A 55,367-nucleotide genomic window follows, 5' to 3' on the forward strand; every position below is an offset into this window, starting at 1 on the left:
ACGGATGAATGCCGCATAAGGAACACCATGTCCCACCAGCCCACGACCCCGGCTCCGGCCACGACCACGGCTCCGGCCACCACCGCACCGACCCCCCCCCCCCCCCCCCCCCCCCCCCCCCACCCCCCCCCCCCCCCCCCGCCCCGCCCCCCCCCGGGGGGGGGGGGGGGGGCCACGGCCGTTTGACCTGGGCGGCGGTGGCGGCTCAGACGTCGAGCTGGTCCGCGACCGCGCGCAGCAGGCCCGCGATCTTCGTGCCGTGCACCTTGTCGGGGTAGCGGCCCCGCTCCAGCATCGGCGTGATGTTCTCCAGCAGGGTCGTCAGGTCCTGCACGATCGAGGCGAGCTCGTCCGGCTTGCGGCGCTGGGCGGCCGCGACCGACGGCGCCGGGTCCAGGACCGTCACCGAAAGCGCCTGGTCGCCGCGCTGGCCCGCGACGACACCGAACTCGACGCGCTGGCCGGGCTTGAGGGAATCGACCCCGGCAGGGAGCACCGACGAGTGGACGAAGACGTCTCCGCCGTCGTCTCGGGAGAGAAAGCCGAAGCCCTTCTCACTGTTGAACCACTTGACCTTGCCGGTAGGCACGTCCGTCCTCTGTCCTTGTGCTCGTCGGGTCCGAATTGCCGTCCGGTTTGCACCGAAAGAAACGGCTCCGGATAGCAGTGCAGCGGGTCATCTGTGACCCGCCTCCTCCAGGCTAATGGTCGCGGGGCGCCTGACAAGACGTCCCCCGGTCCTTCCTGGTGGACGCTTCGGCCAGGGAACTACCCTGGTGAGGTGACTGCTACTCCTTCTCCCGACGAAGCGCGGCCGGGCGACGCATTGGTCAAGGCCGGTGGCATCGTCTTCATCGTGGGCGCCGTGGCCACGCTGGCGACCATGGCCCCGCTCTTCCTCGACACCGACCCGTTCCCGTCGTACGCGTGGGCGGTGTGCATGCTCATGGGCGTCGGCTTCGCCATCTCGGCGGCCGGGGTGATGCGAGGCATCGCCGCCCAACGCCGCACGGCCCGCGCGTCCCAGCCCCGGGGCTGACCGGGGCGGGGCTCGACGCGGGCGTGATCCGCCGGACCGGCCCTACGCCTGGTCCACCGTGTCGGCCGTCGGCTCGGAGGCGCCCTCGCCCCGCGCCTCGACGTACGCCTCCAGCCAGGCCGGGAGCGCGGTCAGGTCCGGCAGGACGACGTCCGCGCCGGCGGCGAGCAGGTCCGGCTCCGGGCACGGGCCGGTCGGCACCGCCACCGACAGCGCGCCCGCCGTACGGGCCCCGCGGACGTCGCCGACGTGGTCGCCGACGTAGATCTGCGCGTCGTACTCGCGCAGGGCGCCGGCCTTGGCCTCCGCCCACAGCCAGCCGATGACGGCGTCCGGCTCGATGCCCAGGTGCGCCAGGTGCAGCCGGGCGTTCGGCTCGTGCTTCGCGGTGACGACGATCGCGCGGCCGCCGAGGGCCTGGACCGCCTCGATCGCCTCGCGGGCGCCCGGCATGGCCGGGGTCGCCGCGATGGCGTGCGTGGGGTAGATCTCTCGGTAGCGGTCGGCCATCGCCGGGATCTCGGCCTCGGGGAACCAGTACGCGAGCTCCTCGTCCAGCGGTGGCCCGAGGCGGGTGACGGCCTCGTCGGCGTCGATGTACGCGCCCGTCTCCGCCGCCAGCGCCTCGTAGGTGGCCTTGATCCCGGGGCGCGAGTCGATGAGGGTCATGTCCAGGTCGAAACCGACGGTCAGGACGCGGGGGGCAGTCTCGGAGCTCATGCCGCCATTGTGCCGAGCGGGACGGACATCAGGGGAACGTGGCCCGAGGCCCGCCTTACGCCCCCGTGAAGCCCACGCCCCAACCAGCCCCCGGGCACCCTTCCAGCACCACCGGACACCCCACCCAGCCCCGCCGGGCACCCTTCCGGCGCCACCGGGCACCCCCCTTCCAGCCCCGCCGGCGTTTGAGGCGCGGGGGCACGGGGGCGGAGCCCCCGGAACCCGGCCACCGGCAGCCTTCCGGCGCCACCGGGCACCCCTTCCAGCCCCGCCGGCGTTTGAGGCGCGGGGGCGCGGGGGCGGAGCCCCCGGAACCCGGCCACCCGTCGGGTCAGGCGCGGCGGCGGGCCCGCCACACCAGGTACAGCGCCGACGCGACCGCAGCCCCCCGCACGATCCACGGCCACAGCCCCTGGAACGCCGACCCCAGATCCGTATCGCCCAGCGGCTCCCCCCACCGCCCGTTCAGCCGCCCCCACACCCACACCACCGCCGCCGCGAACACCGCGCCCGGCAGCCCGAAGACCACCCACTTCTTCTCGGTCGGCCCGAGCACCCGCGAGGCGTACGCGATCGCCCAGCCGAAGGCGAGCAGCATCCAGTAGCCGGTGACCACCCCGACCGCCAGCACGGCGGCCGCCAGCAGCAGGAACCCGTGCGGCTTGGGCCGGGCGGCAGCGGCCGCACCCGAACCCCCGGCCCCGGCCCCGCCCCCGGCCGCCGCCGCCGCCGCGTCCGCCTTCCGCGCGCGCCGCCGCTCCAGCAGCACCCGTACGATCGACCGCTTCTGCGGCGCCTCGGGCTCCCGCTCCTCTTCCGGCCCGGGCTCGTCGGCCTCCCGTTCCCGCTCCGGCGCCCGCGGATACTCGATCCCCCCGGCGAACCCCTCGACCTCGATCTGCCCCACTCCGTAGGGCCCCGGAGCCTTGCTCATCCGCCACCAGTCCGGCTCCGGCCCGAGCTCGTTCTCGCCCGCCATGTGCGGCGGCAGCCCCACCGTCGCGGGCCGGGGCCGCTCCGGACCCCGTTGCGTGGGAACCCCGCCGCCGCCCGGCTCCGCGACCCGTCCCCGGGCCGCCAGCGCCGTGTGCTCGGCCAGCACCTGCTCGGGCGTACCGAGCCGGTCGAGGATCTGCCGTACGGAGTTCACCGTCTCCGGCTCGAACCGCGCGCGCCTGCGGTCGATCTCGTCCCGCAGCCCCGCCACGAGCCGCATCCGCTCGCCGGACGGCAACTGGCTGCGCTGCGCCAGATCCCCGACCTCGCTCAGATACGCGTAGACCAGATGGTCGCTCTCGATCCCCACGCCCGGCTCCTCCCTACCGCCCTCCCGAAAGGTAGCGCGTGTGCCGTTCCGTAGGGCTGCTGATCGGCACGCGACAGGCGGGGTGGCGGCCGTGCTGGGCCGACGGAGCGCGTAGGCGTTCGACGGGCTTGCGCGACAGGCTGAATCCGATCACTCTCCGTGCGCCAGAACAACTCCGCCTGGTGGTAGGCCCGGCATGAACGGGGTCGCCTGACCGGCTCCGACGTCACGGAGCAGGTGCCTTGATGGTCCCGGGTTCCCCGCCAGATGCCGACCAGGACCGAAACCCGCCTGCCCGATCGGCAGGCGGGTGCGCTCGTCGTCCAGGGCACCCTGGATCTGCTGCCAGGCCCGCCGGCCGTTGCGGTCGAACTGGCCGGCCCGCCACCCGTTCGACCGCCTGACGCATCCGCTTGCCGGTCATGCGGTAAGAGCTCTGAGCGGAAGCGCCCATGGAGCGGCCGTGGGCACAGCGGATAACGTTGGCCGGATGGGGACCGGCCGACGCGACCAGGAGGCGACCGTGCCTGAGGCAAGCACCGCGGAGAGCGCCACGGCGGGCGGCGGCGTACCGCGCTCGCTCGCCGAGGCACTGCGCACCCGCGACGACGCGGCGCTCGCCGCCCTGCTGTACGCGCGCCCGGACCTGCTCAACCCGGTGCCGGGCGACATGACCCAGCTGGCCACCCGGGCCGGCACCCGGGCGTCGGTCGTCCGTGCCCTGGAACGTCTGGACCGGTTCGCGCTCCAGACCGCCGAGGCGCTGGCGGTGGCCCCGGACCCGTGCCCGTACGAGGTACTGGAGTCCCTGCTGACCGGCACCGGCCCCGACGCCGCCGCCGAGCCCGGAACCGGCACCGGCCCCGACGCCGTGCGGCGCGCCCTGCCCGGCGCCCTGCGCACCCTGCGCGACCAGGCCGTCGTCTGGGGCGGCGACGACACGCTGCGCCTGGTCCGCACCGCCCGTGAACTGCTCGCCCCCGCCCCCTCCCGGCCCTCGCCCACCGGCCTCGGGCCGACCGTCGCCGAGGCGACCGCCGGGATGTCGCCGACCCGGGTCCAGGAGATCGTCGCGGCGGCCGGGCTGACGGCCACCCACGACCCGGTGTCCGCGGTCGCCGCGCTGACCGCCTTGTTCACCGACCCGCGGCGGATGTCCGCGCTGCTGGACCAGGCCCCGGCCGAGGCCCACCAGGTGCTGGGCCGGCTGGTGTGGGGGCCGCCCTACGGGGAGGTGACGCCCGATCCGGCGCCGCCGGTGCGCTGGCTGCGCGACCGCGGGCTGCTGCTGCCCGCGTCCGCGCGGACGGTCGTACTGCCGCGCGAGGTCGCCCTGCACCTGCGCGGCGGACTGGCGCACCGGGCCGTCGAGCCGGTCGCGCCGGCCGTCGCCGCCGACCACGAACACCGTCCACACCTTGTGGACGCCAACGCCGCCGGGCAGGCGCTCGCCGCGATCGGCACCGTCGAGGAGCTGGTGAAGTCCTGGGAGCACGCCGGTCCGGCCGTGCTGCGGGCGGGCGGGCTGGCCGTACGCGACCTCAAGCGGATCGCCGCCGTCCTGGACGTGCCCGAGCCGACTGCCGCGTTCTGGATCGAACTCGCCTACGCCGCCGGCCTGCTGGCCAGCGACGGCGAGGCCGACGAACGCTACGCCCCCACCCCCGCCTTCGACGACTGGACCGAGCGGCCGCCCGCCGAACGCTGGGCCGCGCTCGCCGTGGCCTGGCTGCCGGCCACCCGGACGGCCGGGCTGGTCGGCGAACAGGACGCCAAGGGCCGCACGCTGTCCGCGCTCGGCCCCGACCTGGACCGCTCGGCCGCCCCCGAGGTCCGCCGCCGGGTCCTGGACCTGCTCGCCGCGCTGCCCGAGGGCGCCAGCGCCGACCCGGCCGCCCTCCTCGGACGCCTCGACTGGGAGCGCCCGCTGCGCGGCGGTACGGGCGAGCTGCGCCCCCGCCTGGCCCGCTGGACCCTGGCCGAGGCCGAGCTGATCGGGGTCACCGGGCGCGGTGCGCTGGCAGGCGCCGGGCGGGCCCTGCTGGACGGCGCGGACCCGGCCCCCGTGCTGGCGCCGATGCTGCCGGAGCCGGTGGACCACGTGCTGCTGCAGGCCGACCTGACGGCCGTGGCCCCGGGCCCGCTGCGGCGGCCGCTGGCCGAGACGCTGGCCGTCCTCGCGGACGTGGAGTCCAAGGGCGGCGCCACCGTCTACCGGTTCACGCCGGGTTCCGTACGCCGTGCCCTGGACGCCGGGCGGGCCGCCGCCGACCTGCACGCCTTCCTGGCCGAGCACAGCATCACGCCGGTGCCGCAGCCGCTGGCCTACCTGATCGACGACGTCGCGCGCCGGCACGGGCACCTGCGGGTCGGCGCGGCCTCGTCGTACGTCCGCTGCGACGACGACGGCATGCTGAACGAGATCCTGGCCGACAAGCGTTCGGCGGGCCTGGGGCTGCGCCGGCTGGCCCCGACGGTGCTGGCCGCGCAGGCCGACCCGACCGCACTGCTCGACGGGTTGCGCGCCATGGGGTACGCGCCGGCCGCCGAGTCCGCCACCGGTGACGTGCTGGTCGCCCGCGCCGACGCCCACCGCACCCCGCCCCGCTCGGCGCCCGCGCCGGTCCCGGACGGCCCGCCGCTGCCGGACGCCACCCTGCTGGCGGCGGCGGTACGGGCGATCCGCGCCGGTGACCGGGCGGCCACGGCCGTCCGCAAGGAACCCGCGCCGACGGCGGGCCCGACGGGCGAACTCCCGCGTACCAGCGCCGCGGAGACCCTGGCCACGGTCCAGGCGGCCGCCCTGACCGGCTCGGCGGTCTGGATCGGCTACGTCAACGCGGACGGCGCCGCCAGCCAGCGCGTGATCGCCCCGGTCCGTGTGGAGGGCGGCTTCGTCACGGGCTACGACCACACGGCGGACGAGGTCCGCACCTACGCCCTGCACCGCATCACGGGCGTCGCCGAACTGGCCGACGAACACATCTGACTCCCGGACCCCCTCCCGGCGAACCGCCGGCCCCTCACGGAACACGCACCACTACGGAAGAGGTCGAACGGGATGCCCCGGCGTGATTTCGAGGACGACCCCGGCGCCCCCGAGGCGAACAGTCTCGTGCCGGCGGCGTCGGCGGTCGTCGTGGACCACGCCGGTCGCGTGCTCCTGCAACGGCGCACCGACAACGGGATGTGGGCCCTGCCCGGCGGGAAGATGGAACTGGGCGAGTCCATCGGGGAGTGCGCGGTCCGCGAGACCCTGGAGGAGACCGGCATCACCGTGGAGATCACCGGCATCGTCGGACGGATCGACGACTGGCGGACGGGCAGCGGCCCGGTCGTGCGGTAGGGCCTGGCCGCGTCGCCGGCCTGCGCCGCCATGCCCGGACCGCGGCGGGATACGGCAGACTGGAGGTTTGGCCACCCGCACACGGGGGGTCACGCTGCCGAAGGGACGCACGCCAGGTGAACGGGCCACTCATCGTCCAGAGCGACAAAACCCTCCTCCTCGAGGTCGATCACGAGCTCGCCGACGCCGCGCGGCGGGCCATCGCGCCCTTCGCGGAGCTGGAGCGGGCGCCGGAGCACATTCACACCTACCGGGTGACCCCGCTGGGGCTGTGGAACGCGCGTGCCGCCGGGCACGACGCCGAGCAGGTCGTCGACGCGCTCGTCGAGTACTCCCGTTATCCCGTCCCGCACGCCCTCCTCGTCGACGTCGCCGAGACCATGGCCCGCTACGGCCGGCTGACCCTGTCCAAGCACCCCGTCCACGGCCTGGTCCTGACCAGCACCGACCGGCCGGTGCTGGAGGAGATCCTGCGCTCCAAGCGGATCACCCCGCTCGTCGGCGCGCGGATCGACGCCGACACCGTCGCCGTACACCCCTCCGAGCGCGGCCAGATCAAGCAGACCCTCCTCAAGCTGGGCTGGCCGGCCGAGGACCTCGCCGGGTACGTGGACGGCGAGGCGCACCCCATCGACCTCGCCGAGGACGGCTGGTCGCTGCGCCCCTACCAGCGCCAGGCCGTGGAGGGCTTCTGGCACGGCGGCTCGGGCGTGGTCGTGCTGCCCTGCGGCGCCGGCAAGACCCTGGTGGGAGCCGGTGCGATGGCCGAGGCCAAGGCGACCACGCTGATCCTGGTCACCAACACCGTCTCGGCACGTCAGTGGAAGCACGAGCTGGTCAGGCGGACCTCGCTGACCGAGGACGAGATCGGTGAGTACAGCGGGACGAGGAAGGAGATCCGGCCGGTCACCATCGCCACCTACCAGGTGCTGACGACCAAGCGGAAGGGCATCTACCCGCACCTGGAGCTCTTCGACTCCCGCGACTGGGGCCTGATCGTCTACGACGAGGTGCACCTGCTGCCCGCGCCCGTCTTCAAGTTCACCGCCGACCTCCAGGCGCGGCGGCGGCTCGGTCTGACGGCGACCCTGGTCCGGGAGGACGGGCGCGAGTCCGACGTGTTCTCGCTCATCGGCCCGAAGCGCTTCGACGCGCCGTGGAAGGAGATCGAGGCCCAGGGCTACATCGCGCCGGCCGACTGCGTCGAGGTACGGGTCAACCTGACCGAGTCCGAGCGGCTGGCGTACGCGACCGCCGAGACCGAGGAGAAGTATCGCTTCTGTGCCACCACCGCCACCAAGCGGAAGGTCACCGAGGCGCTGGTGCGCAAGCACCGCGGTGAGCAGACCCTGGTCATCGGCCAGTACATCGACCAGCTCGACGAGCTCGGCGAGCACCTGGACGCCCCCGTGATCAAGGGCGAGACCTCGAACGCGCAGCGCGAGAAGCTCTTCGACGCCTTCCGTGAGGGCGAGATCAGCGTCCTGGTGGTCTCCAAGGTCGCCAACTTCTCCATCGACCTGCCCGAGGCCACCGTGGCCATCCAGGTGTCCGGCACCTTCGGCTCCCGCCAGGAGGAGGCCCAGCGCCTGGGCCGTGTCCTGCGGCCGAAGGCCGACGGTCACGAGGCCCGCTTCTACTCGGTGGTCGCCCGCGACACCATCGACCAGGACTTCGCGGCCCACCGCCAGCGCTTCCTGGCCGAGCAGGGCTACGCCTACCGGATCCTGGACGCGGACGAGCTGCTGGCCGCCGGCGACTGAGCGGCTGAGCGGCTGAGTCGGGACCGGGTGCTGGCCGGCTGCGGGGGCAGCGGCCGGTCAGCGGCGTATGAGGTCCTTGTCCTCGGCGTACTCACCGAGCAGAACCACGCTGACGGCCGTGGCGGCGAAGACCTTCGCCGCGCGCAGCATGCTGCCGACGCGGTGGCGCGGGTGGGAGTCGGAGGTGGCGGTGGCGCCGCTAGGGCGGCCGCCCTGGATCGGGGTGAAGGTTGCGGTGCTCATGAATCCATGGTCGCTTTTCGGCCGGGCCCGCACATCGGTCTACGGGCTGAACCTCCAGGGCCGCCGCCTCATACCGGCGATCTATGCCGTCCCCTAGTGGCTCTGTCCGAGGTCTGACACTCCCCGGTACAGCACCCGGACGGACCCCCTACCCAGGAGGGACTACCGGCCCGTAAAACCATTCGCGGCCCGCGGCCACCGGGACTACAATCTCCGCTCTTGCCGCCTCCCGCCGCCGCGCCGCCGCGCCGTCGCACCGTCGCGCTGCCGGGGAGAGCCGCCGCCCGGTCGGAACCGGTCGGCATCTGCCGTACTGCCGTACCCGTCGTCCGTCACGCAGCTCACCTGGAGGCAGTTCCGTGTCCGCGCCCGTGCCCGTGCCCGCCGCCGAGACCGACCCCGACGCCGAGACCGACCCCGCCACCGCGGACGCGAGCGATCCGCTCGGCCGCGAACGGGCCCATCTCGCCGCCTCCCGCTCCGCACTGCGCGCGATGCGCGAGGACGTGGAGTCCCTCGACATCCGCGACGTCACCGCGAACTGGGTCAACTCCCTCGTCCTCCAGGCCCAGATCGACGACCGCATCAAGGCGCTGGCCGACCTCTCCCACACCCCGCTCTTCTTCGGCCGCCTCACCTACCTGCACGCGCCCGGCGCGGACCAGGCCGAGGGGGCGGAGGGCGAGCAGTTCTACATCGGCCGCCGCCACGTCCACGACACCGACGGCGACCCCATGGTCATCGACTGGCGCGCCCCGGTCTCCCAGCCCTTCTACCGCGCCTCCAAGAAGGACCCGCAGGACATCGGGCTGCGCCGGCGCTTCGGCTACACCGGCGGCGAGCTCACCGCGTACGAGGACGAGCACCTGTCCGACCCCGGCGAGGCCGCGGCCGTCAGCAAGCTGCTCCAGCAGGAGATCGAGCGGCCGCGCGTCGGCCCGATGCGCGACATCGTCGCCACGATCCAGCCGGAGCAGGACGAGATCGTGCGCTCCGGCCTGTCCGGCTCGGTCTGCGTCCAGGGCGGCCCCGGCACCGGGAAGACCGCCGTCGGCCTGCACCGGGTCGCCTACCTCCTCTACGCCCACCGCGAGCGGCTCGCCCGCACCGGCACCCTGGTCATCGGGCCGAACCGTTCCTTCCTGCACTACATCGAGCAGGTCCTGCCCGCCCTGGGCGAGCTGGAGGTCAAGCAGGCCACCGTCGAGGACCTGGTGGCGGGGGGCCTGGAGATCCGCGGTACGGACGCGGCGGCGACGGCGGTCGTCAAGGGCGACGCCCGGATGGCGGAGGTGCTGCGTCGGGCCGTACGGTCACACGTCACGCTGCCGTCGGAGGCGCTGATGGTGGTCCGCGGCTCGCGCCGCTGGCGCGTCCCGGCGTACGAGCTGACGGAGATCGTCGAGGAGCTGCTGGCCCGTGACATCCGCTACGGCGCGGCCCGCGAGGCCCTGCCGCAGCGGATCGCGCACACGGTGCTCGTACGGATGGAGCAGGCGGGCGAGGCGCCGGACGACCGCGTGCAGGACGCGGTGGCGCGCAACGCGGCCGTGAAGGCGGCCGTCAAGGAGATCTGGCCGGTGGTGGACCCGGCGAAGCTGGTGCTGCGGCTGCTGTCGGACGCGGGGTTCCTGGCGGAGCACGCGGAGGGTGTGCTGTCGGAGGCGGAGCAGGGGCTGCTGCTGTGGGCGAAGCCGTTCCGCAGCGTGAAGTCGGCGAAGTGGTCGGCGGCGGACCTGGTCCTGATCGACGAGGCGGCGGACCTGGTCGACCGGACGCCGTCGCTGGGCCACGTGGTCCTCGACGAGGCGCAGGACCTGTCGCCGATGCAGTACCGGGCGGTGGGCCGGCGCTGTACGACGGGCTCGGCGACGGTGCTCGGCGACCTCGCGCAGGGCACGACGCCGTGGGCCACGCGCAGCTGGACGGAGGCGCTGGAGCACCTGGGCAAGCCGGAGGCGGTGCTGGAGGAGCTGACGGCCGGTTTCCGCGTACCGCGCGAGGTGATCGCGTACGCGTCGCGGCTGCTGCCGGCGATCTCGCCGGGGCTGGCGGCGGTGTCCTCGGTGCGTGAGACGCCGGGCTCGCTGACGGTCTCGCCGGTCCCGGACCTGACGGCGGCGGTGGTCGACGCCTGCCGGGCCTCGCTGGCGTACGAGGGGTCGATCGGGCTGATCGCGGCGGACGCGCGGATTCCGGAGCTGGCGGAGGCGCTGGCGGAGGCGGGGCTGGCGTACCTGGCGCCGGGCGAGGAGACGACGGCCGCGGCGCGGCTGACGCTGGTGCCGGCGTCGCTGGCGAAGGGTCTGGAGTACGACTACGTCGTGCTGGACGAGCCGGCGGCGATCGTGGCGGGCGAACCGGACGAGCGGACGGGGCTGCGCCGGCTGTACGTCTGCCTGACCCGAGCGGTCTCGGGCCTCACGGCGCTGCACGCGGCCCCGTTGCCGGCCGCGCTGGCGGCGTAAGCCCCGGCCGACGGCTGCGCGCCCCGTACGCCGACCGGGCCGAGGGCGGGGTCCGTTTGCCCGGCCCCCGCGCCCCCACCGACTGACGGCTCCGGGGCGCCGCCCCGCGTCCCCGCGTGCCGGTGGGAAAGGTGCCGGTGGTGACGGGGCAGGCCCCGGACACGGCCGACCCTGCGGGGGCTCCGCCCCCACACCCCCGCGCCTCAAACGCCGGCGGGGCTGGATTGGTGCCCGGCGGCGCTGCACGGTCGGCCGGCAGGAGGCAGGTCGCTGCCCCGGCCTAGGGCAGGGCGGGGCCAGCCGGCGGAGGCGGGGCGGGCCGCCCCGCCAGGGGCAGGGCGGGCCGGCCCGGGGGGAGGTGGGGTGGGGGCGCCCCGGCGGAGAGTGAGGGGGCCGTCGCGGGAGGGGGTCAGTCCAGGGCTGTGCGCCAGTGGGTTACCGCTGCCGGGGAGACCGGGCGGCCCCAGCCGTCCGGCCTGGCCGCTCCGCCGATGTGGAACGCGTCCACCCCCGCCTCCCGCAGCACCGCCAGGTGCTCCAGCTCCAGCCCGCCCCCCACCAGCAGCCGCGCCCCGTACCCCGGCTCGCCCCGCCGCCCCGCCGCCGCCTCGGCGACCAGTACGGCCAGCCCGTCCGCCACGCCCTGCGCCGAGCCCGCCGTCAGGTACGTGTCCAGCCCCGGCAGCTCCGCCAGCGCCTTGCGCAGGCCGTCCCGGTCCGCCGCGCGGTCGATGGCCCGGTGGAACGTCCACCGGCAGCCCTCCAGCGCCTCCGCCAGCGCCTCCACGGCCGCCAGGTCCGGCGTACCGTCCGCGTTCAGGAAGCCGAGGACGAACTCCCGCGCCCCCTCCGCCCGCAGCGCCCGCGCCTGCGCCACCAGCGCCGCCACCGCCGTCGCGTCGCCGGCCGCGAAGCCGTCCGCCGCCCGCAGCATCACGCGCACCGGGATGCCGACCGCCGCGCGGACCGCCGCGAACGTCGCGAGCGACGGGGTCAGCCCGTCCGCCGCGATGTCGGTGACCAGCTCCAGCCGGTCCGCCCCACCGGCCTCGGCCGCGATCGCGTCCTGCGCGTCGAGGGCGATCACCTCCAGCAGCGCACGGTTGCTCATCTGACCCCATCCTTCGGTAAGCGGCTGGTATGCAAAATAGGTCTAGTCCAATATCCAGGGTACGGGCCCGCGCCCGCGCACCACCAGCACAATCACGCCAGCCCCTGACGCGCACACGGCTGCCCCCGCCACACTGTCCGCATGGAATCCGAGACCAGACCGCACCAGCAGCGGCTCCGGCACCGCTGGGCCGCCACCACCACCGCCGCCGGCGCCCGCCGCGACCCGGGGCCGTACGCCGACCGCCTGCTGGCCGCGTGGGCGGAACCGCAGCGCCGCTACCACACCACCGCCCACCTGACCGCCGTACTCGACCACGTCGACACCCTCGCCGCGCACGCCGCCGACCCCGACGCCGTACGCCTGGCCGCCTGGTTCCACGACGCCGTCTACCGCCCCGACCGCTCCGAGAACGAGGAGCGCAGCGCGACCCTCGCCGAGCGCGCCCTGCCCGAGCTGGGCCTCGACGCCGACCGCACCGCCGAGGTGGCGCGCCTGGTCCGGCTGACCGTCACCCACGACCCGGCCCCCGGCGACACCAACGGCGAGGTGCTCTGCGACGCCGACCTCGCGGTCCTCGCCGGCTCACCCGACGCGTACGCGGCGTACGTCGCCGCCGTGCGCGAGGAGTACGGCTTCGTCCCGCCGGACGCCTTCCGCACCGGCCGGGCCGCCGTCCTGCGCCAGCTCCTGGATCTCCCGCGGCTCTTCCGTACCCCGTACGGCACCGCCCACTGGGAGGCCCCGGCCCGCCGCAACCTCGCCGCCGAGCTTGCGGAGCTCACCTAGCTCGCCGGACTGGTACGTGTAGGGGGAATGTAATCGGGTTCGCGCCGGTTGATCACCCATATGCCTGCTGCCGACAAGAACTCCCGCCCCCGGTCCCGCCCCCGCATGCCCGTCGCCGTCTACGTCCTGGGCCTCTCCGTCTTCGCGCTCGGCACGAGCGAGTTCATGCTCTCCGGGCTGCTGCCGCCCATCGCCGACGACATGGACGTCACCATCCCGCAGGCCGGACTGCTCATATCCGCCTTCGCGATCGGCATGGTGATCGGCGCGCCGCTGCTGGCCGTGGCCACGCTGCGCCTCCCGCGCCGCACCACGCTGATCGCGCTCATCACCCTCTTCGGCCTCGGCCAGATCGCGGGCGCGCTGGCCCCCTCGTACGAGCTGCTGTTCGCGTCCCGCGTCGTGTCGGCCCTCGCCTGCGCGGGCTTCTGGGCGGTCGGCGCGGCCGTCGCCATCGCGATGGTCCCCACGGACGCGCGCGCCCGCGCGATGGCCGTGATGATCGGCGGCCTGTCGATCGCGAACGTGCTGGGCGTCCCGGCCGGCGCCTTCCTCGGCGAACACCTGGGCTGGCGCTCGGCCTTCTGGTCGGTCGGCGCGGCGTCCGCCGTCGCGCTCGTCGGCATCCTCGCCCTGATCCCGCGGATCCCGCTGCCCGACGAACGGCCCACGCTCCGCCGCGAGCTGCGCATCTACCGCGACCGCCAGGTGTGGCTGTCGATCGGCGTCACCGCGCTCGCCGCGGGCGGCGTGTTCTGCGCGTTCAGCTACCTCTCGCCGCTGCTGACGGACGTGGCCGGGCTGGACTCGGCATGGGTCCCGTGGATCCTGGGCCTGTTCGGGGTCGGCGCGCTGGTGGGTACGACGATCGGCGGGCGGGTCGCGGACGCGCACCTGTTCGGCGTGCTGATCTGGGGCATCACGGCGTCCACGGTCTTCATGGCCGCCCTCGCCCTGCTGGCGCCCGTACCGGTGGCGGTGGTCGCGCTGGCGTTCCTGCTGGGCGTCTCGGCGTTCTTCACGGCCCCGGCGCTCAACGCCCGCATGTTCAACGTCGCCGGCGCCGCCCCCACGCTGGCGGGCGCGACGACCACGGCCGCGTTCAACCTCGGCAACACCGGCGGCCCCTGGCTCGGCGGCACGGTCATCGACGCGGGCGCCGGCTTCGCCGCCACCGCCTGGGCGGGCGCGGCGATGACGGTGGTGGCCCTGGCCCTGGTGGCCGTGGCGCTGCGGCTGCACCGCCGTACGCCGCCCACCCCGACCCGCGTGATCGCCTCCTCGGCGGCGGCCACGGCCACGCCGACGGCCACGCCGACGGCCACGCCGGCGGACCCGTCCCCCGTCCCCGACCGCGCCCCGGCCCCGTAGCCACCCAGGGTGGTGGCTAGGCCGGCGGGCGGTGCTTGGGGCGGCGCAGGCCGGCCTCGGTGAGCCGGCGCACCAGCTCCTTGCTGCCGATCTGTACGGCGCCGGCCGCCACCGCGTCGTCGTAGCGGTGGGACGGGACGTCGTAGTGGTCCCGTTCGAAGGCCTTGGGCGGGCAGCCGATCGAGGCGGCGAACGCGTGCAGTTCGTCGTACGAGACATCGCTGACCAGGTGCGACCACATGCGGCCGTGGCCGGGCCAGGTGGGCGGGTCGATGTACAGCGTCACTCGCCGAAGCCTCCGAGGACCGGGCCGAGCGCACCGACGGCGGCGACCTTCACGCCCGCCTTCCCGCACACCCAGTGCGGGTCGGGGCCGAGTTCGGGCTCGACGTCGAGCGCGTGCGGGTCGCCGTGGCTGCAGACGGGACAGAGCGGCCAGCGGCCGTACTTCTCCAGGAGGGCGTCCTGGACGTCCTGAGCGACGAGCCCGGGGAGGTAGTCGATGCCCTCCGGCCACTGTTCCACCCACCAGCGGCGGTGTGCGACCGAGTCCTCGACGAGGGAGACGACATCGGACTCGGCGACCTCGCCCGCGACGAGATCGGCGAGTACCAGAGCACGAGCGGCGTGAAGCGCCTGTTCCGTGGGGGTCGCGTGGTCCATGGGCCCATTGTGAACCCGGCACCCCCTGGGAACGAAGGCCGGCGAAGGGCCATCTGCCCCACCCGGCCTTGTGGCTCCTTGACCCTCGGTCCGCCTGAAAATACGTTTCCGAGGTGACGAGGCCCCTGACGCACCCCGTGACACACCACCGGACCGTCACCGAACGGACACCGTGCGCAGCAGCGGCCGCCGGAACACCGTGACCAGCCGCGACGACCACCGGGCCGCCCGACCCACGCGCACACCCACACGCACTCCCCCGCGCACACCCCCGCGCCCGACGCCGCACCCCACGCCGCACCCCACGCCGCACCCCAGGAGCCCCGTGTACGCCGAACTCCGCGCCCAGCTCGACGCCCTCACCACCGAGGCCTTCCGGCCCGAACTCGCCGAGATCGACCGGCTCTCCACCCTCGACCTCGTCCGCACCATGCACGCCGAGGACGCCACCGTCCCCGCCGCCGTCGCCGCCCGGCTGCCGCATATCGCCGACGCCATCGACGCCATCGCCGCCCGCATGACCGACGGCGGCCGGCTCGTCTACGCCGGCGCCGGCACCGCCGGCCGGCTCGGGGTCCTGGACGCCAGCGAGTGCCCGCCCACCTTCAACACCGACCCCGCCCAGGTCGTCGGGCTGATCGCGGGCGGCCCCACCGCCCTCGTCACGGCCGTCGAGGGCGCCGAGGACTCCGCCGAGCTCGCCGCCGCCGACCTCACCGCCCTCGGCCTCGGCCCCCGCGACACCGTCGTCGGGATCTCCGCCTCCGGCCGCACCCCGTACGCCGTCGGCGCCGTCACCTTCGCCCGTACGCGCGGCGCGCTCACCGTCGGCCTGTCCTGCAACGCCGGCTCCCCGCTGGCCGCGGCCGCCGACCACGGCATCGAGGTCGTCGTCGGCCCGGAGCTCCTCACCGGCTCCACCCGGCTGAAGGCCGGCACCGCCCAGAAGCTCGTCCTGAACCTGATCTCGACGATCACGATGATCCGCCTCGGCAAGACGTACGGGAACCTCATGGTCGACGTCCGCGCCTCCAACGAGAAGCTGCGCGCCCGCTCCCGCCGCATCGTCGCCCTCGCCACCGGCGCCCCCGACGACGAGATCGAGGCGGCCCTGACCGCCACCGGCGGCGAGGTCAAGCACGCCATCCTCGTCCTCCTCACGGGGACCGACGCCGCCGAGGCCGCCCGCCGCCTGGACGCGACCGGGGGCCACCTCCGCGCCGCCCTCACGCCCCTCCACCCCACGACCGCCTAGGCGAGGGCACGACCACCATGGCTCCTGACGACAGCGACCAGACCGGCGACCAAAGCAACGACCACAACAGCGACCAGGTCAGCGACCGGACCATCGACAAGATCAGCGACAAGCACCGCGCCACCGCCGCCGCGCTGCTCCCCCTCGTCGGCGGCCCGGACAACGTCACCTCCGTCGCGCACTGCATGACCCGGCTGCGCCTCGGCCTGCGCGACCGTTCCCTCGTCCAGGACGAGGCCCTGCGCGCCCTCCCCGCGGTCCTCGGTGTCGTCGACGACGACACGTACCAGATCGTCCTCGGCCCCGGCGCCGTCGCCCGCGTCACCCCGGAGTTCGAGGCCCTCGTCGAGGCGGGCCGGAGCACCGCACCCGCGCACGGACCCGGCGTCACCGCCGCCGAACTCGCCGCCCGCGGCGCCGCCCTGAGGTCCGCTCAGAAGGCCCGCAACGCCACCCCGCTCAAGCTCGCCCTGCGCCGCATCGCCAACATCTTCGTCCCGCTCATCCCCGCCCTCATCGGCTGCGGCATCATCGCCGGCCTCAGCGGCCTGCTCACCAACCTCGGGCAGCTCCCCTCCCTCGTCCCCGCCCTGACCGCCATCGCCTCCGGCTTCCTCTCCCTCATCGCCGTCTTCGTCGGCCACAACACCGCCAAGGAGTTCGGCGGCACGCCCGTCCTCGGCGGTGCGGTCGCCGCGGTCATCGTCTTCCCGGGCGTCGCCAGGATCACCGTCTTCGGCCAGCCCCTCTCCCCCGGCCAGGGCGGCGTCCTCGGCGCCCTCGCCGCGGCCCTCCTCGCCGTCCACGTCGAGAAGTGGTGCCGCCGCCGCGTCCCCGAGGCCCTCGACGTGCTCCTCACCCCGACCCTGACCGTCCTGGTCACCGGCCTGATCACCCTCTACGGCCTGATGTACGCGGCCGGCGAGGTCTCCCGCGCCATCGGTACGTTCGCGGGCTGGCTCCTCGGCTCCGGCGGCGCCCTCGCCGGCCTCGTCCTCGGCGGTCTCTTCCTCCCCCTGGTGATGCTGGGCCTGCACCAGGCCCTGATCCCCATCCACACCACCCTCATCGAGCAGCAGGGCCACACCGTCCTGCTCCCCATCCTCGCCATGGCCGGCGCCGGCCAGGTCGGCGCGGCGGTCGCCGTGTACCTGCGCCTCCCCCGCAACCCCTCGATCCGCGCCACCGTCAAGTCCGCGCTCCCCGCCGGGTTCCTGGGCGTCGGCGAACCCCTCATCTACGGCGTCTCGCTCCCCCTCGGCCGCCCCTTCGTCACCGCCTGCATCGGCGGCGCGGCCGGCGGCGCCTTCGTGGGCCTGCTCCACCAGCTCGGCGTGGCCGTCGGCTCCACCGCCATCGGCCCTTCCGGCTGGGCCCTGTTCCCGCTCCTGGACGGCTCGTCGGGCATGGGCGCGACGCTCGCCGTGTACGCCGCGGGCCTCGGCGTCGGCTACGTCACCGGCTTCCTCGCCACGTACTTCTTCGGCTTCACCCGCCGGATGCTCGCCGACCTCGACCTCGACCCCGGCCCGGACACCGGCACCACCCCGGCCGCGGCCGGCGCACAGGGCGAGGCTCCGGCCGCTGCGACGACGCCGGTCCGCTGACCACTGGCCCGTCGGGCGGCGGTGGGCGAGACTCGGCGGTGCGCGCGTCCGAGGACGTAGATTGACCCGATGGGCCTCATGAACATGCTGACGGGTACGAAGCACCCCGCGAGCGGCGTCGTACCGCGCCCCACCCAGGAGCTCCGGGCCGCGCTCCTCGCCCTCGACCCGCCCGAGGGACCCTTCACCGTGCGGGAGGGCGCCCTCGTCGGAGCCGACGTCCTGGCGGAGTGGAGGGTCCGCGAATCCGGGCCCGGGACCTCGGTGAACCGCATCTACCAGATACGGCTGCGCCTGGTCCCGGACCGCCGCGAGGTCCGCGCCCTCGAACTCCAGCGGGAGGTCACGCGGCGCGGCAGCGGCGGCTCCGGACCGGCCGTGGCGGCCAAGTGGACCCGGGGCCCCGTCCGTACGGTCTCCAAGGAGTGGACGGTCGAACGCGGCCCCGACGGCCGCCGCCGCCTGGTCGAGACGTCCTGCTGGCGCTCCTCGGACATGCGGCTGCCGCTGCGCGACGCCGTCCTCGCCGCCGGCTGGACCTGGCGCGGCGTCCTCTTCAAACTCTGACTCCAAGCGCCCCGACGACGGCCACCTCACCTTCGGGGCCGCCGCCCGGGGGGCGTCACCAGCCTTTGACCACCCGAACGGCCGGGCCACACGATCGGGTTAACAGCCCGCTACCGGACCCACACGGTGAGGCATATGCCATTCAGTCGATCCGAAGGTGGGCACACACGGCACCATGGTGTCGAGGAGGCGCCACCATGACCCCCAGCTTCGCCGAACACCCGCAGATGACGGTCGAGGAGTTCGAGCAGATCGCCCGGACGACGCCCGAGACGGTGACCCTTGAATTCATCCAGGGAAAGCTAGAGGTCAAACCCGTGCCGGACGGCGACCACAACGAGATCACCATGTGGGTGGTGCGGCAATGCATGCAGCAGCGGCCGGAACTGAACCTCTACACGGAGCGGGGCTTGAAGGTCGAGCGGTACCGCGCGGGCCGCGCACGGCCCGACGGCACGCTCGCCCCGATCGGTACGTTCGCGGGGACAGGCGAGTGGGCCGACACGACGAAGGTCCTCATGGTCATGGAGGTGACCTCGCACGACTCCGACACCGACCGGCGTGACCGGACCGAGAAGCGCGACGGATACGCCGCCGCGGCCATTCCCGTCTACCTGCTCATCGACCGGGAGCGGTGCACGGTGACCGTGTACAGCGAGCCGGAGGAGGGCAGGTACACGATGGACCCCGCTTTCGGGTACGGCGAGACCGTCAAGATCCCCGCCCCCGTCGGGATCACCCTGAACACCGAGGCCCTGAAGGACTTCGCCTCCTAGCCGCCCTGACGCCCTGACGCCCTGACCAGCGGAAACCGTATGGACTCCGGGATCGGGACCGGCATATCTTCTGCGGGCCCCCGCCCGCCCGGCGGCGGCCGTCCGCATGTCATCCGTTCCCGTGGGGGTCCACCGTCATGTCCTTCAGCCCGCCCGGCCCACCGCCGCCCGCGCAGCCGTTCCCGCAGCCCGGCCCGGCCCCGTACCCGGCCCCGTAGTGCCCACGGTCGTCGTCTTCATCATCTGGTTCCACCGCGTACGGACCAACGGCGGCATCTTCCGCCCCGACGCCTTCACCCTGGGCCGCGGCTGGGACATCGGCGCCTGGTTCGTCCCCGTGGCGAACCTGGTCCTGCCCTGCCGGATCGCCCTGCAGACCTGGCGGGCCAGCACCCGGCGCGGCCCCGACGGCTCCGACCGCACGGCGCCCGTCGCCCTGCTGATGTCCTGGTGGGCGCTCTGGGTCCTGGGGGCGATCCTGGGGCGTGTCTTCAGCCGGATCTACATGTCGGCCGACACCGTGGACGAGCTGCTCCCGGCGGGACGGCTCGGCATCGCCGCCGACCTCGTCACCATGGTCGCCGGCGTGCTCGCCATCCTCTTCGTCCGCAGGCTGACGGCGATGCAGAACACCATGGCGACCGAGGGCCCGTACGCGCGGGCCTGACGGGGCGGCCCGGACGCCCCCTCCAGGCCGCTACTGACTTCAGCTCGTCAGGGTGACGCTGGGTCGTCGAAGGTCAGGCCGGTGCCAGCTATGAAGCCGTCGAGGGTGTCGGGCCGGTACTGGAGGCGTTTGAGCCGGTTGCGGACGAGGACTTCCAAGCGGTCGAGGGCCATGACGGCGAGGTTGGCCAGGCTGCGCTTGATGTGCGCCCACACGCCCTCGACCGGGTTCAGATCGGGCGAGTAGGCGGGCAGCAGGAACACCGTCAGCCACGCCCGCTCGGCGACGAGGTCCCGCATCCTGCGGGAGACGTGGGTATTCAGCCGGTCCCAAACCAGCACGATCGGCGCCCTGACCAACTGATGGATGCCGTCGACCAGCGCAATGAAGTCCCGCTCGCCCATGCTGCGGCGCTTGCCCTTGCCCGCGGGATGGGTCCGCAAGCGGTGGCATAGCCGGGTGCGGGAGCCGGGCCGCATCGCTATCAGCCCGGCTACCGACAGTCGTCCCGAGCGGCGTCCGCTCACTGTCACGACCGGGGTGACGCCGCGCCGGCCCCAGGTGCGTCCCCGGGGCGGCCGTCGGGTGAAGCCGGCTTCGTCCTCGAAGCAGACGTAGCCCCCGCAGGCCGCCCGGGCCCTTTTACCTCCGCCCAGGTCGCCTCCTTCCACACGCTCACGGCCTGCTCATCACGCTCGGCGACCCGCCGTGCGGGAACCTGTGGGCTGAAGCCGAGCCGGTGCATCAATCGAGTGGCACCGGAGACGCTGTAGGAGACGTGGAACTTCCTGCCGATCAGCGTGGCCACCCTCGATGCGGTCCACACCTGGTTCTCCACCCAGCCGTGCGCAGCCGGACCCTGCTCCAGAAACCCCGCCAGCTTCTCCAGGCAGTACGGCGACAGCCGGCATCTCGATCCACTCGGGCCACGCGAGGTCAGAGCCGCGACTCCGCCGTCCCGCCACAGCTGGTGCCACTGGTAGGCCGATTTCCGGCTCACCCGCAGTTGGCGCGCGACCTCCACCGGCTTGATCTTCTGCTCGAACAGCTCAGCCGCCTGCATCCGCACGGTCTCACGGCGCTGACGTCCCACAACGGTCAGCCCGCCCCCATCCGCATATCTCACACACCACGGGATACAGCCACTGAGCCAAGCCCCTCAGCCACTTCGCGACGAATCACCCTGACGAGCTGAAGTCAGTAACCGCGGGCGGCCTCGACGAACGCGCGGATCAGATCCGGGGACTTCACCCCGCGCGCGCTCTCCACCCCGCTGGACACGTCCACACCCCACGCGCCGGTCACGGCGACGGCCTCGCGGACGTTGACCGGGGTCAGCCCGCCGGCGAGCAGCCAGTGGCCCTCGGGGGCGGTGAAGTCGGCGGAGCCCCAGTTCCACGGCTTGCCGGAGCCGGGGTCGGGGGCGTCGAGCAGCAGCAGGTCCTCGCCGTACTCGCCGCAGCGCCGGACGTGTTCGGCGGTGGCCCGCAGCAGGGTCCGGCCCTCGGCGCGCAACGCCTGGTAGTACTCCGGGCCCTCGTCCCCGTGCAGCTGCACGCCCCGTACGCCGCTCTCCTCGGCGAACCGCCGCACCTCGTCGACCGGCTGCCCGCGGAACACCCCGACGGTCAGCACGTGCGCCGGCACCCGCGCGGCCAGCCGCCGCCCGGTGACGGCGTCGACCGTACGCGGACTGCCGGGCGCGAAGACGAACCCGACGGCGTCGGCCCCGGCCGCGACGGCGGCGTCGACGTCGGCGTCGGTCCGGAGCCCGCAGATCTTGACGAAGAGATCACCCATGCCGTCCAGTCAACCAAACCAACCCGATCGAGGGGCGGCCCGTCTCGGCACCCGGGCACGGCCGCCCCTGCGCGGCTAGCCTGGAGTGAGCACGAGTTCACGCACAGCACGCCACGCGGAGGACAACGGTGACGATCATGGTCGAACGCCCCACACCGATAGAGCAGGCGGCACCGCCGACGTTCGAGACGCTCCTGCACACCGTCGCGGAGATGAACACACCACACGGCTTCAAGGCCGAGCTCATCCGGGGGAAGATCATCGTGTCGCCGTTCTCGAAGCTGCGCTACTCCAAGCGCATGCGCCATGTGCGTGAGCAGCTCCAGGCACACGTCCCCGAGGGACAGTTCGCCGACACGTCTCCCTTCCTGTTCCGGTTCGCGGCGGCAGAACGCGGCTACGGGCCGGACCTGTACGTCGCGGATGAAGCGGCTTTCGACGAGGACGGGCTGCACGCGGACGCAGCGTCGCTCTCGCTGGTCGGTGAGTTCACCTCCGTCTCCACCCGGGACGCCGACTGGAACGAGAAGCTGGACGTGTACGGCGCGCTCGTGCCCGTCTACCTGGTCATCGACATGCAGGAATCGGAGATCACCTGCTTCTGGGACCCTTCCCCGCAGGGCTACCGCTCCCGGACCACGGTGTCCTTCGGCAAGCCCCTGCAGATCCCCGAGCCTTTCGACTTCTCGCTCGACACCTCTGGCTTCTAAGGGCCGGCGAACGCCCGAGGGCGGCACCCCCCGTATGGGGAGTGCCGCCCTCGGTCGTAGAACAGCCGATCAGCGCGAGGCCAATCAGAAGTCCATGTCACCGCCCGGCATGCCGCCCGGAGCACCGGCCGCGGCCTTCTCCGGCTTGTCGGCGATGACGGCCTCGGTGGTGAGGAAGAGCGCGGCGATCGACGCGGCGTTCTGCAGCGCGGAGCGCGTGACCTTCGCCGGGTCGATGATGCCCTCGGCGATCATGTCGACGTACTCGCCGGTCGCGGCGTTCAGGCCCCAGCCCACGGTCAGGTTGCGGACCTTCTCCACGACGACGCCACCCTCGAGACCACCGTTGACGGCGATCTGCTTGAGCGGGGCCTCCAGGGCGAGCTTCACGGCGTTGGCGCCGGTCGCCTCGTCACCCGAGAGCTCCAGCTTCTCGAAGACCGCGGAGGCCTGGAGCAGGGCCACGCCACCACCGGCGACGATGCCCTCCTCGACGGCCGCCTTCGCGTTGCGCACGGCGTCCTCGATGCGGTGCTTGCGCTCCTTGAGCTCGACCTCGGTCGCGGCACCGGCCTTGATGACGGCGACGCCACCGGCGAGCTTCGCCAGGCGCTCCTGGAGCTTCTCGCGGTCGTAGTCCGAGTCGGAGTTCTCGATCTCGGCGCGGATCTGGTTGACGCGACCCTGAACCTGGTCGCTGTCACCGGCACCGTCGACGATCGTGGTCTCGTCCTTGGTGATGACGACCTTGCGGGCGCGGCCGAGCAGGTCCAGGCCCGCGTTCTCGAGCTTGAGGCCGACCTCCTCGGAGATGACCGTGCCACCGGTGAGGATGGCGATGTCGCCCAGCATGGCCTTGCGGCGGTCGCCGAAGCCCGGGGCCTTGACGGCGACGGACTTGAAGGTGCCGCGGATCTTGTTGACGACCAGGGTCGACAGGGCCTCGCCCTCGACGTCCTCGGCGATGATCAGCAGCGGCTTGCCGGACTGCATGACCTTCTCCAGGAGCGGCAGCAGGTCCTTGACCGAGCCGATCTTGGAGTTGACGATCAGGATGTACGGGTCGTCGAGGGACGACTCCATGCGCTCCATGTCGGTGGCGAAGTACGCCGAGATGTAGCCCTTGTCGAAGCGCATGCCCTCGGTGAGCTCGAGCTCCAGGCCGAAGGTCTGCGACTCCTCGACCGTGATGACGCCTTCCTTGCCGACCTTGTCCATGGCCTCGGCGATGAGCTCGCCGATCTGGGTGTCGGCGGCGGAGATGGAGGCCGTGGAAGCGATCTGCTCCTTGGTCTCGACATCCTTCGCCTGCTCCAGCAGGGCGCCGGAGACGGCCTCGACGGCCTTCTCGATGCCGCGCTTCAGAGCCATCGGGTTGGCGCCGGCGGCCACGTTGCGCAGGCCCTCGCGGACGAGCGCCTGGGCCAGGACGGTCGCGGTGGTCGTACCGTCACCGGCGACGTCGTCCGTCTTCTTGGCGACTTCCTTGACCAGCTCGGCGCCGATCTTCTCGTACGGGTCCTCCAGCTCGATCTCCTTGGCGATGGACACACCATCGTTGGTGATCGTGGGGGCGCCCCACTTCTTCTCAAGGACGACGTTGCGGCCCTTGGGGCCAAGGGTGACCTTGACGGCGTCGGCGAGCTGGTTCATGCCGCGCTCGAGACCGCGCCGGGCCTCCTCGTCGAACGCGATGATCTTGGCCATGTGAAGTGGTCCTCCCGGACTGGGGTGGATTGCCTTCGGACCGTGTGGCGCCCGCGACGGACGGCCTGCCTGCCCCGGCGGTTCCTTCCCACCGGGCCTGCGGGCCTCACCGACCCGGTCCTCGTCTTTATCACTCTCACCCGGAGAGTGCTAACGCCAATGATTAGCACTCGCCCCCCTCGAGTGCAAGCGGCTCCCGGGAAACGGACACGGTCCTGACGGCGGCGCCCGCGGACGGGGTCCGGGCACGCGAAGGGCCCGCACCCCCCTCCGGGATGCGGGCCCCTCGTACGTTGCCGGTGGTGGTCGATCGCGCCGGGACTAGCCGATGGCGAGCTTGACCATGTCCGCCTGCGGACCCTTCTGGCCCTGCGAGATCTCGAACTCGACCCGCTGACCCTCTTCAAGGGTGCGGTACCCGTCCATCTGGATCGCGCTGTAGTGGACGAACACATCCGCACCACCGTCGACCGCGATGAAGCCGTAGCCCTTCTCCGCGTTGAACCACTTGACGGTGCCCTGAGCCATGCCTAACTCCCCTATTACTGGCCCTTGCGCAGGACCGCACTTCGCGGTCCCGGGTCAGAACTTGCGCCGGAACGCCTCGACCGCGGCTGAATGTATCTGCACCAGTGCTGTCTGCAACAGGTCATTCCGACGAGAATTCTGGACACGCGGATACGCTGAAATCCAGTGAAAAGTTGGCATATTCCAGGGCAACTCGGACCCGGCATATCGCGCCAAAGCCCCATACCGCACGCGCACATTGACCCAATGTCGACCATGCCGCGGCGCCGCCATATGCGGCGGGCAAGAACAGGGCGTGGGACTTCCCCAACTCTACCGCGCCCAAGCAAGCAGAATTGCCCCCTCCGCTTTTGCGGAAGGGGCAATTCATATGCGTGCGCGTGTCAGCAGCCCCCGGCCACGGCGGGGATGATCGAAACACCCGCGCCGTCCGGCGTCACCGTCTGCAGACCGCCCTCGAAGCGCACGTCGTCGTCGTTGACGTAGACGTTCACGAACCGGCGCAGTTTGCCCTGGTCGTCCAGGACGCGCGCGGCGATGCCCGGGTGGTTCTTCTCCAGGGACTCGATGACCTCGGCCAGGGTCGCGCCCTCGGCGGGGACCTCGGCCTGACCGCCGGTGTACGTGCGCAGGATGGTGGGGATACGGACGTTGACGCTCATGGCGCTACCGCCTTTCCGTGGTGCAGGAGAGAGAGGAGAGGGGGATCAGGCCAGGCCGGCGGCGCGGAACGCGTCCAGGCTCGGGCGGATGGTGGCGGTCTGGCCGCTGTCGGCGGCGACCGCCTCCAGGGTCTTGAGGCCGTCACCGGTGTTCAGGATCACGGTGGTCAACGACGGGTCCAGGACGCCGTTCTCGATGAGCTTCTTCGTCACGCCCACGGTCACTCCGCCGGCGGTCTCCGCGAAGATGCCCTCGGCCCGCGCGAGGATCTTGATGGCCTCGACCACCTGCTCGTCGGTGACGTCCTCGACGAAGCCGCCGGTGCGGCGCGCGATGTCCAGGACGTAGGGGCCGTCGGCCGGGTTGCCGATGGCCAGCGACTTGGCGATGGTGTTCGGCTTCTGCGGGCGGACCACGTCCTGGCCGGCCTTGAAGGCGGTGGACACCGGGGAGCAGCCCTCGGCCTGGGCGCCGAAGATCTTGTACCGCTTGTCCTCGACCAGGCCCAGCTTGATGAGCTCCTGCAGCCCCTTGTCGATCTTCGTCAGCTGCGAGCCGGACGCGATCGGGACGACGATCTGGTCGGGCAGCCGCCAGCCGAGCTGCTCGCAGATCTCGTACGCGAGGGTCTTGGAGCCCTCGCCGTAGTACGGCCGCAGGTTGACGTTGACGAAGCCCCAGCCCTCGCCCAGCGGGTCGCCGATGAGCTCGGAGCAGAAGCGGTTGACGTCGTCGTAGTTGCCCTCGATGCCGACCAGGTCACCTCCGTAGACCCCGGCCATGACGACCTTGCCCTGCTCCAGGTCGTGCGGGATGAACACGCAGGAGCGGAAACCGGCGCGGGCGGCGGCGGCGCCGACGGCGCCGGCCAGGTTGCCGGTGGAGGAGCAGGACAGGGTCGTGAAGCCGAAGGCGCGGGCGGCCTCGACGGCGATGGCCACGACGCGGTCCTTGAAGGAGTGCGTCGGGTTGCCGGAGTCGTCCTTGACGTAGAGCTTGCCGGTGACGCCGAGCTCCTTGGCCAGGTTCTCGGCGTCGACGAGCTTGGTGAAGCCGGGGTTCAGGCTCGGCTTGGAGGCCACGTCGGCGGGGACGGGCAGCAGCGGCGCGTACCGCCAGATGTTGTTGGGGCCGGCCTCGATCGCGGCGCGCAGCGCCCCGGGGTCTCCGGCCGGGAGCTCGTAGGCCACTTCCAGCGGGCCGAAGCATTCGGCGCAGGCGAAGATGGGGCCGAGCTCGAAGCGGGTACCGCATTCGCGACAGGAGAGCGCGGTCGCGGGACCGAGGTCGACGGTGGTGGTGGTTCCGGCAGTCTGTGCAGCCATGACGGCGAGGCCCTTTCTCCTCATCTTCCTCGTGACGCACTTCGCCACGAGACGGATTTGGCACCTTCCCTAGCCGGGGACCTCGCTGCGTGTTGCGTACGCAGTCGCGAGAACCGACTGGAGGGTTGCCGGGGCTTCAACGGGCCGTTTCCCTCTGCCCCTCTGGATGAGCGGTATGGCACCGGGCATCGCGCTCCATGCGCGGGTCCGGGCGTTTATGCGCGAGGGCCCCCGACGTGCGAGGGTCCTTCGCGTTGTTCAAGACTGTAACTGAAGGGTCGGGCCGTTGAGACAGCCGTCCGATCCGCGAGATGGATCACACCGGGGAGTGCTGAAGGTGCTGGAAGAGGTGGAGCGCTGGCTGGCCGATCGCTCCTGGGCCGCCGCCGACCGACCGCTCGACCAGCTGGTTTCCGCGAAACGGGCAGCCGGGACGACGGTCAGCGTGGTGCTGCCCGCGCTGGACGAGGAGGCCACGGTCGGGGCGATCGTGGAGACGATCCGGCGGGACCTGATCGAGGCACTGCCCTTCCCTCTGGTGGACGAGCTGGTCGTGGTCGACTCGGGCTCGAGCGACGGCACCGCGAAGGTGGCCGCCGCGGCCGGCGCCCGGGTGGTGCACCGCGACGCGATACTGCCGCGGATCCCGGCGGTGCCGGGCAAGGGCGAGGTGCTGTGGCGCTCGCTGCTGGTGACGAGCGGCGACATCGTCTGCTTCGTCGACGCCGACCTGCGCGACTTCTCGTCGGTGTTCGTGTCGGGGATCGTGGGCCCGCTGCTGACCGAGCCGGACGTGCAGTTCGTCAAGGCGATGTACGACCGCCCGCTCGGCACGGAACCCGGCGGGCGCGCCCCCGGCACGGCTCCCGGCACGGCCCCCGGCCGGGGGGAGCAGGGCGGCCGGGTGACCGAGCTGGTCGCGCGCCCGCTGCTGAACCTGCACTGGCCGCGGCTGGCCGGCTTCGTCCAGCCGCTGGGCGGCGAGTACGCCGTGCGCCGCTCCCTGCTGGAGCGGCTGCCGTTCCCGGTCGGCTACGGCGTGGAGCTGGGCCTGCTGGTCGACGCCCTGCACACGGTGGGCCTGGACGCCCTGGCCCAGGTGGACGTGGGCGTACGGCTGCACCGGCACCAGGACGGTCTGGCGCTGGGCCGGATGGCGGCCGCGATCTACCGCACGGCGCAGCTGCGGCTCCCGCCCGGGCACTCCCCCGGCCCGCGCCGGGGGTACCCCGCCGTACGGCCGGAGCTGACGCAGTTCGAGCGCGGACCGGAGGGCTTCGTACCGCACACGTACCCGGTGGACACGCAGGAGCGGCCGCCGATGCTCGACATCGAGGAGTACGCGCCGCACCGCGTGGCGTGAGCGCGGCCGCCGTCGCGGGCTCCGTGGCACCCGTGGCCCGCGTGGCCCCGCGGCCGGCAGCGCCCGGCCGGCCCGGCCGGGAGTGGCGTTGGTCTCGCCGCGGCGCGGGCGGCGGAGCGGACGTTTGAGCGGGAGCGGCCCCGGCTAGGTTGGCCGCATGGCTTCCCAGGTACTCGTCGCCGCCAACCGCGGCCCGCTCACGTACGCCCTCGCCCCCGACGGCACCCTCGACGCCCGGCGCGGCGGCGGCGGTCTCGTCTCCGGCCTCTCCGCCGCCCTCGCGGAGCAGCCGGAGGCGCTGTGGATCTGCGCGGCCCTCTCCGACGCCGACCGCGAGGCGGTCCGCCGGGGCGTTTCCGAACCAGGCGTCCGGATGCTGGACATCGATCCCGCCGTCTACGACGACGCGTACAACGGCATCGCGAACTCGGTGCTGTGGTTCACCCACCACGGCCTGTTCGACATTCCGCGCGAGCCGGTCTTCGACACCGCCTTCCGGCACCGGTGGGACTCCTACGTCGCCTACAACCGGGCCTTCGCCGAGGCGCTGGCCGAGGAGGCGGCCGAGGGCGCGACCGTGCTCGTGCAGGACTACCACCTGGCCCTGGTCCCCAACCAGCTCCGCACCCTGCGCCCCGACCTGCGGATCGGCCACTTCTCGCACACCCCGTGGGCCTCGGCCGACCAGCTGGACGTCCTGCCCGACGAGATCCGCGCCGAACTGCTGTGGGGCATGCTCGGCGCGGACGTCGTCGGTTTCCACACCTGGGGATGGGCGAACCGGTTCCTGGCCGCGTGCCACCTGGAGGACGCCACCGGGATCGCCGATCCGCACTTCTCGGCCGGCCCGCAGGAGCGGTACGTCACGCAGGTGCGGCGCTCGGCGCCGCGCCACAAGCGGGCGGACGTGGTGGCGTACCCGCTGGGTGTGGACGGCGAGGACCTGCGGGCGCTGGCCGGCCGGCCGGAGGTCGACGAGCACCTGGCGGCCCTGCGGGCGGAGGCGGGCGGCTGCCGCACGATCGTGCGCGTGGACCGCACGGAGCTGTCGAAGAACGTGGTGCGCGGGCTGCTCGCGTTCCGGGAGCTGCTGGAGGTCTACCCGCAGTGGCGGGGGCAGGTCGTCCACTTCGTCTTCGCGTACCCCTCGCGGCAGGACCTGAAGGTCTACCGCGACTACACGGCGCGGGTGAGCGAGCTGGCGGAGGAGATCAACGCCGAGTTCGCCACGGAGGACTGGCGTCCGGTGCACCTCTACGTCAAGGACGACTTCGCGCGCTCGCTGGCGGCGTACCGGCTGGCGGACGTGGCCCTGATCAACCCGGTGGCCGACGGCATGAACCTGGTGGCCAAGGAGATCCCCGTGGTCTCGGACGCGGGCTGCGCGCTGGTGCTGTCGCGGGGCGCGGGGGCCTACGAGGAGCTGCGCGCCGACGCGTTGACGGTGAACCCGTACGACATCTCGGAAACGGCGGACGCCCTGCACGACGCCCTGTCGATGCCGGCGGAGGAACGCACGGCCCGCACCCACCGGCTGGCGGAGAAGGCGACGTCCCTCCCCCCGGCCGCGTGGTTCCGGGCCCAGCTGGCGGACGTCCGCGAGAGCGGCCCACGGCGGGGCTAGTACCTGTCCGGCCCTAGGCTCTGTCCGGCCCTGGCCCCGTCGCCTAGACCGGGTCGCCGTCGCGGGTGCGCAGTTCCTCGGCGAGGGCGGCGAGGAACGACGCCACCTCGCCCGGGCCCGACAGCACCAGGTCGGCGCGGGCGGCCAGTTCGGGGACCTCCGCGGAGCCGCTGCACACCAGCAGGCCGGGCAGGCCGTCCGTACGGCGCTTCTCGACCGCCGCGTAGGCGGCGAGGTCGCCGAGGTCGTCGCCCGCGTACAGGACGGCCCCGGCGCCGGTCTCGTCCAGGTACTCGGTGAGCGCGACGCCCTTGTCCATGCCCGGCGGGCGCAGTTCGAGGACGGCCCGGCCGGGCTCCACGATGAGCCCGTGGGCCTGCGCCAGTTCGGCCAGCGGCTCCCGCAGTGCCTCGAAGGCGGCCGCCGGGTCCTCGGCGCGGCGCGTGTGGACGGCCAGCGCCCGGCCCTTCTCCTCGATCCAGGTGCCCTGCCACGCACCGATGGAATCCAGGAACCCGGGCAGTTCGGCGCGCACGGCGGCGACGCCCGGGTGTTCGGCGGGGGTGTGGACGATGCCGCTGACCGCGTCCCACCGCTCGGCCCCGTAGTGGCCGAGGACCACCAGGTGTTCCAGGCCCGGCACGCCCGCGAAGCCGCCGTAGCGGACGGCGACCCCCGCCGGCCGGCCGGTGACCACGGCGACGGACGCCACCCGCGGCGCGAGCGCGGACAGGGCGGGGACGGCGTCGGGGTGGGCGCGGGCCTGGTCGGGGTCGGGGACGATGTCGGCGAGGGTGCCGTCGAAGTCGAGCGCCACCACGGAACGGCGTGGTGCGCGGAAGAGGGCCTGGAGTCCCTCGCGTCCCGCGGCGGTGGCGGGCACCGGCAGATGGTTGGGCAGGTCGTGCGGATGGCTGCTCCCCATGGCTACGACCCTACCGGCGCCGCCCGTCACCCGCCCAGCCCTTGACCAGAAGGACCGGGACCACCCTGGCAACGCCGGCAGCCGGCCCGGCGAGAGGCCGGGACGGGGCCCGGCGAGTGCGCCGCTACCGGCGGGCCCGCTGGGCCTCGCGGATACGGCGCAGACGGTTCACCGTGCCGGGGGCGTGCGCCAGGGCGCGCGGGTCGTCCATCAGCGCGTTGAGCAGCTGGTAGTAGCGGACCGGGGTCAGCCCCAGTCCCTCGCGTATCGCCCGTTCCTTGGCACCGGGACCCGGCCAGGTGCGCGCCTCGTACGCGAGCACGGCGGCCTCGGTCGCCGTCAGCTGCGCGTCGTCCGTCATACGGCCACATTAACGCCGGGCTCCGACAGCCCTCCGTGCCCCCGGACAGCCGTACCGGCGGCCCGGCCTCCGGGCCCCCGGGGCCGGAAGGCCCGACGGCCGGGCCCCGGGTCCGCCCCGGGCCCCGGAGGACTCAGTTGGCGTCGTTCGCGCGGGCCGATGTGGCGATCTCGCCCAGCGTGCGGGACGGCTGGCCGCCCGGGGCGACCGTCTTGCCGATGTTCTGCTTGATGCTCTCGCTCACGCCCGGCCAGGAGTTCTTGCCCGCCGGGTAGAGCCGCGAGCCCGGCAGGGCCTGGAGGAAGGTCTTCAGCGGGGCGCTGCCGCCGCCGGTGCTGGCGTTCACCGCGCGGAAGCCGCTGCTCGTGACCGGCAGCAGGTCGTACGCGCTGGTGAACGCGGTCTGGTTCTTCGCCTCGTACACGAAGTCCAGGAACTTGCCGGACTCCTTCCGGTGCGCGCCCTTGAACGCCATCATCCAGTCGGCGACGCCCATCGCCGGCTTGTCGGCGCCGTCGACCGTCGGCAGCTCGACCATGCCGAACCTGATCCCCTTGGCCGCGGCCTGCTTCATCAGCGTCGGGTGCCCGTTGAGCATCCCGACCTCGCCCTTGGCGAAGGCGTCGAACGCGGCCTGGCGGTCGAGGCGGGCCGGCTCGACCGGGCCGGTCAGACCCTGTCCGACCAGCTTGTCGCGCAGGAACTCGAGGGTCTTGACGTTCTCGGGGGAGTCGATCGCGTACGACTCCTCGCCGTCGGTGTAGCCACCGCCGCCCGCGAGCAGCCACATCATGGTCTCGGCCTGCGCCTCCTCGCGGCCCAGCGGCAGCGCGAAGGGGGTCGGGACGTTCGCGGCCTTCAGCTTCTTCGCGGCCGCCTCCAGGTCCGCCCACGTCCGGGGCTGCCAGGCGCGCCCGCCCGCCGTGATGCCGGCGTCGGCGAACAGCTTCTCGTTGTAGAACAGCAGCCGCGTGCTGGCCACGAACGGCATGCCGTACTGCACCCGCTTGACCTTGCCCGCGTCGGCGAGCGGCCCCAGGAAGTCGGCCTCGGTCTGTACGGAGAGCAGCTCGTCGGTGGTGTAGAGCTTCCCGTCGGCCGCGTACTGGGCGTACGCGCCGATCTGCGCGACGTCGGGCGCCTTGCCGGCCTTGACCATGTCCGCGACCTTGGCGTCCACCTCCGACCAGGAGTAGACGCTGACCTCGACCTTGACGCCTTTGTGGTCCTGCTCGAAGGCGGTGGCGAGGTCCTTCCAGTACTTCGCGGACGAGTTCGCGGGATTGTCGCCGTAGTCGGCCGCCACGACCCGCAGGGTCACCTCGTTGTCCCCGGAGAGGCCCAGGCTGCCGCAGCCCGACAGCATCACGGACAGCGACAGCACGGCGCCCGTCGCGGCCAGGCTCCGGTTCCGGCGGTTCCCGTGGTTCCGACGGCTTCGACTACGGCTTCCGGCCTTCACAGCTCTCTGTCCACCCCTGATTTGTACGTACGATGCACATAAGGTCTACACCACTTTGGCGGCCCGCCCACAACCGGAGGCCGGGCACCGCCCGGATTTTGTATGGCCACTCAACAAAGCCCCCCAATGGACTAGACCTTTCCCCGCCGAGCACGCGAGACTGTCCCCTGTGAAACCCGTGAAACACGTCATCGCCCTCGATGTGGGCGGCACCGGGATGAAGGCCGCCCTCGTCGCCGAGGACGGCGGCCTGCTGCACCAGGCGCGCCGCGCGACCGGCCGCGACCGGGGCCCCGACGCCGTCGTCGAGTCGATCCTCGGCTTCGCCGCCGACCTGCGCGCCCTGGGCGCCGAGCGCTTCGGCCTGCCCGCCGCGGCCGCCGGCGTCGCCGTCCCCGGCATCGTCGACTCCGAGCACGGGATCGCCGTCTACGCGGCGAACCTCGGTTGGCGCGACGTACCGCTGCGCGCCCTGCTCAGCAGCCGCCTGGGCGGCATCCCGGTGGCCCTCGGCCACGACGTGCGCACGGGCGGGCTGGCCGAAGGGCGCATCGGCGCCGGCCGCGGCGCCGACCGGTTCCTCTTCGTCCCGCTGGGCACCGGCATCGCCGGAGCCATCGGCATCGACGGGCGCATCGAGGCCGGCGCGCACGGCTACGCGGGCGAGATCGGGCACATCGTGGTCCGCCCCGGCGGCCCCGGCTGCGGCTGCGGGCAGCGCGGCTGCCTGGAGACCCTGGCGTCCGCCGCCGCCGTCTCGCGCGCCTGGGCGGCCGTCTGCGGCGATCCGGACGCCGACGCGGCCGACTGCGCCGCAGCCGTGCGGTCCGGCGACGAGCGGGCCCGGGAGGTCTGGGAGACGGCCGTCGGCGCCCTCGCCGACGGCCTGGTCACCGCCCTCACCCTGCTGGACCCGCGCACGCTGATCATCGGTGGCGGCCTCGCCGAGGCGGGGGAAACCTTGTTCACACCACTGCGGACGGCCGTCAAGGAGCGCGTGACGTTCCAGCGGCTGCCCGACATCGTTCCGGCCGCCCTCGGGGACACCGCCGGATGCCTGGGCGCAGGGCTGCTCGCCTGGGACCTACTCGCCACGGAGGTACCTGCCTGATGTCCCCAAGCGCACACAGCACCGTTCTCTCCGGCGCCAAGGTGGTGCTGCCCACCGGGACGGTCAACGGCGGGCGCGTCATCGTCGAGGGCTCCCGCATCGCGGGCAGCGCCCCCGAGGGGGCCGTCCTGGTGGACCTGTCCGGGCACTGGATCGTCCCCGGCTTCGTCGACATGCACAACCACGGCGGCGGCGGCGCGTCCTTCACCTCCGGCACGGCCGAGGAGGTCCTGCGGGGGGTACGCACCCACCGCGAGCACGGCACCACCACCCTGCTCGCCTCCACCGTCACCGGCGAACTGGACGAACTGGCCCGGCGGGCCGGGCTGCTGGCCGAGCTGACGCAGCAGGGCGAGATCGCGGGCATCCACTTCGAGGGCCCCTTCATCAACGCCTGCCGCAAGGGCGCGCACAAGGAGGACCTGCTGCGCGACCCCGACCCGGCCGAGGTCCGCAAGCTCGTCGACGCCGCCCACGGCGCGGCCCGGATGTTCACGCTCGCCACCGAACTGCCGGGCGGCCTGGACTCCGTACGGCTGCTGGCCGAGCACGGCGTCATCGCGGCGATCGGGCACACCGACTCGACGTACGAGCAGACCCGGCGCGCCATCGACGCGGGCGCGACCGTGGCCACCCACCTCTACAACGCGATGCCCCGCATGGAGCACCGCGCGCCCGGCCCGATCGCCGCGCTGCTGGAGGACGAGCGGGTCACCGTCGAGCTGATCAACGACGGCACCCACCTGCACCCGGCGATGCTGGAGCTGGCCTTCCACCACGCGGGCGCCGGCCGGGTCGCGCTGATCACCGACGCGATGGACGCGGCGGGCTTCGGCGACGGCGTCTACCACCTCGGTCCGCTGGAGGTCGAGGTCAAGGAGGGCGTGGCGCGCCTGGTCGAGGGCGGCTCGATCGCCGGGTCGACGCTCACCCAGGACACCGCGTTCAAGCGGTCGGTGACGATCGACAAGCTGCCGGTGGAGTCGGTGGTGCAGGCGATTTCCGCCAATCCCGCCAAGCTCATCGGACTGTACGACGAGGTCGGCTCGCTGGAGCCCGGCAAGTACGCCGACCTGGTGGTCCTGGACGCCGACTTCGACCTCAAGGGCGTCATGCGGCGCGGCGAATGGATCGTCAGTCCCCTTCCCGGGCTGCGCTGAGGGGGTGGACGGGGCACGGCGGCCGGACCGGGGACTGGGCCCGCCGCCGTGTGTTTGGCATGATCCCGGCACCGAGAAACCCGGGGGGTGCCATGATCCTGACCGTCACGCTCAACACCGCGCTCGATGTCACGTACCGCGTACCGCGGATGCGTCCGCACGCCTCGCACCGGGTCTCCGAGGTCACCGAACGCGCGGGCGGCAAGGGCGTCAACGTGGCCCGGGTGCTGGGCGCGCTCGGCTGCGACGTCACCGCCACGGGCTTCGCGGGCGGCCCGGTGGGCGAGGTCCTGCGCGGCCTGCTGGCCGGCGCGCCCGGGGTGGTGGACGCCCTGCTGCCGTGCGCGGGCACCACGCGGCGCACGCTGGCCGTGGTGGACGAAAGCGCCGGGGACACCACCCAGTTCAACGAGGCGGGCCCGCACATCACGGCGGCCGAGTGGGCCGCCTTCCTCGACCGGTACGAGGAACTGCTGCGCCCGGCTCGTGCGGTGGCCCTGTGCGGCAGCCTGCCGCCGGGCGTCCCGGTGGGCGCCTACGCCGTCCTGGTCCGGGCGGCCCGCGCGGCCGGCGTGCCGGTGCTGCTGGACACCAGCGGTGAACCACTGCGCCGCGGGGTCGCGGCCCGCCCCGAGATGATCAAGCCGAACGCCGTCGAACTCGCCGAACTGACCGGCTCCCGCGACCCGCTGCCCGCCACCCGCGACGCCCGCCGCCGCGGCGCCCACGCCGTGATCACCTCGCTCGGCGCGGACGGACTGCTCGCGGCCACCGCCCAGGGCACCTGGCAGGCCGCCCCGCCGCGTGCGCTGACCGGCAACCCCACCGGAGCCGGTGACTCCGTGGTCGCGGGCCTGCTGTCGGCACTGACCGAGGGCCTGGACTGGCCGGAGCGGCTGGCGCGCGCGGTCGCCCTGTCGGCGGCGACGGTGCACGCCCCGGGGGCGGGAGAGTTCGACCCCCGCACCTACGAAGAGGTACGGGGGTCGGTGAAGGTGACGGCGCCTTAGCCGGCGTGCGGCTCAGCCGCGCTCCAGCCAGAGCTGGTCGAGGTTGACCTCGCAGGAGTTGCCCGCCTCGCAGCTGATCTTGATGGTGTTCGTGCCCGCCTTGAGCTGCACGATCGAGTACGTGTTGGTCCAGCCCTTGTCCCACTCGCCGGGCTTGGCGAGGGAGAAGTTCTTCATGTTGATGGGCCGGGTCGACGCCGTGCCGTTGGTGGTCAGCGTCATGTTGGCGTCCTTGCCGGGCACGCCGTACGTCATCTTCAGCTTGTACTCGCCGCCCTTGGGCAGGTCCAGCGTCCATGTCACCGACGCACCGGCAGCGTTGAGGCCGCCCACGTACTGACCGCCCTGGCCCTTGGCGCCCGGGATCGCCGTCTGCACCTGCGCGCCGCCGGCGAGGGAGAAGCCGGTGCTGGCCGCGTCGGCCTTCGGCAGCGGGGCCTCCTGCGAGGGGGAGTTCTTCGGCTCCGGGGCGGAGCTCTGCGGGGCCGGGTTCTGGGTCTGGCCGCCCGTCTGCTTGTCGGCCTGGCCCTTGCCCTTGTCCTTGTCGTCGTCGCCGAAGGTCAGCGCGGCGCCGATGCCGACCGCGACCGCGGCGACCACGGCGACCGCCGCGATCAGCAGGCCCTTGCGGCTGGAGCCGTTGCCACCACCACCGCCGCCGCCGCCGTGCGTGGCCATCGTCTGGGTCGGGTGCTGCGGCGGGAGCGGGGGCTGGCCCTGCGCGGGCACGCCGTAGCCGCCCGCCTGGAGCGTCTCGGGGGCCTGGTACTGCGCCTGGTACGCCGGGGCCTGCTGCTGCGGGACCTGGCCGCGCTGACCGGCGTTGCGCCGCTCGCCGACCGTGTGCACCTGGTTGTAGGACGTACGGGGAACGCCGGGCTGGGTGCCGGGGTGACCGCCGACCGTCGGGCCGGGGTAGCCGTAACCACCGCCCGGCGGGGGCGGGGCGGCACCGCTGGCCTGGCCGTCCGCGTAGAGGTAGCCGAACGGGTCGTCGTCCTCGGGCTGGTTCGCCCCACCGTTCGGGCCGTTGTTCGCGGGCGTCGTCATCGCAGGTCACTCCTTTCGACCCCCGGGAGCCTACCTCGAACAGGCGCACTCCAGGCGATCCGCCGACCGTCCAGCGGGTTCAGCCGGCCCGCCGGTGGGTCTTGGAACGCGACCTTTTCTCGATGTACATCCGCTGGTCGGCGGAGCGCAGCACTTCCTCGGCCGACATCCCGCAGGAGGCCCATCCGATGCCGAAACTGGCGCCCACGCGGACCGCCCGGCCGTCCACCCGGATCGGCGGGATGATCGCGTTGCGCAGCCGTACGGCGAGATCGGCGGCGTCCGCCGAGCCGAGCCCGTCGGCAAGGACGACGAATTCGTCACCACCCAGCCGAGCGACGGTGTCACCGTCCCTGACGCACGCCGACAGCCGCCGGGCCACCTCGATCAGGACCGCGTCACCGGTGTGGTGCCCGAACCGGTCGTTGATCGACTTGAAGCCGTCGAGGTCGCAGAAGAGGACGGCCAGGCCCTTGGTGCCGTCGTCGATGTCGGTCGCGGGCGCCACCGCGTGCACGTGGTGCTCGTACGCGCCCCCCATCGCCCCCGCGCCCCCGCCCTGGCCCGGCCCCATGCCCGGCCCGGCGCCCATGCCGCCTCCGGGGGCCGTCCCGGCGTAGTCGAAGGGCTCCGGATAGCCGTCGGGCCGGAAGCCGTGCTCGTGGCCGGGTCCTGGGCCGTATCCGGGGCGGTATCCGGGGCCGTGGTCCGCCTCCCCCGCCGGCCGGCCCTCGAAGGCCGCGTCGAGGGCCTCCACGGCGGTCGCCCGTACCGACTGCGGCAGCCGGCACAACCGGGCGGAGAGCCGGGCCCGCAGCTCGGCGCTGTTGGGCAGGCCGGTGAGCGAGTCGTGGCTGGCGCGGTGCGCGAGCTGGAGCTCGTGGCGCTTGCGCTCCTCGATGTCCTCGACGTGGGTGAGCAGGAACCGGGGCCCGTCGGCGGCGTCGGCGACCACGGAGTTGCGCAGGCTCACCCACAGGTACGTGCCGTCGCGGCGCCCCAGGCGCAGCTCGGCGCGGCCGCCCTCGGCGGAGGTGCGCAGCAGGGTGCCGATGTCCTCGGGGTGGACGAGGTCGGAGAAGGAGTAGCGGCGCAGGACGGAGGCGGGCCGGCCCAGCAGCCGGCACAGGGCGTCGTTGGTGCGCAGCAGCCGGCCGTGCTGGTCGCCGCCCATCTCGGCGATGGCCATGCCGCTGGGCGCGTACTCGAAGGCCTGGCGGAAGGACTCCTCGCTGGCCCGCAGGGCCTGCTGCTCGCGCTCCAGGCGGACCAGGGCGCGCTGCATGTTGGCGCGGAGCCGGGCGTTGCTGATCGCGATCGCGGCCTGGAAGGCGTACATCTGGAGCGCTTCGCGGCCCCAGGCGCCGGGGCGCCGCCCGTTGCGGGGTCTGTCCACGGAGATGACGCCGAGCAGTTCCCCGCCGGAGGCGTACATGGGGGCGTAGAGCCGGTCCTCGGGGTGCCATTCGTCCGCGAAGCGCGGGTCCGGCCCGTCGGTGTGCCACTGGGGCACGTCGTCCTCGATGAGGACCCAGCCCTCGGTGTGCGGGATGAAGCGGAGGCCGTCCCAGCACTCGCCCATGGTGAGGCGGCGGTCCCAGGAGGCGCGGGAGCCGACACGGCCGGTGATCAGGGCTTCGGCGGCGGGGTCCCCGGCGAAGGCGGCGACGACGAGATCACCGTCGGGGCGTACGAGGTTGACGGCGGCGAGTTCGTAGCCGAGGCCCACGACGATGCCGTCCACGACCGTCTGCAGAGTGTCCGCCAGGCTACGGGCCGTGTTGAGTTCGGCCACCACCTGGTGCAGCTGCCGCAGGGTCGCAAGACGGACGTACGGCTCCGACTCGGTCTCCATTGCTCGCTCTCCCCGAGACCTCGACAGCAACTCCAGGTGTGTCATCGGCGCTTCGTTGCGGTGTCCCGTCCACTGAATCACAGTGAGCTGTGCCGCAGGTACACAGGGTCAACAAATCTTGCCCTCTGTGACTCAAGTCACACGATCTGATGATGTGATGGGAGTGCTCCGGCTCGGCCGGGGGGCGCGGGCGGGACCCGCGGGCGGGATTTCGGCGGCAGGACTTAGGCCGAGGGGCGGTGTCGCGGCTCGGACTCGGGCCCGATGTGCCGCGCGGGTCGCCGAGACTAGCGTCGCGGTGTGCTGAAGACGACCCCTGTGAAGGCTCATCCTGTGTCCGTGAGCAACGACGAGTTCCGGGCGGCGATGTCGCGCCTGGCGGCGGGTGTGGTGCTGGTCACCGCGCACGAGCCGCCCCTGGCCCCGGACGGGCCGCGCGGCGAGGACGTGGGCATGACCGCGACCGCCTTCATGTCCGTCTCGCTGGACCCGCCGCTGGTCCTGGTGAGCCTGCGGGAGGGGTCGCGCATGGACGACCTGCTGGCCGATCAGCCGCTGTGGGCGGTGTCGGTGCTGGCCGACGACCAGCTGAAGGTGGCGGGCCGCTTCGCGATGAAGGGCCGTATCAGCGACCGGCTGCTCTTCGCGGACCTGCCGGTCACGCGGGGCGAGCGGACGGGGGCCCCGCTGATCGGCGGGTCGCTGGCGACGCTGGAGTGCCGGACGCAGTCGCGGGTGGCGGCGGGCGACCACACGCTGGTGATCGGCCACGTCCTGACGGCCACGCTCCCGTCCCCGGGAGGCTCTCCCCTGACGTACTTCCGCGGCCGCTACCGCCACCTGAGCGCGTAACGGGATCCGGCGTTCCGGGATGCTTCGGGGGCGCTGCGGGGGCGCTGCGGGGCCCGGGGCTCCCGGGTCTACCAGTCGCGGCCCGAGCGGCCGCGTTTGGTCTCGGCGCGGGCCTTCTTCTCGCGCAGGCGGCGCTCGTTGATCCCCCGCGGGATCCGGGTCGGCCGCCTCGGCTTCGGGGGTGCCGCCGTCGCCTCCGCCAGCAGGGCGGCCAGCCGTACCAGCGCCATCTCGCGGTTGCGCCACTGCGACCGGTGCTCGGAGGCGCGTACGACGACCACGCCGCCGTCGACCAGCCGCGAGGCCAGCCGCTCCAGCGCGCGCTCCTTCCACACGTCGGGCAGCGCCTTCGTCGCGCCGAGGTCGAACAGCAGCTCCACGCGGCTGTCGGAGGTGTTCACGTGCTGGCCCCCCGGCCCCGAGGACCGCGAGAAGCGCCACGTGAGCTCGGCCTCGGGCAGCACGACGGAACCGCGGATGACATAGGGACCAGGCATGTCCCCTATGATCCGCCCCCGCCACGCCGCAGTCACCCGCATTTCGCGCGGGAACCCGTTGGGCATCTCCCGGCGTTATGAAGGTGAGCGGTAACTTGACCGCAAGCTCCACCCAGCACGCAGACGAGGAAAGGGACATCCCATGGCTGTAAGCCTGTCCAAGGGCGGCAACGTCTCGCTCACCAAGGAGGCGCCGGGCCTGGCGGCCGTCACGGTCGGCCTCGGCTGGGACGTCCGGACGACGACCGGTGTCGACTTCGACCTCGACGCGTCGGCCATCGCGGTGAACGCGATGGGCAAGGTCGTCTCCGACGGCCACTTCGTCTTCTTCAACAACAAGTCCACCCCGGACCAGACCATCGTCCACACCGGCGACAACCGCACCGGCGAGGGCGCGGGCGACGACGAGGCGATCAACGTCAACCTGGCCGGCCTCCCCGCCGACGTGGACAAGATCGTCTTCCCGGTCTCGATCTACGACGCCGAGTCCCGCAGCCAGAACTTCGGCCAGGTCCGCAACGCGTACATCCGCGTCGTCAACCAGGCCGGCGGCGCCGAGATCGCCCGCTACGACCTCTCCGAGGACGCGGCGACCGAGACCGCCATGGTCTTCGGCGAGCTGTACCGCAACGGTGCCGAGTGGAAGTTCCGCGCCGTCGGCCAGGGCTACGCCTCCGGCCTCGCGGGCATCGCCCAGGACTTCGGCGTCAACGTCTGATCCAGGTCCGATCCGGCTCTGGCCCGGCTCGGACCCGGCTCTGATCCGGGTCCGACCCGGTCCGGGCAGGTCCGCACGTCGGGGCCTCCCCTCCGCGGCTCCACGGCCCGGGGGAAGGCGCCGACGTGCCCGGACGGCGGCGCGGGGTGACGCGCCGGGCCGTCAGAGCGTGGGGCGGCCCTTGCCGTACAGCCACACGTCCCACACCTTCCGCAGGTCGTGCCCGGTCCGGCGTTCCGCGTAGGCGGTGAAGTCGGCCGTGGAGACGTTCCCATTGCGGTGGTCGGTGGCCCAGTCGCGCAGCAGGGCGAAGAACTTCTCGTCGCCGACCTCCTGCCGGATCCGGTGCAGGACCATCGCGCCCCGGTAGTAGACCGGCTCACCGGAGATCTGCCCGGCGGCGGGCGGGGAGGCGGGCGGGAAGGCGTCCCACTCGGTGCCGGCGCCCGGATCGACGTCCGTGTCGCCCGCCAGGAAGGCCTCGAAGCGCTCCTGCGCCGTGATGCCCTCGTGGTCCTCGGACCACAGCCATTCGGCGTACGTCGCGAAGCCCTCGTTGAGCCACATGTCCTTCCAGGACTTCGGCGACACGGAGTTGCCGTACCACTGGTGCGCGAGCTCGTGCACGACGATCTCCAGCGCGGGCGCACCGGAGTAGACCGGCCGGGTCTGCGTCTCCAGCGCGTAGCCGAGGGTCCCGGTCGGTTCGACGATCGCCCCGGCGGAGGAGAAGGGGTACGGCCCGAAGCGGCGGCTGCCCCAGTCCACGATCTCCGGGATCCGCGCGAGCGGCGCGGCGCTGTCCGCGGCCTCGCCGGGCGCGACGGCGTTGTAGACCGGTACACCCGTCCGGCTGCGTCCGGTCGAGATCTCGTACTTCCCGACGGCCACGGTCGCCAGGTAGCCGGCCATCGGCTCCGCGCCGTGCCAGGCGAACACGGTCCGCCCGCCGGCGGGGTCCTCGGTGCGGGAGCGCAACTCGCCATTGGACACCGCCTCGTACCCCTGGGGCACGTCGAGCGTGATGTCGTACGTCGCCTTGTCGCTGGGGTGGTGGTTGCCGGGGAACCAGGTCATGGAGCCCAGCGGCTCGCCGACGGCGACGGCGCCGTCCTCCGTACGGATCCAGCCCTCCTGGGAGCCGTCGGGGTCCTCCAGCGTCCTGGGCCGGCCCGAGTAGCGCACCTCGGTACGGAAGGTCTCGCCCTTCTTCAGGTCGTCGGCCGGACGCACCGTCAACTCGTGCCCGGTGCGGTTGAAGCGGGCGGCCTCGCCCTGCACGGTGACGCCCTGGACGGTCATGCCGTCGAGGTCGAGGTTGAAGGAGCTGAGGCCCTGGGTGGCCTTGGCGGTGAGGGTGGCCACGCCGTAGAGGCGGCCGCCGTCCGGCTCGTACGCGAGGCGGAGGTCGTAGTGCTCCACCTGGTAACCGCCGTTGCCGGCCTTGGGGAAGTAGGGGTCGCGCAGCCCCGACGCACCGGGCCGCCCCTGCACCGTGCCGCCCGTACACGCCGTGGTGAGGGCGAGGAGTACGGCTGCGGCGACGGCGGCAGGGGCGGAGACGGAGCGAAGGGCGAGCGCGCGGTGGACCACGCGCCCGATCCTAAGCGCCTTACTTGGACAGCGACTCGACGCCGGCCTTGGCGTACTTCTCGTCCAGGTCGCCGCTGGGGGCACCGGCGACACCGATACCGGCGACCGGGGCGCCGCCCGCCTGGACCGGCACGCCGCCGCCGAGGAAGAGGGTGCCGGGGATGTCCTTCAGGTTGGGGGCCTGGGCCAGCCGGCCGACGAGCACGGAGGTCGGGGCGTTCCAGGAGACGGCGGTGAAGGCCTTGCGCTCGGCGGACTCGTAGGACTGCGGGCCGGCGCCGTCGCCACGGAGGGTGACGATGGTGTTGCCGTTGCGGTCCACGACGGCGACGGTGACCTTCTGGTTCTCCTGCTTCGCGGCGTCCAGCGCGGCCTGGGCGGCGCGGGCGGCGGCGTCGACGGTGAGGTGCGTCGAGGTGGTGAAGTTCTTGTCGTCGCTCTTCTTGGCGGCGGGCGCGGCGGTGGCGCTGACGGCCCCGAAGGTGCCGGCCCCGAGGGCCACGGCGAGGGCGGTACCGGTGAGGACGCGGGTGCGGGTGTTCATATCGGCTACTCCATGTGGCTGGGGGCTGGGTGGCTGGCCGGGGTGGCTCGCTCGCTGCGGCCGGCGCGCTCGCCGCCCTTCCATCGTGGTGCCGCCCCCGCCTGCGACCGGTCCCCGGACCGGCTCGCCTCCCCGCCCGGACCGGATGACCCCCGTATCAACCGATCGGCTGATGCGCCGGGCCCCACCCGCGTATGTGCTGTCCGGATACCCCCCGGACCGGCTGTCCCGGTACCCCCGGACCGGCTGTCCGGCCCCGCCCGCCCCGCCTCCCCGAGGCACGATGGACGTACGTACGTGCGCCCGTACGGCACGACACGTACGGCACGACACGTACAGATCCGACAGGAGCCCGCCCCCGTGAGCGAAGCGCAACGCACCCGCGCCCTCGCCGCCGTCATGCACACGGCCTTCTTCCTCCTGCTCGCCGCCTCCCTCTCCCGCTTCCTCCTGCGCCACCCCGGCGAACCCCGCACCCCCTGGATCATCGCCCTCAGCATCGCCCTGGCGGCCCTGTACGTCCTCGGCCCCGCCCTCGGCGCCGCCCCCACCGTCCGCCGGCTGTTCTGGCTCGGCCTGGTCGTCGCCACCTGGGTGGTCCTGGTCGTCCTCGCCCCCAGCTTCGCCTGGTGCGCGGTCCCGCTCTTCTACACGGCCCTGCGCACCCTCCCGCCCCGCGCGGCGATCGCCCTCGTCGCCCTGCTCACCGTCTTCGTCGTGATCGCGCAGCTCAAGCTGGCCAAGCAGTTCGACCCGAACCTGCTGCTCGCCCCGCCCGCGGTCGCCGCGCTCGCCACCGCCGTGTTCGTCCACATGGAGCGCCAGGCCGAGGCCCAGCGCGCGCTCATCGACGACCTCATCCGCACCCGCCGGGAGCTCGCCGCCACCGAGCGCCGCGAGGGCACCCTCGCCGAGCGCCAGCGGCTGTCGATGGAGATCCACGACACCCTCGCCCAGCACCTGTCCTCCCAGCAGATGCTGCTGCAGGCCGCCGACCGCACCTGGGACACCGATCCCGGCACCGCCCGCGCGCACGTCCGTACCGCCACCGACATCGCCGCCCGCGGCCTCGCCGAGGCCCGCCGCCTGGTGCACGACCTCGCGCCCCCCGAGCTCGCCGACGGCTCCGGCCGCCCGGAGGCCCTCCCCGACGCGCTGCGCGCCCTGGACGCCGGTCCGGGCATCACCGTCCGGTTCCACCTGGAGGGCACGCCCGTCCCGCTCCCGGACCGCACCCAGTCCGCGCTGCTGCGCATCGCCCAGGGCGCGCTGGCGAACGTACGGGAGCACTCCGGCGCCCGGGCCGCCGCGCTGACCCTGTCCTTCCTCGGCGACCAGGTCGTCCTGGACATCGCCGACGACGGCCGGGGCTTCGCCGAGCCACGGGCGGCCGGTGCCGCCCGCGCCGACGGCGCCACCGGCCGCGGCCACGGGCTGCCCGCGATGCGCGCGCGGGTCGGGCAGCTCGGCGGCACGCTCACCATCGAGTCGGCCCCCCACGAGGGGACCGTCCTGTCGGCCGCCGTACCCCTGAACACCCCCACGGAGCCCGCCCCATGACGACCATCCTGCTCTGCGACGACCATGTCGTCGTCCGTGCCGGCCTGCTGGCCCTCCTCGGCAGCGAACCGGACATCGAGGTGCTCGGCGAGGCCGGCAGCGGGGAGGAGGCGGTGGCCCTGGCCGCCAAACTCCGGCCCGACGTCGTCCTGATGGACCTCCAGCTCGGCGAGGGCATCGACGGTGTCGAGGCCACCCGCCGGATCACCGGCATCGCCGACCCGCCGCACGTCCTGGTCCTCACCACGTACGACACGGACGCCGACATCACGCGCGCCATCGGCGCGGGCGCTACCGGCTACCTGCTGAAGGCGGAGCGGCCCGAGGAACTCTTCGCCGCGATCCACTCCGCCGCGCAGGGGCACACCACCCTCTCGCCGCCGATCGCGAACCGCGTGATGGCCCGGATGCGCGGCACCCGGCCCACCCTGACGGAACGTGAGCTGGACATCCTGGGGCAGCTCGCCCGGGGGCTGAGCAACCGTGAGATCGCGCGGGCGCTGTTCATCAGCGAGGCCACGGTCAAGACCCACCTGGGGCGGATCTACGACAAGCTCGGCGTCGACACGCGCGCGGGAGCGGTGTCGGTGGCGAAGGAGCAGCGCCTGCTGCCGTCCTAGCCCGCTCTCCCGGACCGGGCCGGACCTCCCCCTCCCCCGCGCCCGCTCCCGCTCCCGCTCCCGCTCCCGGAACATTTGCCTCCAACGTCGGAAACCGGACAGTCGTGCCCTCTCTTCGGACAACCGGCACCCAGGGCCCGTCCCAGACCTGCCCAACCCCGGATTCCGCTGGCACGCTCACTCGCGCCGCCACCCAGGCCCAGCGAAGGAGCCCGAGTGACCCACCCCACCCCCCGCACCGGCGCCCGCCGCCGCCCGGCCCTGCTCGCCGCCACCGCGGCCGCCGTGGCCGTCGCCGCCCTCACCGTCCAGGCCGCCCCGGCCGCGGCCGGACCGGTCCCCGCACCCAAGGTCGCCGCACCCACGGTTGCCGCCCCGGCCCCCGGTCCGGTGACCGGCGTCGGCCACGGCCGGTACGTCGGCACGGTGCCGCTGCCCGCCCACTTCACCGGCAGCGCCTACACCCTCCGCGACACCACCCGCGGCGACACCCGCACCGTCGACGCCATGAACCAGAACGGCGGCGGGGTCCTGTTCACCGACGCCGACAACACCTGGGGCGACGGCACGGCCGCCGGCCGCCAGACCGCCGGCGTCGACGCCCACTACGCCACCACCGCGACCTGGGACTTCTACCTGAACACCTTCGGGCGCAAGGGCGTACTGGGCGACGGGCGCGGCGTCACCTCCCGCGTCCACTACGGCGCCTCGTACCCGTACGCCTTCTGGGACGACAGCTGCCTGTGCGCCAACTACGGCGACGCCGCACCCGGCGGCAGATCCCTCGCCTCGCTCGACGTCGTCGGCCACACCCTCGCCCAGCCCCTGATCAGCACCACCGCGAACTTCACCTACAGCGGCGAGCCCGGCGGCCTGCGCGTGGCCACCGCGGACATCCTGGCCGCCGCCGGCGAGTTCGCCGCGGAGAACCCCGTCGACGTCGGCGACTACCACTTCGGCGAGCAGGTCTTCACCGGCGGCCCGCTGCGCACCATGGACCGCCCCAGCACCGACGGCCGCTCCCCCGACTACTGGTCCCGGGACATCGGCCGCCTCGACCCCGCGTACTCCTCCGGCCCGGCCCGGCACTTCTTCTACCTCCTCGCCGAGGGCAGCGGCCCCAAGGTCGTCAACGGCGTCGCCTACGACTCCCCGACCATCGACAGCTCCAAGCTGCTCGGGATCGGCCGGGAGAAGGCCGTCCGCATCTGGTACCGGGCGCTGAGCAGCGGATACATGTCCTCCACCACCAACTACGCGCGCGCCCGCGCCGCCACCGTGCAGGCCGCCGCCGACCTCTACGGCGCGACCGGCCCCGAGGTCGGACGCGTGCGCGCGGCCTGGTCGGCGGTCAACGTCCGCTGACCCCGCCCCGGCCGGGCCGGCCAGCCCCCGTCGCCGGCCCGCACACCCCGGCGGCACCCGCCCCCACGACGTGACACCATCGAAGACGTGCTCGACATCGGTTACTCCCTCTCCCGGCGCTTCCCGGACCCCCCGCAGACCGACTACCGGTCCGCGGACGTCCACGCGCTGCGCCACGACCTCTTCTGCGGCGACGTCTACCTCGCCGACACCAAGGAGGACCGGGAGGTGTCCACAGCCTGGGGATGGGTGCCGGTGCTCGACTTCGCCTGGGCGCTGTGCGACATCGTCGAGCAGCTCGACCAGGACCCGCGCGGCAGCCGCTCGTCGAACCGCCAGTACGCGGAACTCGACTTCACCGAGTCCACGGACCGGATGCTCTTCGAGCGGCGCTTCGGCTGGGTGGACATCGAGGCGGACTGGATGCCTCCGGAGGAGGCCCCGCTCACCTTCAGCCACCGGCTGCTGCGCCGCGAGGCCCGCGACTTCCTGCACGACCTGATCGCGGACCTCGTCGACATGCACGACGGCCTCGCCGACAACCCCGCGATCTGGACCCTCCAGTCCCGCTTCCCCCGCGTACCGGCGTGAGCGGGATCCCTCCCGCACCCCCTCCCGCACCCCCTCCCGCACTCCCTACGGCTCCACCCGCACCCCCAGCTGCGCCGCGAACGCCGGGGCCAGGTCCATCAGCTGCGCCGGGCTGATCACGGCCCCGGCCAGCCGGTCCAGGCCGCGGGCGACGTCCACCCGGGCCGCCTCCCGCAGGTCCACGTCCGCCAGCCGCGCCCCGGAGAAGTCGGCTCCCCCGATCACACAGCCGGGGAACCCGACCCGCTCCAGCACCGCGCCGCCGAAGTCCGGCTCGACCAGCACCACGCCCTCGAACACCACGTCCTTCAGCCGGGCCGCCCGCAGGTTCAGGTAGTCGATCTTCCCGCCCCGGACGTGGACGCGCTCCAGCACCGCCCCGTGCAGCTGCACCCCGCCCAGCCGGGCCTCGGCCACCTCCACGTCCCGCAGCTGGGCCTCGGCCAGATCGGTCCCGACCCCCCGCACCCCGTCGAACACCGAGTCCAGGAACCGGGCCTTCCGCAGCCGGGTCTCGTCCAGCAGGCACCCCGCGAGCCGGCAGTCCATGAACCGGGCCCCCGCCCCGTCCTGGCCGCCGAAGTCCAGGCCGGCGAAGTCCAGCGCGTCGTAGTCCCCGTCCGGCTCCAGCACAGCGGCTGCGCCGGCACCGCCGGCGTACGCCGTGAGCTCCGGCAGCCGCACCTGCGGCCGCCGCGCCGCCTTCACCGTCTGCTTCTTCGCGTTCTTCGAGTTCTTCGCGTTCCGCGCGCCGCCTGCCATCCCCCCATCCTGACCCGCGCCACTGACAACGGCCCGGGAACGGCCCGGAACCCACGCGTCAGGCGCGCTGCCCGAGCAGCTCCTCGGCCACCAGCACCTGCTCCTCCCGCAGCGCCCGCTCCCCGTCCTCGATGTCCCACAGGGCGTTCTGGAGCACCCGCCCCAGCGTCCACGCCCCCGCCCGCTTCCGGTCCAGTCCGAGGACCTCCGTCATCAGGTCGAAGCGCCACAGGACGTCCCCGGCCACGAAGTGGTTGTCGATCGCCGGCAGCAGGTCGAACCCCGGGTCCCCCGCCAGCGGCTTCGGGTCGATCGCCAGCCACGGCTCCCGCCGCGCGCCCAGCACGTTGTCGAAGTGCAGGTCCCAGTGCAGCAGCCGGTCCCCCGGCTCGTCCGCCACCTCCGCGAGCGCCGCCGCGCAGTCCGCGAGCAGCCGCCGCTCGCCCGGGTCGGCCAACTCCCGTACGGCGTCCGGCACATCGGCCAGCATCTGCGCGGCGATGTCGCCCAGCGCGCGCATCCCGTGCGGCGCCCGTACCGCCGTCAGCCGCGCCAGCAGCTCCGCGAGCACCCCCACGGCACGGCGCGGGTCGGCCGCCGCGAGCCGCGACAGGTGCCGGGTCTCGTCGAGCCGTTCCAGCAGCAGGGTCCCGGTCGGTTCGTCGTGCTCCAGCAGCCGTACGCTGCCGTCGCCGTCCCACCGGCGCAGCGCGGCCGGTTCCCCCGCGCTCTCCTCGTCGAGCAGCTGCATCTTCAGCGCCGCCGGCGACCCGTCCGCCCGTACGACGGGCAGCACCAGCGCGGTCACCCCGTGCATCCCGGGTCCCGACCGCCGCAGCCCCCACTGCTCCAGGAACAGCGCCGCCCGCGCGGGCAGCCCCTCGATGAAGGCCCGTCCCGCCTCGCCGTTGTACGTGAGCTGCGCGCGGGCCAGTTCGTCAGGAATCTCGACCATGCCCCGACCCTAGAACCCATCCGACCCCGATCCGCCGGACAGCCCCGGGCGCGCCCCGAACCGCTCCCTCCTTCCCCTTCCCCTCCCCTCCCCTCCCTACCCGACACCGACGCTGTGCAGCGCCTCCCCGAACGCCTTCGCGCCGAACATCGCCCCGCCCTTGGCCCCCACCGCCTTGCCGTCCACCAGCACCAGCGGCGTGCCCTGCGCCCCGGTGGCCTCGAAGGCCTTCTCGGCGTCCGCCACCCACCCCCGGTACGTCATGTCCTTCACCGCCCTGTCGAAGGCGTCCCCGCGCAGCCCCGGCACCGCGTCCGCGACGGCCAGCAGGTGTGCGTCGGTGAAGGCGCCCGACGGCTGGCTGGCGAAGACCGCCGCGTGGTACTCGGCGAACTTCCCCGCGTCCACCGACGCCCGCAGCGCGTTGACCGCCTTGACCGAGCCGCTGGCCCCGCCCTGGTCCAGGAACGACGCCAGCAGGTACTCGATCTTCACCTTCCCCTGCGCGGCCAGCTTCAGCAGCGCCTCACCGCCGCCCGCCTCGAACTTCGCGCAGTAGCCGCACCGCGGATCCACGAGCACCTGCGCCGTGTGCGGGGCATCGGCCCTCCCCACCACGACCGTGGCCCCGTCCACCGCCGCCGGCAGTCCCGCCAGCTCCCCCGCGATCGAGCTGGTCCGCACGACCCCGCCCCCGCCCCCTTCCGGGGCGCCTTCGGACCGCCCTCCACACCCCACGGCCGCCCCACCGAGCAGCGCCACGAGGGCCACCACCGCCACCGCACGCCCGTGACCCCGCACGAAAACCAGCCCTCTCACCGAAAACCACCAGAACGACAGAAATAACCCTCCCCACCCTAGAACCGCATTTCCGCAGGAATCCGAACCAATCGACCTTCATTCCAGGCCCAAAGTCCCGGAACCACAACACCTTCCTTAAGCCCTGGGGCCACCCTGGACAGGCATCCGGAAGGCGGTGTACCACTCCCCCATGACGAGCGCGACGATCAACGGCGGCATCTCCTTCTGGTACGCGACCGACGGCATCCCGCCGCCGCGCGAGCCCCTCACCGCCGATGCCACGGCCGACGTCGTCATCATCGGCGGCGGCTACACCGGCCTGTGGACGGCGTACTACCTCAAGCAGGCCGCGCCCTTCCTGCGGATCACCGTCCTCGAGCAGAAGTTCTGCGGCTACGGCGCCTCCGGCCGCAACGGCGGCTGGCTCTACAACGGCATCGCGGGCCGCGACCGGTACGCGCGGCTCCACGGCCACGACGCCGCGCTCCGCCTCCAGCAGGCCATGAACGACACCGTCACCGAGGTCATCGACGTCGCCGCCAAGGAGGGCATCGACGCCGACATCCACCGCGGCGGCGTCCTCGAAGTCGCCCGTACCCCCGCCCAGCTCGGCCGCCTGAAGGCCTTCCACACCGCCGAACTCGCCTTCGGCGAGAGCGACCGCGAGCTCTACGGCGCCCGCGACACCCGCGCCCGCGTCAACGTCGCCGACGCCATCGGCTCGTCCTGGACCCCGCACGGCGCGCGCATCCACCCCGCCAAGCTGGTCACCGGGCTCGCCGCCGCGTGCGAACGCCTCGGCGTCGTCATCCACGAGTCCACGCCGGTCACCGAGATCGCCCCCAAGCGGGCGGTCACCCCGTACGGCACCGTCCGCGCGCCGTACGTCCTGCGCTGCACCGAGGGGTTCACGGCCTCCCTCAAGGGCCACAAGCGCGCCTGGCTGCCGATGAACTCCTCGATGATCGTCACCGCGCCGCTGCCCGCGTCCACGTGGGAACAGCTCGGCTGGGACGACCGGGCCACGCTCGGCGACATGGCCCACGCCTACATGTACGCCCAGCGCACCGCCGACGACCGCATCGCGCTGGGCGGCCGGGGCGTCCCGTACCGCTTCGGCTCGCGCACCGACAACGACGGCCGCACCCAGCCCGCCACCATCAAGGCCCTGTCCGCCCTCCTGACCTCGTTCTTCCCCCAGCTCACCGGCGTCGGCATCACCCACGCCTGGTCCGGCGTCCTCGGCGTCCCCCGCGACTGGTGCGCCACCGTCACCCTGGACCGCAGCACCGGCCTCGGCTGGGCCGGCGGATACGTCGGCTCCGGCGTCGCCACGGCCAACCTCGCCGCCCGTACCCTGCGCGACCTGGTCCAGCAGGACTCCGGCCAGGCCGGCCCCACCGAACTGACCACCCTCCCCTGGGTCAACCACCGCGTCCGCCGCTGGGAACCGGAACCCCTGCGCTGGCTCGGCGTCCACACCCTCTACGCCGCCTACCGCGAGGCCGACCGCCGCGAGTCCCGCACCCACACGCCGACCACCACCCCCCTGGCCCGCCTGGCCGACCGCGTCGCGGGCCGCCACTGACGCCGGCGCATTCGCATTCGCATTCATCAACCGGTCCACAATGGACCGCATAAACCGTTGAACACCGCACCGGACAAGGCTTTCCGACTTGCGATCAGAATCCAGGGGTGCTGGGCTGGAAAAGTCGGGGGCCATGGCATGAGTCCATCGTGAGTACACGTTGCCGGAGGTTCGCGATGACACACGTCACGTCCGCAGGCGGCGCACTGCGCCGCCGCACCACGGCCCTGTTCGCGGCCGCCACACTGACCCTTTCCCTGTCGGCCACCCTCACGCTCACCTCGGCGGGCTCCGCGTCCGCCCTGTGCGTCGCCAACAATTTCACCGGGAAATGGCATTCGTCCGACGACCGGCTGAGCCGTATCGACGTCTGGCACGGAAACGACTGCCGCCTCTACCTCAGAGCCTGGTCCACGTGCAAGGACAATGCGCGGCGGGACTGCCAATGGGACTACGGCTCGACGGAGCTGAAAGGCACCCCGGAAAGGAATTTCCGGTTCGCCGACTTCCAGTGGAACAACGCGAGCGAGGTCCTGCAGCTGAGACTGCAGACCAAGACCAGCATGTCGGTGTGGGACCGCACCCTGTACAAGTCCGGCAAGGACGTCCGCTTCACCGTGGCGATGACCAAGAGCAGCTGATGCAGGGTTGAGGGGGCGCCAGGGTCAGGCCCAGCAGTCGTCGTGCGCCTGCTTCGTCCAGTCCATTTGCCAGGGTGGCCGGGGTGGTTCGTCGATCACTCGCCCGGTTCCCTCTCGGCGGCTTCGTGCCGAAGACGGCTGTACTCCTCCAGAAGTCGCATGGACTCCTCGGGGACTTCGGATGTGGCGGCGCGCGCTTCGAGATCGCGCATGTGGGAGTCGAGGACGGGATCTCGCGCTATGGCGTACTGCGTCCACCACAGGCGCATGAAGGCCGGCACCGGTGTGACGCTGAAGGCATTGCCGATGACGCGCTTCCAGTGGGCTTCGAAGTCGGGGAGGAGGTGCGGGGCGTGTTCCTGGATCGCCAGCCGGAGCGCTTGGGGGGTGCGCTCGGGCATGGGCGGCAACCGCCGGGGTTCCCCCTCGTACTCCTCGAAGTGGAGTGCATGGGCGGGCATGGCGGTCATCTGCTCGAACCACTCGGCTGGAACCAAGTAGGCGACGGTCTTCCCTTTGCGAGTGATGGCTGCGGCTTCGCCGGCGATCCGGGTCCGGTCCAGGATCTCGCCCATCCCCTTACGGAGGTCGATGGTCGTGTACGTCTTGGTTTCCATGGGCTTCAGTGTATGACAACTCTCATAGTTGAGATATGCGCCTGCAGTGGCCTCGCCGCAACGCGTGAGGGAGTGCGGACGTGGCGCGCGGCCTCTGAACGGGACGTCAAAGGCCCCCCGCCATGATCGGCGAGGGGCCTTTTCCCTTGAGCCCCCTGTCGGGTTCGAACCGACGACCCCCGCTTTACAAGAGCGGTGCTCTGGCCAGCTGAGCTAAGGAGGCATGCTGCCCGTGCAGTGTACCCAGGGCCGGGCCGGGTGGCTGTCGGAAATCTCACGGGCGCGCGGGCCCTCGGGTGCTGACAGGACGGGCGGTGGCGGGTAGCGTCACCAGCGGTCCGTTTCATGGACTAGACCAGACACTCCTTCCACTCGGATCGTCCGGCACGTTCCTGCCGGTAGAAGGGATGCATCACCATGGCTTCTGTCACCTTCGACAAGGCGACCCGGCTGTACCCCGGCGGCGACAAGCCCGCCGTCGACCAGCTGGAGCTGCACATCGAGGACGGCGAGTTCCTCGTCCTCGTCGGGCCCTCCGGCTGCGGCAAGTCGACCTCCCTGCGCATGCTCGCGGGTCTGGAGGACGTCAACGGCGGCTCCATCCGCATCGGCGAGCGCGACGTCACGCACCTGCCGCCCAAGGACCGGGACATCGCGATGGTGTTCCAGAACTACGCGCTCTACCCGCACATGTCCGTCGCCGACAACATGGGCTTCGCGCTCAAGATCGCCGGTGTCGACAAGGCCACCATCCGCAAGAAGGTGGAGGAGGCCGCGGACATCCTCGACCTGCGCGCCTACCTCGACCGCAAGCCCAAGGCCCTGTCCGGCGGTCAGCGCCAGCGCGTCGCCATGGGCCGCGCCATCGTGCGCCAGCCGCAGGTCTTCCTCATGGACGAGCCGCTGTCGAACCTCGACGCCAAGCTCCGCGTCTCCACCCGTACGCAGATCGCCGGCCTCCAGCGGCGCCTGGGCATCACCACCGTGTACGTCACCCACGACCAGGTCGAGGCCATGACCATGGGCGACCGGGTGGCCGTGCTCAAGGACGGTCTGCTCCAGCAGGTCGACACCCCGCGCAACATGTACGACCGCCCGGCGAACCTGTTCGTCGCCGGGTTCATCGGCTCGCCCGCCATGAACCTGGTCGAGGTGCCGATCACCGACGGCGGCGTGAAGTTCGGCGAGAGCGTCGTCCCGGTCTCGCGCGAGGCGCTGTCGGCCGCCGCCGACGCGGGCGACCGCACCGTGACGGTGGGCGTGCGCCCCGAGCACTTCGACATCACCGACGAGGGCGGTCTGGCCGTCACCGTCAACGTGGTCGAGGAGCTCGGCGCCGACGGGTACGTGTACGGCACGGCCGAGGTCGGCGCCAAGGCCGGGGACCTCGTGGTCCGCGTGAACGGCCGTCAGGTGCCGGAGAAGGGCTCGGTCCTGCACGTGACCCCGCGCGCCGGCGAGATCCACGTGTTCTCGACCTCGACCGGCGAGCGCCTCGCCGACTGAGGCACCCGAAAGGTGCGGAGGGGGGCCGGACGGCCCTCCTCCGCTCGCCCGCCGCCCCCCGGGCCCGCAGCGTGGTCCCATGGACCTGCGCCTGGATCCCCTGCCGGGACAGTGGACCGCCCGCCACGCCCGCACCGACCCGCTGCGGCACGGCCCGGCGGCCGTCGCCGCCGCGTACACCCTCCTCCAGCTGCTGCTCGTCGTCCCCGGCACCGGCCTCGGCTGGGACGAGACCGTGTACGTCAGCCAGGTCGACCCGCACGCCCCGGCGGCCTTCTTCAGCGCCCCCAGGGCCCGCGGCATCACCTTCCTCATCGCCCCGGTGACCTGGTGGACGGCCGATCCCACCGTCCTGCACGCCTGCCTCGCCCTGCTGTCGGGAGCCGCGCTCCTGCTCTGCCTGCGGGTGTGGCGGCCGCTGCTGCCCGCGTCCGTGCTGACGGCCGCCGCCGCCCTGTTCACCGGCCTGTGGATCACCCTCCTCTACGGACCGCAGGCGATGCCCAACCTGTGGGTGGCGTACGGCGCCCTGGCCGCCGTCGGCTGCTTCCTGCGCGCCGCGACCGCCGCCACCCCCGCCCGGGCCCGGTGGCCGCTGTGCGGGCTCGCGGCCGCCCTGTGCGCCGTGGCCCTGCTGCGCCCCTCCGACGCGCTGTGGCTGGCGGGCGCGCTGACCGCGGCCGCGGCCCTGGTCCGCCCCTGGCGGCGGCCGGTCCTGCTGCTCGCGGTGGCGGCCGGCACCGCCCTGGGGGCGGCGGAATGGATCGTCGAGGCGGAGTGGCGGTACGGCGGTACGGCAGCGCGGCTGCGGCGGGCCGCCGAGATCCAGGGCGGCCTGGAGTGGCGGCCGGCCCTGGCCGACCAGGTACGGGGGCTGGAGGGGCGGACCCTGTGCCGGCCGTGCGCCGGGGTGCCGTGGCGGCGGCCGGTCACGGCGCTGTGGTGGTTCCTGGTGCCGCCGGCGGTCGCGGCCGGCCTCTGGGCCGCCGTACGCGGAAGGCGGCAGGCGGGGTGGGAGCGGCGGCCCCGAGGGGGCGGGCCCGCCGACGCCCCCGCCGGCACGGCGCACGCGGCCGCCGCGGCCGGCGCCGTGACCGAGGCCGCCGCCGTGCCGGCCGCGTCGACGAGGGTCCACATGACCTGGGCCGACCGGCCCGCCGCCGTACCGGCGCTGGCCCTGGCCACGGCGGCGGCGACCGCGCTGGCCCTGCCGTACCTGCTGTTCCTCGGGTACGCCGCACCGCGCTTCCTGCTCCCCTCCTACGCCCTGCTGGCCCTGCCCGCCGGGGCCGGCCTGGTCGCGCTCGTCCAGCGGATCCGGTCCGACGGCTGGAGCCGCGCGGCCGCCCGGCTGCCCCTCGCCCTGCTCGCCGTGGCGCTCGCCGGGCACTTCGCCGTCCAGTACGCCGTGCTGCACGCGGTGGTGACCCGCGTCCGGGCCAACCACGTGGCGTTCACCGCGGTTGCGGCGGAACTCGCCGCGCAGGGGGTGCGGCCCCCGTGCGTGGTGAGCGGGCACGAGGCGGTGCGGGTGGCGTTCCGGCTGGGGTGCTCCTCGCGGCAGACCGGCGGGCACGACGCCAGCATCACGGCGGCCGAGCTGGTGCGGACGGCCCGCGACCGGCCGGTGGTGGTGCTGACGGCCGGCGACGATCCCGTGCCCGCCCACGCGCGCGGCTGGCGGCCCGTCCGGCTCCCGGACCTGCCGGCGGTGGCGAACTACCGGGCATACCTGTCCCGGTGAGCGGGCAGGAATCACGGCCGGGCAGGAGGACGGGCCCGGGGCTGCCCCGCCCCCGCGCCCCGCCCGCC

The 55,367-nt window shown here is 73.2% G+C and carries 52 protein-coding genes, 1 tRNA gene, 1 pseudogene and 1 riboswitch; of the genes and pseudogenes, 28 read left to right on the plus strand and 26 right to left on the minus strand.

Annotation, left to right across the window (positions count from 1 at the left end; genetic code table 11):
* Positions 1–205 precede the first annotated feature (205 nt).
* Entirely contained in the window at positions 206–589 is a 384-nt protein-coding gene (locus ACZ6KO_RS30915) for a cold-shock protein (protein ID WP_322975534.1), read from the minus strand.
* A gap of 192 nt (positions 590–781) precedes the next feature.
* On the opposite strand from ACZ6KO_RS30915, the gene ACZ6KO_RS30920 reads away from it, so the two are divergent.
* Entirely contained in the window at positions 782–1,039 is a 258-nt protein-coding gene (locus tag ACZ6KO_RS30920) for a hypothetical protein (RefSeq protein WP_469307296.1), read from the plus strand.
* Positions 1,040–1,081: 42 nt separating this feature from the next.
* On the opposite strand, the gene ACZ6KO_RS30925 is transcribed toward ACZ6KO_RS30920, so the two are convergent.
* Together ACZ6KO_RS30925 and ACZ6KO_RS30930 are read right to left on the minus strand one after the other, a co-directional pair.
* On the minus strand, positions 1,082–1,759 hold the full coding sequence (locus ACZ6KO_RS30925) for an HAD family hydrolase (RefSeq protein ID WP_469307297.1): 678 nt from the start codon (positions 1,757–1,759) through the stop codon (positions 1,082–1,084).
* A gap of 331 nt (positions 1,760–2,090) precedes the next feature.
* Complete coding sequence (locus ACZ6KO_RS30930; protein ID WP_469307298.1) at positions 2,091–3,065, minus strand: hypothetical protein; 975 nt, start codon at positions 3,063–3,065, stop codon at positions 2,091–2,093.
* A gap of 490 nt (positions 3,066–3,555) precedes the next feature.
* On the opposite strand from ACZ6KO_RS30930, the gene ACZ6KO_RS30935 reads away from it, so the two are divergent.
* The 3 genes and pseudogenes from ACZ6KO_RS30935 to ACZ6KO_RS30945 all read left to right on the plus strand — a co-directional run bounded on the left by ACZ6KO_RS30935 (position 3,556) and on the right by ACZ6KO_RS30945 (position 8,174).
* On the plus strand, positions 3,556–6,054 hold the full coding sequence (locus ACZ6KO_RS30935) for a helicase-associated domain-containing protein (RefSeq protein WP_469307299.1): 2,499 nt from the start codon (positions 3,556–3,558) through the stop codon (positions 6,052–6,054).
* Between the two features lie 72 nt (positions 6,055–6,126).
* Positions 6,127–6,384: pseudogene (locus ACZ6KO_RS30940) on the plus strand (NUDIX domain-containing protein); the annotation flags it as partial.
* A gap of 143 nt (positions 6,385–6,527) precedes the next feature.
* On the plus strand, positions 6,528–8,174 hold the full coding sequence (locus ACZ6KO_RS30945; RefSeq protein WP_469307300.1) for a DNA repair helicase XPB: 1,647 nt from the start codon (positions 6,528–6,530) through the stop codon (positions 8,172–8,174).
* 57 nt (positions 8,175–8,231) lie between these two features.
* Here the strand turns inward: ACZ6KO_RS30945 and ACZ6KO_RS30950 are convergent, their stop codons facing one another.
* The gene (locus tag ACZ6KO_RS30950; protein WP_469307301.1) at positions 8,232–8,417 is read right to left on the minus strand and encodes a hypothetical protein; all 186 of its coding nucleotides are present in this window, start codon (positions 8,415–8,417) and stop codon (positions 8,232–8,234) included.
* Positions 8,418–8,911: 494 nt separating this feature from the next.
* Here ACZ6KO_RS30950 and ACZ6KO_RS30955 point away from each other — a divergent pair, with 494 nt between their 5' ends.
* Positions 8,912–10,885 carry a HelD family protein gene (locus ACZ6KO_RS30955; RefSeq protein ID WP_469307399.1) on the plus strand — a complete coding sequence of 658 codons (1,974 nt, stop codon included), beginning with the start codon at positions 8,912–8,914 and terminating at the stop codon, positions 10,883–10,885.
* A 409-nt stretch (positions 10,886–11,294) separates the two neighbouring features.
* On the opposite strand, the gene ACZ6KO_RS30960 is transcribed toward ACZ6KO_RS30955, so the two are convergent.
* On the minus strand, positions 11,295–11,996 hold the full coding sequence (locus ACZ6KO_RS30960) for a copper homeostasis protein CutC (RefSeq protein WP_469307302.1): 702 nt from the start codon (positions 11,994–11,996) through the stop codon (positions 11,295–11,297).
* A gap of 141 nt (positions 11,997–12,137) precedes the next feature.
* Between ACZ6KO_RS30960 and ACZ6KO_RS30965 the strand changes: the two genes are divergently transcribed.
* Positions 12,138–12,785, plus strand: a complete 648-nt coding sequence (locus ACZ6KO_RS30965; protein ID WP_469307303.1) for an HD domain-containing protein — start codon at positions 12,138–12,140, stop codon at positions 12,783–12,785.
* A 105-nt stretch (positions 12,786–12,890) separates the two neighbouring features.
* Positions 12,891–14,156, plus strand: coding sequence for a Cmx/CmrA family chloramphenicol efflux MFS transporter (locus tag ACZ6KO_RS30970; protein WP_469307400.1), 1,266 nt, complete (start codon positions 12,891–12,893; stop codon positions 14,154–14,156).
* A 16-nt stretch (positions 14,157–14,172) separates the two neighbouring features.
* Here ACZ6KO_RS30970 and ACZ6KO_RS30975 read toward each other — a convergent pair whose 3' ends face one another.
* Positions 14,173–14,442, minus strand: coding sequence for a DUF4031 domain-containing protein (locus tag ACZ6KO_RS30975; protein WP_469307304.1), 270 nt, complete (start codon positions 14,440–14,442; stop codon positions 14,173–14,175).
* Positions 14,439–14,819 carry a hypothetical protein gene (locus ACZ6KO_RS30980; protein ID WP_469307305.1) on the minus strand — a complete coding sequence of 127 codons (381 nt, stop codon included), beginning with the start codon at positions 14,817–14,819 and terminating at the stop codon, positions 14,439–14,441. The genes ACZ6KO_RS30975 and ACZ6KO_RS30980 overlap by 4 nt, the downstream gene beginning before the upstream one ends.
* 325 nt (positions 14,820–15,144) lie before the next feature.
* Between ACZ6KO_RS30980 and murQ the strand changes: the two genes are divergently transcribed.
* The 5 genes from murQ to ACZ6KO_RS31005 all read left to right on the plus strand — a co-directional run bounded on the left by murQ (position 15,145) and on the right by ACZ6KO_RS31005 (position 19,691).
* Complete coding sequence (gene murQ / locus ACZ6KO_RS30985; RefSeq protein WP_469307306.1) at positions 15,145–16,074, plus strand: N-acetylmuramic acid 6-phosphate etherase; 930 nt, start codon at positions 15,145–15,147, stop codon at positions 16,072–16,074.
* A gap of 17 nt (positions 16,075–16,091) precedes the next feature.
* A complete protein-coding gene (locus ACZ6KO_RS30990) occupies positions 16,092–17,681 on the plus strand; it encodes a PTS transporter subunit EIIC (protein ID WP_469307307.1) in 1,590 nt (529 codons plus the stop codon).
* Positions 17,682–17,750: 69 nt separating this feature from the next.
* Positions 17,751–18,248, plus strand: a complete 498-nt coding sequence (locus ACZ6KO_RS30995) for a hypothetical protein (protein ID WP_469307308.1) — start codon at positions 17,751–17,753, stop codon at positions 18,246–18,248.
* Positions 18,249–18,445: 197 nt separating this feature from the next.
* Entirely contained in the window at positions 18,446–19,024 is a 579-nt protein-coding gene (locus tag ACZ6KO_RS31000) for a Uma2 family endonuclease (RefSeq protein WP_469307309.1), read from the plus strand.
* 217 nt (positions 19,025–19,241) lie between these two features.
* A complete protein-coding gene (locus ACZ6KO_RS31005; protein WP_469307310.1) occupies positions 19,242–19,691 on the plus strand; it encodes a DUF4328 domain-containing protein in 450 nt (149 codons plus the stop codon).
* Between the two features lie 47 nt (positions 19,692–19,738).
* Here the strand turns inward: ACZ6KO_RS31005 and ACZ6KO_RS31010 are convergent.
* Positions 19,739–20,817 (minus strand): IS630 family transposase gene (locus ACZ6KO_RS31010; RefSeq protein WP_469307311.1). Its coding sequence is split into 2 segments (ribosomal slippage): positions 19,739–20,316 and positions 20,316–20,817, totalling 1,080 coding nucleotides; the frame shifts between segments, so codons are not numbered across the junction.
* Positions 20,818–20,888: 71 nt separating this feature from the next.
* Positions 20,889–21,491, minus strand: a complete 603-nt coding sequence (locus ACZ6KO_RS31015) for a phosphoribosylanthranilate isomerase (protein ID WP_469307312.1) — start codon at positions 21,489–21,491, stop codon at positions 20,889–20,891.
* A gap of 137 nt (positions 21,492–21,628) precedes the next feature.
* Here ACZ6KO_RS31015 and ACZ6KO_RS31020 point away from each other — a divergent pair, with 137 nt between their 5' ends.
* Positions 21,629–22,201, plus strand: a complete 573-nt coding sequence (locus ACZ6KO_RS31020) for a Uma2 family endonuclease (protein ID WP_469307401.1) — start codon at positions 21,629–21,631, stop codon at positions 22,199–22,201.
* A gap of 84 nt (positions 22,202–22,285) precedes the next feature.
* On the opposite strand, the gene groL is transcribed toward ACZ6KO_RS31020, so the two are convergent.
* The 4 genes from groL to thrC all read right to left on the minus strand — a co-directional run bounded on the left by groL (position 22,286) and on the right by thrC (position 26,448).
* Positions 22,286–23,908: a chaperonin GroEL gene (groL, locus tag ACZ6KO_RS31025; protein WP_469307313.1), complete on the minus strand. Its 1,623-nt coding sequence runs from the start codon at positions 23,906–23,908 to the stop codon at positions 22,286–22,288.
* 321 nt (positions 23,909–24,229) lie between these two features.
* Positions 24,230–24,436 carry a cold-shock protein gene (locus ACZ6KO_RS31030; RefSeq protein ID WP_189949539.1) on the minus strand — a complete coding sequence of 69 codons (207 nt, stop codon included), beginning with the start codon at positions 24,434–24,436 and terminating at the stop codon, positions 24,230–24,232.
* 383 nt (positions 24,437–24,819) lie between these two features.
* The gene (locus tag ACZ6KO_RS31035) at positions 24,820–25,098 is read right to left on the minus strand and encodes a MoaD/ThiS family protein (protein ID WP_361595909.1); all 279 of its coding nucleotides are present in this window, start codon (positions 25,096–25,098) and stop codon (positions 24,820–24,822) included.
* A 45-nt stretch (positions 25,099–25,143) separates the two neighbouring features.
* Positions 25,144–26,448: a threonine synthase gene (gene thrC / locus ACZ6KO_RS31040; RefSeq protein WP_469307314.1), complete on the minus strand. Its 1,305-nt coding sequence runs from the start codon at positions 26,446–26,448 to the stop codon at positions 25,144–25,146.
* Positions 26,442–26,597, minus strand: a riboswitch (SAM riboswitch). It overlaps the preceding gene by 7 nt.
* Before the next feature lie 164 nt (positions 26,598–26,761).
* Between thrC and ACZ6KO_RS31045 the strand changes: the two genes are divergently transcribed.
* Positions 26,762–27,787 (plus strand): glucosyl-3-phosphoglycerate synthase, encoded by a 1,026-nt coding sequence (locus tag ACZ6KO_RS31045; protein ID WP_469307402.1) that lies wholly within the window; start codon positions 26,762–26,764, stop codon positions 27,785–27,787.
* Positions 27,788–27,944: 157 nt separating this feature from the next.
* Positions 27,945–29,411 carry an alpha,alpha-trehalose-phosphate synthase (UDP-forming) gene (locus ACZ6KO_RS31050; RefSeq protein WP_469307315.1) on the plus strand — a complete coding sequence of 489 codons (1,467 nt, stop codon included), beginning with the start codon at positions 27,945–27,947 and terminating at the stop codon, positions 29,409–29,411.
* Positions 29,412–29,454: 43 nt separating this feature from the next.
* On the opposite strand, the gene otsB is transcribed toward ACZ6KO_RS31050, so the two are convergent.
* From otsB to ACZ6KO_RS31065, 3 genes are all read right to left on the minus strand, one after another.
* Positions 29,455–30,336: a trehalose-phosphatase gene (gene otsB / locus ACZ6KO_RS31055; protein WP_469307316.1), complete on the minus strand. Its 882-nt coding sequence runs from the start codon at positions 30,334–30,336 to the stop codon at positions 29,455–29,457.
* Between the two features lie 124 nt (positions 30,337–30,460).
* The gene (locus ACZ6KO_RS31060; protein ID WP_401453768.1) at positions 30,461–30,697 is read right to left on the minus strand and encodes a DUF3263 domain-containing protein; all 237 of its coding nucleotides are present in this window, start codon (positions 30,695–30,697) and stop codon (positions 30,461–30,463) included.
* Positions 30,698–30,830: 133 nt separating this feature from the next.
* Positions 30,831–32,063: an extracellular solute-binding protein gene (locus ACZ6KO_RS31065; RefSeq protein ID WP_469307403.1), complete on the minus strand. Its 1,233-nt coding sequence runs from the start codon at positions 32,061–32,063 to the stop codon at positions 30,831–30,833.
* Between the two features lie 274 nt (positions 32,064–32,337).
* Between ACZ6KO_RS31065 and ACZ6KO_RS31070 the strand changes: the two genes are divergently transcribed.
* The 3 genes from ACZ6KO_RS31070 to ACZ6KO_RS31080 all read left to right on the plus strand — a co-directional run bounded on the left by ACZ6KO_RS31070 (position 32,338) and on the right by ACZ6KO_RS31080 (position 35,440).
* Positions 32,338–33,270 carry an ROK family protein gene (locus ACZ6KO_RS31070; RefSeq protein ID WP_469307404.1) on the plus strand — a complete coding sequence of 311 codons (933 nt, stop codon included), beginning with the start codon at positions 32,338–32,340 and terminating at the stop codon, positions 33,268–33,270.
* Positions 33,270–34,430, plus strand: a complete 1,161-nt coding sequence (gene nagA, locus ACZ6KO_RS31075; RefSeq protein WP_469307317.1) for an N-acetylglucosamine-6-phosphate deacetylase — start codon at positions 33,270–33,272, stop codon at positions 34,428–34,430. The genes ACZ6KO_RS31070 and nagA overlap by 1 nt, the downstream gene beginning before the upstream one ends.
* 92 nt (positions 34,431–34,522) lie before the next feature.
* Entirely contained in the window at positions 34,523–35,440 is a 918-nt protein-coding gene (locus ACZ6KO_RS31080) for a 1-phosphofructokinase family hexose kinase (RefSeq protein WP_469307318.1), read from the plus strand.
* Positions 35,441–35,452: 12 nt separating this feature from the next.
* On the opposite strand, the gene ACZ6KO_RS31085 is transcribed toward ACZ6KO_RS31080, so the two are convergent.
* On the minus strand, positions 35,453–36,490 hold the full coding sequence (locus tag ACZ6KO_RS31085) for a CBM35 domain-containing protein (RefSeq protein WP_469307319.1): 1,038 nt from the start codon (positions 36,488–36,490) through the stop codon (positions 35,453–35,455).
* A 79-nt stretch (positions 36,491–36,569) separates the two neighbouring features.
* Positions 36,570–38,345 carry a diguanylate cyclase CdgB gene (cdgB, locus tag ACZ6KO_RS31090; protein WP_469307320.1) on the minus strand — a complete coding sequence of 592 codons (1,776 nt, stop codon included), beginning with the start codon at positions 38,343–38,345 and terminating at the stop codon, positions 36,570–36,572.
* 300 nt (positions 38,346–38,645) lie between these two features.
* Here cdgB and ACZ6KO_RS31095 point away from each other — a divergent pair, with 300 nt between their 5' ends.
* Complete coding sequence (locus ACZ6KO_RS31095; protein ID WP_469307321.1) at positions 38,646–39,197, plus strand: flavin reductase family protein; 552 nt, start codon at positions 38,646–38,648, stop codon at positions 39,195–39,197.
* Positions 39,198–39,265: 68 nt separating this feature from the next.
* On the opposite strand, the gene arfB is transcribed toward ACZ6KO_RS31095, so the two are convergent.
* Positions 39,266–39,694, minus strand: a complete 429-nt coding sequence (gene arfB, locus ACZ6KO_RS31100) for an alternative ribosome rescue aminoacyl-tRNA hydrolase ArfB (RefSeq protein WP_469307322.1) — start codon at positions 39,692–39,694, stop codon at positions 39,266–39,268.
* A gap of 142 nt (positions 39,695–39,836) precedes the next feature.
* Between arfB and ACZ6KO_RS31105 the strand changes: the two genes are divergently transcribed.
* Entirely contained in the window at positions 39,837–40,412 is a 576-nt protein-coding gene (locus tag ACZ6KO_RS31105) for a TerD family protein (RefSeq protein WP_469307323.1), read from the plus strand.
* A gap of 162 nt (positions 40,413–40,574) precedes the next feature.
* Here the strand turns inward: ACZ6KO_RS31105 and ACZ6KO_RS31110 are convergent, their stop codons facing one another.
* A complete protein-coding gene (locus tag ACZ6KO_RS31110; RefSeq protein ID WP_469307324.1) occupies positions 40,575–42,005 on the minus strand; it encodes a M1 family metallopeptidase in 1,431 nt (476 codons plus the stop codon).
* Between the two features lie 19 nt (positions 42,006–42,024).
* Entirely contained in the window at positions 42,025–42,549 is a 525-nt protein-coding gene (locus tag ACZ6KO_RS31115) for a GlcG/HbpS family heme-binding protein (protein WP_469307325.1), read from the minus strand.
* Positions 42,550–42,948: 399 nt separating this feature from the next.
* Here ACZ6KO_RS31115 and ACZ6KO_RS31120 point away from each other — a divergent pair, with 399 nt between their 5' ends.
* The 4 genes from ACZ6KO_RS31120 (at position 42,949) to ACZ6KO_RS31135 (ending at position 46,685) form a co-directional block, all read left to right on the plus strand.
* Positions 42,949–44,109, plus strand: a complete 1,161-nt coding sequence (locus ACZ6KO_RS31120; RefSeq protein ID WP_469307405.1) for a sensor histidine kinase — start codon at positions 42,949–42,951, stop codon at positions 44,107–44,109.
* On the plus strand, positions 44,106–44,729 hold the full coding sequence (locus ACZ6KO_RS31125; RefSeq protein ID WP_469307326.1) for a response regulator: 624 nt from the start codon (positions 44,106–44,108) through the stop codon (positions 44,727–44,729). Before ACZ6KO_RS31120 ends, ACZ6KO_RS31125 begins: the two co-directional genes overlap by 4 nt.
* 216 nt (positions 44,730–44,945) lie before the next feature.
* Positions 44,946–46,094 (plus strand): M4 family metallopeptidase, encoded by a 1,149-nt coding sequence (locus tag ACZ6KO_RS31130; RefSeq protein ID WP_469307327.1) that lies wholly within the window; start codon positions 44,946–44,948, stop codon positions 46,092–46,094.
* 87 nt (positions 46,095–46,181) lie between these two features.
* Positions 46,182–46,685, plus strand: coding sequence for a hypothetical protein (locus tag ACZ6KO_RS31135; protein ID WP_469307328.1), 504 nt, complete (start codon positions 46,182–46,184; stop codon positions 46,683–46,685).
* Positions 46,686–46,730: 45 nt separating this feature from the next.
* Here the strand turns inward: ACZ6KO_RS31135 and ACZ6KO_RS31140 are convergent, their stop codons facing one another.
* From ACZ6KO_RS31140 to ACZ6KO_RS31150, 3 genes are all read right to left on the minus strand, one after another.
* The gene (locus ACZ6KO_RS31140; protein WP_469307329.1) at positions 46,731–47,447 is read right to left on the minus strand and encodes a pentapeptide repeat-containing protein; all 717 of its coding nucleotides are present in this window, start codon (positions 47,445–47,447) and stop codon (positions 46,731–46,733) included.
* 58 nt (positions 47,448–47,505) lie between these two features.
* On the minus strand, positions 47,506–48,402 hold the full coding sequence (locus ACZ6KO_RS31145; RefSeq protein WP_469307330.1) for an aminoglycoside phosphotransferase family protein: 897 nt from the start codon (positions 48,400–48,402) through the stop codon (positions 47,506–47,508).
* A gap of 96 nt (positions 48,403–48,498) precedes the next feature.
* Positions 48,499–49,086, minus strand: coding sequence for a DsbA family protein (locus ACZ6KO_RS31150; protein ID WP_469307331.1), 588 nt, complete (start codon positions 49,084–49,086; stop codon positions 48,499–48,501).
* Between the two features lie 307 nt (positions 49,087–49,393).
* On the opposite strand from ACZ6KO_RS31150, the gene ACZ6KO_RS31155 reads away from it, so the two are divergent.
* Complete coding sequence (locus tag ACZ6KO_RS31155) at positions 49,394–50,791, plus strand: NAD(P)/FAD-dependent oxidoreductase (RefSeq protein ID WP_469307332.1); 1,398 nt, start codon at positions 49,394–49,396, stop codon at positions 50,789–50,791.
* A 176-nt stretch (positions 50,792–50,967) separates the two neighbouring features.
* A complete protein-coding gene (locus ACZ6KO_RS31160) occupies positions 50,968–51,432 on the plus strand; it encodes a hypothetical protein (protein WP_469307333.1) in 465 nt (154 codons plus the stop codon).
* A gap of 95 nt (positions 51,433–51,527) precedes the next feature.
* Here ACZ6KO_RS31160 and ACZ6KO_RS31165 read toward each other — a convergent pair whose 3' ends face one another.
* Both ACZ6KO_RS31165 and ACZ6KO_RS31170 read right to left on the minus strand, forming a co-directional pair.
* Positions 51,528–52,049, minus strand: a complete 522-nt coding sequence (locus tag ACZ6KO_RS31165; protein WP_469307334.1) for a type II toxin-antitoxin system Phd/YefM family antitoxin — start codon at positions 52,047–52,049, stop codon at positions 51,528–51,530.
* Between the two features lie 149 nt (positions 52,050–52,198).
* Positions 52,199–52,272: transfer RNA gene (locus ACZ6KO_RS31170), tRNA-Thr, on the minus strand.
* A 194-nt stretch (positions 52,273–52,466) separates the two neighbouring features.
* Between ACZ6KO_RS31170 and ACZ6KO_RS31175 the strand changes: the two genes are divergently transcribed.
* Together ACZ6KO_RS31175 and ACZ6KO_RS31180 are read left to right on the plus strand one after the other, a co-directional pair.
* A complete protein-coding gene (locus ACZ6KO_RS31175; protein WP_469307335.1) occupies positions 52,467–53,555 on the plus strand; it encodes an ABC transporter ATP-binding protein in 1,089 nt (362 codons plus the stop codon).
* Positions 53,556–53,634: 79 nt separating this feature from the next.
* Positions 53,635–55,299, plus strand: a complete 1,665-nt coding sequence (locus tag ACZ6KO_RS31180; RefSeq protein WP_469307336.1) for a hypothetical protein — start codon at positions 53,635–53,637, stop codon at positions 55,297–55,299.
* Positions 55,300–55,367: the final 68 nt, after the last annotated feature.

The organism is Streptomyces sp. NPDC042102, assembly GCF_055582305.1.

Excerpts from the sequence above, each read along its gene's own strand:
- ACZ6KO_RS30925 (WP_469307297.1), bottom strand. The coding sequence starts at position 1,759 with ATGAGCTCCGAGACTGCCCCCCGCGTCCTGACCGTCGGTTTCGACCTG.
- ACZ6KO_RS30935 (WP_469307299.1), top strand. The coding sequence starts at position 3,556 with ATGGGGACCGGCCGACGCGACCAGGAGGCGACCGTGCCTGAGGCAAGC.
- ACZ6KO_RS30950 (WP_469307301.1), bottom strand. The coding sequence starts at position 8,417 with ATGAGCACCGCAACCTTCACCCCGATCCAGGGCGGCCGCCCTAGCGGC.
- ACZ6KO_RS30955 (WP_469307399.1), top strand. The coding sequence starts at position 8,912 with ATGCGCGAGGACGTGGAGTCCCTCGACATCCGCGACGTCACCGCGAAC.
- ACZ6KO_RS30960 (WP_469307302.1), bottom strand. The coding sequence starts at position 11,996 with ATGAGCAACCGTGCGCTGCTGGAGGTGATCGCCCTCGACGCGCAGGAC.
- ACZ6KO_RS30965 (WP_469307303.1), top strand. The coding sequence starts at position 12,138 with ATGGAATCCGAGACCAGACCGCACCAGCAGCGGCTCCGGCACCGCTGG.
- ACZ6KO_RS30970 (WP_469307400.1), top strand. The coding sequence starts at position 12,891 with ATGCCCGTCGCCGTCTACGTCCTGGGCCTCTCCGTCTTCGCGCTCGGC.
- ACZ6KO_RS30980 (WP_469307305.1), bottom strand. The coding sequence starts at position 14,819 with ATGGACCACGCGACCCCCACGGAACAGGCGCTTCACGCCGCTCGTGCT.
- ACZ6KO_RS30990 (WP_469307307.1), top strand. The coding sequence starts at position 16,092 with ATGGCTCCTGACGACAGCGACCAGACCGGCGACCAAAGCAACGACCAC.
- ACZ6KO_RS30995 (WP_469307308.1), top strand. The coding sequence starts at position 17,751 with ATGGGCCTCATGAACATGCTGACGGGTACGAAGCACCCCGCGAGCGGC.
- ACZ6KO_RS31000 (WP_469307309.1), top strand. The coding sequence starts at position 18,446 with ATGACCCCCAGCTTCGCCGAACACCCGCAGATGACGGTCGAGGAGTTC.
- ACZ6KO_RS31015 (WP_469307312.1), bottom strand. The coding sequence starts at position 21,491 with ATGGGTGATCTCTTCGTCAAGATCTGCGGGCTCCGGACCGACGCCGAC.
- ACZ6KO_RS31020 (WP_469307401.1), top strand. The coding sequence starts at position 21,629 with ATGGTCGAACGCCCCACACCGATAGAGCAGGCGGCACCGCCGACGTTC.
- groL (WP_469307313.1), bottom strand. The coding sequence starts at position 23,908 with ATGGCCAAGATCATCGCGTTCGACGAGGAGGCCCGGCGCGGTCTCGAG.
- ACZ6KO_RS31030 (WP_189949539.1), bottom strand. The coding sequence starts at position 24,436 with ATGGCTCAGGGCACCGTCAAGTGGTTCAACGCGGAGAAGGGCTACGGC.
- ACZ6KO_RS31035 (WP_361595909.1), bottom strand. The coding sequence starts at position 25,098 with ATGAGCGTCAACGTCCGTATCCCCACCATCCTGCGCACGTACACCGGC.
- thrC (WP_469307314.1), bottom strand. The coding sequence starts at position 26,448 with ATGAGGAGAAAGGGCCTCGCCGTCATGGCTGCACAGACTGCCGGAACC.
- ACZ6KO_RS31050 (WP_469307315.1), top strand. The coding sequence starts at position 27,945 with ATGGCTTCCCAGGTACTCGTCGCCGCCAACCGCGGCCCGCTCACGTAC.
- otsB (WP_469307316.1), bottom strand. The coding sequence starts at position 30,336 with ATGGGGAGCAGCCATCCGCACGACCTGCCCAACCATCTGCCGGTGCCC.
- ACZ6KO_RS31060 (WP_401453768.1), bottom strand. The coding sequence starts at position 30,697 with ATGACGGACGACGCGCAGCTGACGGCGACCGAGGCCGCCGTGCTCGCG.
- ACZ6KO_RS31065 (WP_469307403.1), bottom strand. The coding sequence starts at position 32,063 with ATGCTGTCGGGCTGCGGCAGCCTGGGCCTCTCCGGGGACAACGAGGTG.
- nagA (WP_469307317.1), top strand. The coding sequence starts at position 33,270 with ATGTCCCCAAGCGCACACAGCACCGTTCTCTCCGGCGCCAAGGTGGTG.
- ACZ6KO_RS31080 (WP_469307318.1), top strand. The coding sequence starts at position 34,523 with ATGATCCTGACCGTCACGCTCAACACCGCGCTCGATGTCACGTACCGC.
- ACZ6KO_RS31085 (WP_469307319.1), bottom strand. The coding sequence starts at position 36,490 with ATGACGACGCCCGCGAACAACGGCCCGAACGGTGGGGCGAACCAGCCC.
- cdgB (WP_469307320.1), bottom strand. The coding sequence starts at position 38,345 with ATGGAGACCGAGTCGGAGCCGTACGTCCGTCTTGCGACCCTGCGGCAG.
- arfB (WP_469307322.1), bottom strand. The coding sequence starts at position 39,694 with ATGCCTGGTCCCTATGTCATCCGCGGTTCCGTCGTGCTGCCCGAGGCC.
- ACZ6KO_RS31105 (WP_469307323.1), top strand. The coding sequence starts at position 39,837 with ATGGCTGTAAGCCTGTCCAAGGGCGGCAACGTCTCGCTCACCAAGGAG.
- ACZ6KO_RS31115 (WP_469307325.1), bottom strand. The coding sequence starts at position 42,549 with ATGAACACCCGCACCCGCGTCCTCACCGGTACCGCCCTCGCCGTGGCC.
- ACZ6KO_RS31120 (WP_469307405.1), top strand. The coding sequence starts at position 42,949 with ATGCACACGGCCTTCTTCCTCCTGCTCGCCGCCTCCCTCTCCCGCTTC.
- ACZ6KO_RS31125 (WP_469307326.1), top strand. The coding sequence starts at position 44,106 with ATGACGACCATCCTGCTCTGCGACGACCATGTCGTCGTCCGTGCCGGC.
- ACZ6KO_RS31140 (WP_469307329.1), bottom strand. The coding sequence starts at position 47,447 with ATGGCAGGCGGCGCGCGGAACGCGAAGAACTCGAAGAACGCGAAGAAG.
- ACZ6KO_RS31145 (WP_469307330.1), bottom strand. The coding sequence starts at position 48,402 with ATGGTCGAGATTCCTGACGAACTGGCCCGCGCGCAGCTCACGTACAAC.
- ACZ6KO_RS31155 (WP_469307332.1), top strand. The coding sequence starts at position 49,394 with ATGACGAGCGCGACGATCAACGGCGGCATCTCCTTCTGGTACGCGACC.
- ACZ6KO_RS31160 (WP_469307333.1), top strand. The coding sequence starts at position 50,968 with ATGACACACGTCACGTCCGCAGGCGGCGCACTGCGCCGCCGCACCACG.
- ACZ6KO_RS31165 (WP_469307334.1), bottom strand. The coding sequence starts at position 52,049 with ATGGAAACCAAGACGTACACGACCATCGACCTCCGTAAGGGGATGGGC.
- ACZ6KO_RS31175 (WP_469307335.1), top strand. The coding sequence starts at position 52,467 with ATGGCTTCTGTCACCTTCGACAAGGCGACCCGGCTGTACCCCGGCGGC.
- ACZ6KO_RS31180 (WP_469307336.1), top strand. The coding sequence starts at position 53,635 with ATGGACCTGCGCCTGGATCCCCTGCCGGGACAGTGGACCGCCCGCCAC.